We start from the raw sequence: 49,118 nt of genomic DNA on the forward strand, positions 1-49,118 counted from the left end.
GGCCGCCGGTATTGCCGGCGGCCTGCTTGGGTAAACCTTCCGGAACCGGCCTTTACTGGCCGGTTTTCTGTTTGTGCGGGACCCTTTCATGAGCCGACTGGACGACTTTCAGCAACGCATCCATGACGTTATTCCACTGACCCGGGCCATGGGGGCCGAGTTGTTGCACTATGACGGTCGGCAACTGCAGGTCCGGGCGCCGCTGGCCCCCAACAGCAATCACCAGGGCACGGGCTTTGGCGGCTCCATCTATTCCGTTGCCGTGTTGGCGGCCTGGGGGCTGATCGAACTTGCGGTGAAGGATGCTGGCATCGACGGCACGGTGGTTATCCAGAGTGGCAGCATGGATTACGGTCAGCCGGTGGATGCGGACTTCTTTGCCCTGTGCCAGCTGCCGGAGCCCACGGAGTGGGACCGCTTCCTGACCATGTTGCGTCGCCGCGGCCGGGCCAGGGTGTCGCTGAAATCAGGGCTCTACAGCGGTGAGCCGGCACTGGCGCCGGAGCAGCCGGCGGCTGCCTTCTTTGAGGGGCGGTTCGTGGTGCTGGCGACATCCTAGGACATCTTTCTTTATTTCAGCTTTCGATTACTGGGGATTGTAGGCCTGGGCCGAGCCGATGGACCGGCTCATCAGGATGATGGGCACGATGCCGGCCAGCACGATGATCAGCGCCGGCAGGGCGCTGATGCCCAGCAGTTCATCCGAGGCGTACTGGTAGACATGGGTGGCCAGGGTGTCGAAGTTGAACGGCCGCAGGATCAGTGTGGCGGGCAGCTCCTTCATGCAATCCACGAACACCACCAGCGCCGCCGTCAGCATAGTGCCCCGCAACATGGGCAGGTGAACCCGCAGCAGGGTGGCGGTGGTGGACTTGCCCAGTGAGCGGGCAGCCATGTCCATGCTCGGGGTGATCTTCTGCAGACCGCTTTCCAGGCTGCCGGCGGAAACCGCCAGGAACCGCACGGTATAGGCGAACACCAGGGCGAAGGCGGTACCACTGAGCAGCAGCCCGGTACTCACACCGAACCACTCCCGCATCCAGGCATCCACCTGGTTGTCGAAGGCCGCCATGGGCACGATCACGCCCACCGCCAGTACCGCTCCGGGCATGGCGTAACCCAGGCTGGAGAGGCGCATCATGATCTGCATGGGGCGGCTGTCGTGCAGCCTTCGGCTGTAGGCCAGTATGAGACCGATTACCAGGGTGGCGACGGCGGCGGCCGTGGACAGGAACAGGCTGTTGAAGGCGTTCTCCAGAAAGTCCGTGGTCCAGCTCTGGTCGAAGTAGATCACCGCGTAGCGAGCCAGGACAAGGGCCGGTATGGCAAACCCCAGCAGGATGGGGGTGGCACAGGTGATCACACAGACCCACTGGCGCGGGCGGCTCAGGACGAAGCGGTGGATCGGGGCGCGGTTGTCCCGGGCGGCGTACTGTTTCTGGCGGCGGCGGGAGTAGCGTTCCAGGGTCACCAGGATCACCACGAAGGTGAGCATGATCATGGCAATCTGCGCCGCGCCGCCCAGGTTGCCCAGGTTCATCCAGGTATCGAACAGGCCGGCGGTCAGCGTCTGCACCGCGAAGAAATCCACCGTGCCGAAATCATTGAGGGTTTCCATCAGTACCAGGGAGAGGCCCACGGCGATGGCGGGACGGGCGATGGGCAGAACCACCCGGAAAAAGGTGCTGATTGCCGAATGACCGAGGCTGCGGCTGACCGAGAACAGCGACGGCGACTGCTCCAGGAACGCCGCCCGGGCCAGCAGGTACACATAGGGGTAGAGCACCAGGCCCAGCATCAGGGTGGCGCCCCACAGGCTGCGAATCTCCGGAAACCAGTAGTCCCGGGCGCTCTGCCAGCCGAACCAGTCCCGCAGGGCGCCCTGGAGCGGCCCGGCGTACTGGAGGAGATCGGTATAGACGTAGGCAATGACATAGGCAGGCACCGCAAAGGGCAGCAGCAGGGCCCATTCGAACACCCGGCGCCCGGGAAACTCGCACATGGTGACCGCCCAGGCGGTGGCCAGGCCGATGGCCAGGGTGAGGGCGGACACGCCGGCCATCAGGATCAGGGTGGTGCTGATGTAGCGGGGCAGGGTGGTGCTGATCAGGTGGGGCCAGATGTTCTCGTCCGGGAACAGCGCCAGCCAGGCCACGGAGAAGACCGGCAGGGCGACGATGGCGGTGATCAGGATGGCGGAAATCAGCCACCGGCTGGAGGTGCGGCGGGGTGTCAGCGGTGATGGGGTGACCGGGTGCTCGACAGCGTCCGCCTGGTTCATGGTATTCCGGTCCGGTTGAAAAAAGGCAGAAGTGTAGCCATCCGCCGATCTCGCTTCAACGCATCCTGTTACTCCGGAGCCCGTTGCAGGGCTCCGGAATCGGTTTCAGGCAAGACGATCAGTTGTCGTAGTCGACCCGATCCACCATGCGCACGGCCTTGTCGGCGTTCTCGGCAATGGTCTGCAGGGACAGGGTGTCTGCGTTCAGCTCGCCCCATTCCGCCACGATACCGGTGGCCGGTACCTCCGGGTTGGCCGGGAACTCGGAATTGGCCTCGGCGTAGATCTGCTGGGCCTCGTCGCCGGACAGGAACTCCATCAGCTTGATGGCGTTGTCGCGATTGGGCGCGCTTTGGGTCAATGCAATACCACTGATATTGACGTGGGTGCCGCGGTCTTCCGCGTTGGGGAACACGATACGCACCTGCTCGGCAATCGGGCGCTGTTCCTCATCCTGCAGCATCACGCCGTAGTAATAGCTGTTGCCCACGGCCACGTCGCAGACACCCTCGGTGACGGCGCGGATCTGGTCACGGTCGCCCCCCTGGGGTTTGCGGGCCAGGTTGTCCTTCAGGCCCTGCAGCCACTCCTCGGCCTGTTCCTCGCCATGGTGGGCGATCATCGAGGAGAACAGCGCGATGTTGTAGGGATGCTTGCCGCTGCGGGTACAGATACGGTCTTCCCACTTGGGATCGGCCAGCTCTTCGTAGGTGGTGATTTCACCTTCTTCCACCCGATCCAGGGAGGTGAAGATCATCCGGCCCCGGGTGGTCAGGGCAAACCATTTGCCTTCCGGGTGGCGCAGGTTCTCCGGAATGTTCTGCTCCAGGGTGTCGTTGTCCACCGGCGCGGTCAGGTCCCGCTCCACCAGTTCGGAGATGCGGGAGATGTCCACCGTCATCACCACGTCCGCCGGGCTGTTGCGGCCCTCCCTTTCCAGGCGTTCCGCCAGGCCCTTCTTGGCGAAGACGACGTTGGTCTCGATGCCGGTTTCCTCGGTAAAGGCATCCAGTAGCGGCTTCAACAGAAACTCCTGGCGGTAGGAATAGATGTTGACTTCGCCACTGGCGGCGGCGGGAAGGGGGGCCAGGGTGACCAGGCAGGCGGTGGTCAGGGCGGCAAGCTTTGTTTTCATTGGGGGTGTCCTCGCAACAAGAATGAGAATTGAACGTAGTTTCGTTTGCGGGCGGTAATATGTCAACGACTGTAAAAATGAAGCGTCGTACTTCAAATTTCCGGGCACAATGCCCTGTCTTTTGAGATATTTTCATCTTAGCCTGCACACTATGAGGCAGGATACATGACGCCTCACTGACCGGAATCAAGCAGCGACCATGACCACGATGAAGCAGAGTGACCGACGCGAACACATCCGAACAGCCCTGAACGCCAAGGTGAAAGTGACCCACGACGTCCTGGGGGAAGGGGTGTTCTCCACCCGGGATATTTCCGACGGTGGTATTTTCGTGGTGATCGAGGACAGCGGTTTCACGCCCGAGACCGGGGATGTGGTGACCGTGCAGGTCCAGGGCCTGCCGGTTCCCGCCCCGGAACTGACCATGGTCGTGGTACGCAAGAGTAATGACGGATTCGGTCTCCAGTTCGCTGGAGACTGACCCACCTGCCTGATGGCTTCTTAGGTATTCTTTCTACCCCTTCCTTCGCATTTTTCTGCAAACCTGACAAGTTGCTGGACAGTTTGTGAATTGTGTCACAGTATTACGTTATGTTGCGGAACGACAATATACGTAACAGTGTGTGGCAATTGGTTACTCTTCAGCATCCATTTGTAATGGATTAAAGACAGGGAGGTGGCGACAATGGAAGTTGTCAGAGATCGTCCAGGACAGAGGTGGAAGGTGGGAGTATCCCAGAAAAAGGTCTATACGCAGGACCTTGAGGTCGGCATGTTCGTGTCGGACCTTGATAAGCCGTGGCATCGCACTCCCTTTCCCATCCAGGGCTTCCACATCCGCTCGCAGGACGATATCCGTGCCCTGATCTCCCACTGCCGCTGGGTGATGATTGACGTGGCCGAGGGGCGCGATAGCCTGGAGTACGATGAAGCTGGTGCCCCCAGTTTTGCCCGTCGTGCCAGCCGTAAGATCAAGCCCCAGGATCTGATCAAGCTGCCACCGATCCAGGTGAAGAACCCCGAAAGGCACCAGACCAAGCGCTCGCTGAAGCGTGAACTCCGGGCCAGCGGTCCGCTGCTGCGCTCCGCCGAGGACGCCATCCGCAAGGTGGCTGGCAGCCTGCGAAACGACATGGTTCCCGACCTGCGACCGGTGGCGAAGGTGGCCCGCCGCATGACATCCAGCATCATCCGTAACCCGGACGCGCTGCTGTGGCTGGCCCGGGTTCGCCAGCAGGACGATTACACCTATCAGCACTCCCTGAAGACTGCGGTCTGGGCCCTGGTGCTGGGGCGGCATCTTGGTCTGGATGAGCCGTTACTGAATACCCTGGCCACGGGCTGCCTGTTGGCCCATATCGGCAAGGCGGAATTGCCCCGGGAAGTGGTCTTCAACGAGTACCAGCTTGATGCCGGGCAGTTTGAACAGTTTCGCACCTATGTGGGCCGGGGTGTCCGGCGGCTGGAGGAGGCGGGTGTCTCCCGCGGGGTTGTCGCCGTGGTCCGGGGGCATCGTGAGCGGCACAACGGTTCCGGTTTTCCCGCCGGGGTCCGTGGTGACCGTATTCCGCTGCTGGCCAAGATCGCCGGCCTGGTGGATTACTACGAATCGCTGATCGCGCCCCGGGAAGGCTACCAGCCCCTGTCCCCGGCCCAGGCGGTCAGCCAGCTTTTCGAGCTGCGTAACGTGGAGTTCCAGGAAGACCTGGTGGAGCAGTTCATCCAGTCGGTGGGTATCTACCCTATCGGCACCCTGGTGCAGCTCACCAATGGCCAGCGTGGGGTGGTGGTATCCCACTCGCCCAAGCGCCGGCTGATGCCGAAGGTCATGCTGATGACCGACGTCAACCAGCAGCCCCTCAAGGCCGCCCGGATGGTTAACCTGGCGACCTGCAATGAAGGCCGGTCGGTGAGCGACTCACTCCGGGTGGAGGGTTGCCTGCCCAATGATACCGATGGCCTGGATCCGTCACGGTACGATGTAACCGGCGCCGAATCCCGCTGGAACCTGCGTCGGCTGGTGGGTGCCTGAACGGCACCCGCATCCTTTCCCGTCTGTTATCGCCTTTCAGATGTCTGCCGTCCTGGCAGGCGTGCCCTTGAAATTTTCATAGGGTGGCTCAACATATAGCGCTTTCTCGATTGATATTCCCTTTCTGGAAGCCATTATGACCAGCCAACCGTCCCAGTCCGATGCTCCCGTGCTGGCCCTGGAAATCGAAGGGCTCAGGAAACGCTATGGCAGTGGTTTCGAGGCCCTCAAGGGCATCGACCTGCACGTGCGTGAAGGGGACTTCTTTGCCCTGCTGGGGCCCAACGGTGCAGGCAAGTCCACCACCCTGGGCATTGTCTGTTCGCTGGTGAACAAGTCTTCCGGCACCGTTAGGGTGTTCGGCCACGATATTGATACCGACCTGGCGGCGGCCAAGCTCAACCTGGGCGTGGTGCCCCAGGAGTTCAACTTCAACCAGTTCGAGAAGGTGTTCGATATTGTCACGACCCAGGCCGGGTACTATGGCATTCCGCTGCGAAAGGCCCGGGGGTCGGCGGAGCACTACCTGAGGAAGCTGGGGCTGTGGGACAAGCGTGATGCCCCGGCGCGCCAGCTCTCCGGCGGCATGAAGCGCCGGCTGATGATTGCCCGTGCCCTGGTACACGAGCCGCGCCTGCTGATCCTGGACGAGCCCACCGCAGGTGTGGATATCGAGCTGCGCCGCTCCATGTGGACCTTCCTCGAGGAAATGAACCGCAACGGTACCACCATCATCCTCACCACCCACTACCTGGAAGAGGCGGAGGCCCTGTGCCGCAATATCGCCATCATCGACCATGGCGAGATTCTCCGGCACACCAGCAAGAAGGACCTGCTGGCCCAGCTCCATGTGGAGACCTTCGTGCTGGACACGGAGCAGGCGCTGACCCAGGCACCGGAGCTGGACGGCTTCACCACCCGCCTGGACGGCGAGGGGGCACTGGAGGTGGAAGTGGCCAAGAGCCAGGGCCTCAACGGTGTCTTTGCCCAGCTTGACCGGCTGGGGATCCGGGTGCTGAGCATGAGGACCAAATCCAACCGCCTGGAGGAGCTGTTCCTGCACATGGTGGAAGAAAACGCCCGTCAGGTGGAGGTGATCGAGTGAATCCGGCCGCCATCCTGACCGCCTTCGTTACCATCGTGACCCGGGAGATCCGCCGCTTTACCCGGATCTGGCCCCAGACGCTGCTGCCGCCGGCGGTCACCATGACCCTGTACTTCGTGATCTTCGGCAACCTGATCGGTTCGCGGATCGGCACCATGGGCGGCTTCGACTACATGGCGTTCATTGTGCCGGGGCTGATCATGATGGCGGTGATCACCAGCTCCTATGGCAACGTGGTGTCGTCCTTCTTCAGCATGAAATTCCAGCACAGCATCGAGGAACTGCTGGTGTCACCCACACCCAACGGGGTGATCCTGGCCGGTTACGTGGCCGGCGGCATGGCCCGCGGCCTGGGGGTGGGGCTGATTGTGACGCTGCTGTCCCTGGCCTTCACCCGGCTGCAGGTTCACCACCTGCCGATGATGGTGCTGACGGTGATCCTGACCTCCGCGCTGTTCTCCCTGGGCGGCTTCATCAATGCCATGATGGCTACCAAGTTTGATGATATTTCCATCGTGCCCACGTTCATCCTGACACCGCTGACCTACCTGGGCGGGGTGTTCTATTCCATCGACCTGCTGCCGGGGTTCTGGCAGGGTGTGTCCATGATCAACCCGATCCTGTATATGGTGAACGGCTTCCGGTATGGCATCCTGGGGGTATCCGATGTGAATCCCTACCTGTCGCTGGGCATGATCCTGGTGTTTATCGTTATCCTGTCCGTGGTGTCCCTGCGCATGTTGCAGCGGGGCAAAGGCATTCGTCACTGAGGAACGGCCATGGCACTTGACCATGCTCCGCTGGGTAAGACCAGCGACTACCCTGAACACTACTCGCCGGAACTGCTGTTCCCGGTGCCCCGGGACGACAATCGGCGCCGGATTGCCCTGGAGGATGGTCGCTGGCCCTGGTTCGGTGAGGATCTGTGGCAGGCCTGGGAACTGTCCTGGCTGCGCCCCTCCGGCGTGCCGGAGGTGGCCTGGGGCGAATTCCGGCTACCGGCGGCATCCCCCAGCCTGATCGAATCCAAGTCCCTGAAGCTGTACCTGAACTCCCTGAACCAGGCGGTGTTTTCCTCCCACGATCAGGTTCAGGAAACCATCCAGCGTGACCTGTCCAGCGCCTGTGGTGCCCAGGTGACGGTCACCCTGTTCAGTATCGACCGTGGCATGATGGCGGCGGGGCGTCCGGATGGCGCCATCCTGATCGACGACGAGCCGGTGGATTCGGTGGCCTACGACTATTGCCCGGACGTGCTCAAGGCTTTCGGTGACACGGTCACCGAAAGCCTGTGTTCACACCTGCTCAAGAGCAACTGCCCGGTCACCGGACAACCGGACTGGGGCACGCTGCACATTGAGTACACCGGGCCGGCCATCGACCGTTCCGCGTTACTGCGCTATGTGGTGGGATTTCGCCAGAAGCAGGACTTCCACGAGCATTGCGTGGAGACGGTGTTCACCGACCTGATGCAGGCCTGCCGCCCCGAACACCTGACGGTCAGTGCCCGTTACACCCGCCGTGGCGGGCTGGATATCAATCCCTGGCGGAGCACGGGACCGGGTGAGGCGCCCCGGCTGAGGCTGGTACGGCAGTAGTCACGCCGGTGGTTGGGGAAGGGGAGGTGTGCGGCCTACTGGTCGGCTTCCTCTTCCCGCAGCCGGTCCGCCGCCTCTTCCAGGGCGCTGAGGATGGACCTGCGGTCCCGTTCGCAGATCTTGCCGGAATCCAGGTACATGGCGAAGCCGGCGTGCTCGTGCTCCACAAAGCTCCGGTTCGGGCCCAGGTCACGGCGGAAGTCGATCACCTCGTAGATGGCCACCGGGCGCCCGAACCCCTTCACGGTAATCTCACCCTTGTCCCGGCACATGATCCGCTCCTTGATCAGTGAGAAGGTCTCGTAGGACACCAGGATCTGGCCCGGCTCCGCCAGTTGTTCCAGACGGCTGGCCAGGTTCACTTCCTTGCCGATAATGGTGTAGTCCATGCGGTTCTCGGCGCCGAAGTTGCCGACGGTCACAAAGCCGGAACTGATCCCCATGCGGATTTCCAGGGGCGTGCGGATGCCCTGGCTGCGCCAGCGCTGGCGCATGATCTTCATATGGTTGCGCATATCCACGGCCATGGACACGCAGGCGAGGGCGTCCTCCTTCTGGCCCCGGGAGGACGGGTCGCCAAAGAAGATCATGATGGAGTCACCCACGAACTTGTCGATGGTGCCGCCATATTTCAGGGCCACCTCCGACATTTCGTTGAAGTAGTTGTTCAGCAGCTCGGTGAGGGCTTCGGGCTCCATTTCCTCGGACAGGTCAGTGAAGCCCTTGATGTCGGAGAAGAACACGCTCAGCTTCTTGCGCCGGGTTTCCAGCCGCACGTCCCGTTCGCCGGTAAAGATGGATTGCCAGACCTGGGGCGACAGGTACTTGGAGAGCTTGTCGGACAGGGCGATGGACTGCTCCCGCTGCTTCTGGATCTGGGCCTTGGCGGCAAGGAGGATGCGGGCCTGCTGGTGGGTGTAGTAGGCGGTCACGCAGATAAAGGTACCGGTGCCCAGCAGCGACACCAGGCTGGTGAGCAGCGGTGTGCTGAAATCGTCCGTCACCCCGAGCAGACCGACCACTAGACCGGCGGCCGCCCCCAGCAGCAGTGACCCGTAGAACCAGAGGTAGAGGCCACCGACGATCAGGCAGGTGAACATCAGCATCAGTCCCATGGCCAGGGAGGGCACGACAGTCAGGCCGGTCAGGCCGATCACGGCGCCGGAGATAATGCACTCCACCAGCACCAGGTACTGCCGGATGCGCGGTTCCCGGCCGGCGCCGATATAGCGGCTCAGCAGCAGGACAGTGTGGGGCCACAGCAGGCCCCCGGCCAGCAGCCAGAGCATGTTCTGGTGGAAGACACCATCCACCACGCCGGCCACGATGATGCCGCAGAAGGCCGCGGATCCCAGCACTCGTCCGTTGAAATCCGGCAGCGGCGGGATGGCTCTAGGGGTATCCTCGAAGGGCTTTTCCGGGGCGGACTTGCGAGTGGAATCCGGGGTGCTCACGTAGCCTGACATGCTCCATCCCTGTGGAAAACTGATAGGATCGGAAATCCGGGTGTGCCGCCGCATTGGGAGTGCGTCTCATTCACTCCCTTGTTATTCTGCCGTTCCGGCGGTCGGGTTCCCTGGCAGGAAACCATGGAATCCAGCGCTTCAGATTAACAGTAAAGACCATGGCGGACAACGCGCGCGAATTCACCGCACGGCACACTGGCTTCACACCTGAACGGGGAGATGTCACTTGACCATGAACACCATTACCCGGGCCATCCTTGATCGCAGTTCCGAGCCCAGGCTCAAGGCCCCGGCGCCATCCCGGGACGTGCTGGACCTGGCCCTGGCCTGTGCCGCCCGGGCCCCGGACCACGCCCTGCTGCGGCCCTGGCGGTACCTGGTGGTGGAAGGGGAGGCCCTGAAGGCGCTTGGCCGGCTGTTCGAAACCAGCGCCCCGGAAGATGCCAGCGAGGCCCAGCGGGAGAAGCTGCGCCGGTCACCGCTGAGGGCGCCCATGGTTCTGGTGGCCATTGCCTCGCCGGTAAGCCATCCAAAGGTTCCCGCCCATGAGCAGGAATACTCCTGCGCTGCGGGCGCCGCCTACCTGGTACTGGCCCTGCAGGCGGAAGGATACGGCGCCATGTGGCGGACCGGGGCGGTGGCGGAGAGTGCCGTGGTGCGGGACGGGCTGGGCCTGAAGGAGGGTGAATCCATCGTCGGTTTCATCTACACGGGCACCGTGGATGGCTCGAAGCCCAGGGTCCCCCGGCCGGAGCTGTCGGACTTTGTTTCTGACTGGCCGGGCTGACGTGGTCCGCCTTTTGTGGACACTAGGGGAAAAGGCTTGCCGCCCCTCATTCCGCCGTGGTTGCTGCCGCCCCCTTCATAATCCCCATATAACTGAAAAATAAAGAAATAACAGTTTTTTCAGACTCTGGCATCCTGATTGCTACAGTCACTGCAAACGATCCCTGACCGGCAAAAGCGGCAGGGTGATGCAGTTACTGGAGGCATTATGGCAATTACCTTCGACAAGGCACTGGGCATCCACGAGCAGGCACTGACCGCCCGCAGTCGTCGCGCGGAAGTGCTGGCGAATAACCTGGCGAACGCCGATACCCCGGGGTTCAAAGCCCGGGACGTGGATTTCCAGGCGATGCTGAACCAGGCTACCGAGACCAGCCAGGGGGTGTCGATGACCCGTACCCATGAGTCCCATATGGATGTGTCCGGTTCCGGCATGTCTGCTGAGTTGCTCTACCGCATGCCCCACCAGCCGTCCATTGATGGCAACACCGTGGATGCACAGCAGGAGCAGACCCGGTACATGCGTAATGCCATGGACTTCCAGGCCAGCTTCCAGTTCCTGGACAGCAAGTTTTCAGGCCTGAAGAAGGCCATTACGAGTCAGTAAGCCGGCACAAGGTCTAGAGGAGAACAACCATGTCCCTGGGAAACATTTTTGATATCGCCGGCTCCGGCATGACCGCGCAGCAATTGCGGCTGAATACCACCGCGTCCAACATTGCCAATGCGGAGACTGCCAGTTCCAGCATCGACCAGACCTATCGGGCCCGCAAGCCGGTGTTCGCGGCCATGCAGCAACAGATGCTCAATCCGGACAGGGCCAGTGGCCATTTCTCGTTCGGCGAGGAGGCCGGTGCCGGTGTCACCGTGCAGGGCATCGTGGAGAGCGAGAAGGAACTGCAGATGCGCTACGAGCCCCACCACCCGGCGGCGAATGAGGACGGTTACGTCTTCTACCCCAACGTTAACGTAGTGGAGGAGATGGCGGACATGATGTCGTCCTCCCGCAGCTTCCAGATGAACGTGGACGTGATGAATGCGGCCAAGTCGATGATGCAGAGGGTGCTGACCCTGGGGCAGCAGTAATCGCCAGTTATTCTTGTTCGGGGATTTGACCAATGAGCATAGTGAATACCACCAACGCGACCACCGACGTACTGGCGGAATACCGGGCAAAGCAGGACAGCGGCGCCAGCGGCAGTGAGGAGTTGGGCAAGAATGAGTTCATGGAGCTGATGATTGCCCAGCTTAAAAACCAGAATCCGCTGGAGCCCAAGGGCAATGGCGAGTTCATCGCCGACCTGGCCCAGTTCAGTTCGCTGGAGGAAATGCAGAACCTCAGCTCCACCGTCGACAGTGTGGTGGGTGAGTTCCGTTCCACCCAGGCGCTGCAGGCGTCCGCCATGGTGGGCAAGAGTGTCATGGCGCCCACCAATTTCGGCACCCTGGATGAGAGCGGGCAGATGGAAGGCATCGTGAACGTACCGGCCAGCACTGGTGGCCTGCGTATTACCATCGAGAACGAACAGGGCGAAATGGTGCGGCAACTGGACCTGGGTGAGGCGTCCGCCGGCCAGCAGAAGTTCAGCTGGGATGGTGAGGATGGCAACGGCAATACCATGCCACCAGGTCGCTACTACATTACCGCCCAGGGCAGCTACCCCAGCGGTACCGAACAGTTACAGACCCTGATGAGTGCCAATGTGGACAGCGTGTCCCTGGGCCAGGGCGGCAATATTACCCTGAACCTGGCAGGCATGGGATCGATTCCGCTGTCAGACGTACAGCATATCAACTGAGTGAGGTAAACCATGGCATTTAATATCGGACTCAGCGGGCTGCGTGCCTCACAGGTTGATCTGGATGTGACCGGCAACAACATTGCCAATGCCAGCACCGTGGGCTTCAAGGGCAGCCAGGCCCAGTTCGGCGATCTGTATTCCAGCGGTTTTCTCAGCTCCGGCAACATGGCAGTTGGCGGTGGTGTGAAGGTGCAGGATATCAAGCAGAGCTTCGGGCAGGGCAGCATCAGCGGCACCCAGAACGGCCTGGATATGGCTATCGATGGCGATGGTTTCTTTATCCTGAGCAACCAGGGCCAGGTGGAGTACTCCCGGGCCGGCCAGTTCAGCATCGACAAGGACGGGTTCGTGATCAACAACCAGTCCATGCGAGTACAGGGCTACCAGGCGGATAACGAGGGTAACCTGAGTGGCGTGCGGGGGGACCTGCAGATTGATGCCGGTAACCTGGAGCCCCGCCGTACCACGCGGTTTGATTCCGAACTGAACCTGGATTCGCGGGAATCCGTACTGGAGGTGGTCCGGCAGACCTATTCCACCCCCTGGTCGGAGCCGGACGACCCCAACAACCCTCCCGCTGGCCTGAGTGCCGCCGAGGAACTGACATTCAGCTATCCGGACGGACGCAGTATTCCCATCGGGTTCGATGCTGGTGACCGGGCCCAGAAAATTGCCGAAGATCTTAACAACCTGGATGGAATCAGTGCTTCGGCCCGCACCGAACTGACGATTCCCGACGACGGTACCATCCAGCCGGATACCAACTACGAAATCATGGGCCAGGTATTTTCCATTCCGGATAACAGTGAAGGTATAACCACGTCTGCCGAGGCAAGAGACTGGTTGCAGGATGCGGTCAACGATTCGCCTCTGAATACCCTGAACGCAACCGGGGAGGGGGCGACCGGTCTGAGGCTGATTGATAGCCGGGGCAATGAAGTTCACGTGGTTGAAGTGGACGACGCCGGTAACCCAGTAGGCGGCGGCTACGATGCTTACGGACAGGAGTCCCTGACGCAGATCAGTATGGATCAAGGGTTGGAGGTTACCTCAGATGCTGGGGGCACCTCGCCAATCCTGGGGTCCGACAATCCCGCAGTGACCAGAACCAATACCTTCGACCCCGAGGATCAGCGGACCTACAATCACGCTACCTCTTCGACGATTTATGACAGTCTGGGTAACCCCCATACCATGACCCAGTATTTCGTGAAGGAGCCGGTTACCGGCGGTGACAGCGTCTGGGCCATGTATGTGCAGATTGATGATGAGGATGTGGGGGATCCCCCGTTCACTACCGGCGATCCGACCCGGGCCCGGTACGAGCTTGAATTCAACACCGATGGCAGTCTGGCTTCGGTTGACGGTGATCCGAATGGGCAGATTCTCATCTCCAACTGGACACCCAAGGACGATTCCGGGCAGCCGAATGGGGCCGAAGGACCGTTGCCGATTGCCGACGGCGGCGAGCTGCCCATTGCCGATCCGCCCGTGTCGTCCAACTTCATGATCGACATGAACGAGACTTCGCAGTTCGGCTCGTCTTTCGGGGTGATTGACCAGCAGCAGAATGGTTACACCACCGGTAGGCTTTCCGGCCTGGATGTGTCCGACGAAGGGGTGATCTTCGCCCGCTATTCCAATGGTCAGTCCCAGAACCTGGGGCAGGTGGCGCTGGCGAGCTTTGCCAACACCGATGGCCTGTCTCCGGTGGGTGACACCAACTGGGTGGAAACCTTCGAGTCCGGTCAGCCGATCTTCGGCCAGCCGGGCACCGGCACCCTGGGTGGGATTGCCGCCAGTTCGGTGGAAGAGTCCAACGTGGACCTGTCCCAGGAACTGGTGAACCTGATCATCGCCCAGCGGAACTACCAGGCCAATGCGAAGACTATTGAAACGTCTGATGCGGTGACGCAGACTATTATCAACCTGCGTTAGTAATGACCGTTTGGTCTGATAATTAGGGGGGGAAGGGCCCCGGTGTATGACATGGGGGCTCTTTCTCCACCGCAATTCACGGTACGTCCTGTACCGGCCTTGCTCCGCGCCATCCCTGGCGCTGTTCCGAAAGAGCCCCCATGTCATACACCGGAGCCTTACGATCTCAGTGCGGGCCTTCCAATCTCTGTTCTTTCTCCACTGATGATTTCAAGCGGTAATTGAGTGGGATCGTCCCTTTTACGGTTACCACAGGATTTGGAAGAGTCGGGGTATGGGCGGTCTTTTTCGTAACAGCGCCAGGGATGGCGCGGAGCAAGGCGGGTGCCATGGATGGCCCCTGAATTGCGGTGGAGAAAAAGACCGCCCATACCCCGGCTCCTGCTCCAAAAGCTGAACGCCTGCCTGACAAAAAGTCAGACGAAGCATCTGGCACGACTCCTGCAAGACCCAGGGAAACGACGTAAAAACGTCAGATATCCGGCAGGAGTTTTCCCATGGACAAGTCCCTATACATCGGTATGTCCGGTGCCAAGCAGAACATGCTGGCCCAGCAGGCACACGCCAACAACCTTGCCAACGTCAATACCACCGGCTTCAAGAAAGACTTTGCCCAGGCCCGCAGCATGCCCGTGTTCGGCGAACATTTTCCGACACGGGCCTACGCCATGACCGAGAGGCCCGGCACCGACTTTACCCCGGGGGCATTGCAGCAGACCGGCCGCAACCTTGATGTGGCCGTGGAAGGCCAAGGCTGGCTTGCCGTCCAGAACCAGCAGGGCGAGGAAGTACTGACCCGGTCCGGCAGCCTCCAGGTAGACGTGAACGGTCTCGTTCGCCTTGCCTCCGGCGAACCGGTGCTCGGTAATGGCGGCCCCGTGGCGCTACCACCCTATGAGCGTGTGCTGATCGGCGCCGACGGCACCATCTCCATCAAGCCCGTTGGTGGCGCGGCGGACCAACTGGTGGAAGTGGATCGGCTGAAGCTGGTCAGTCCACCCGAGGACGCCCTCATGAAAGGGGAGGATGGTTTCATCCGTCGCAAGCCCGACCAGGCGCTGGACGGACCCGAACCCCCGGATGCGAACGCGCGGGTGGTGTCCGGTTACCTGGAGAGTTCCAACGTCAACGCCGTCGAGGAAATGATTGCCAACCTGGAACTGTCGCGGCAGTTCGAAATGCAGGTGAAGGTTATGCAGCGTGCGGATTCGAATGCAGAGGCAACGGCACGACTGTTGCAGAACCTCTGATAACGACACGATTACCGGCCTGGCCACCGGCAATGCGGCAAAACCTCGCCGCCGGGTGGCAGCCATAGAGGAGTCTAGACATGCATCCAGCACTTTGGGTCAGTAAGACCGGCCTCAGCGCCCAGGACACGAAGATGACCACCATCTCCAACAACCTGGCGAACGTGAACACCACCGGTTTCAAGAAGGACCGGGCCGTGTTCCAGGACCTGCTGTATCAGATCGAACGTCAGCCGGGTGGTCTCAACACCCAGAATGCCGAACTGCCGTCCGGCCTGCAGCTGGGTACCGGTGTCCGGGTAGTAGGCACCACCAAGCAGTTTACCCAGGGCAACCTGCAGGTGACCGAGCAGCCGCTGGATCTGGCTGTCAACGGCCGTGGCTTCTTCCAGATCCAGATGCCTGACGGCGAGGTTGCCTATACCCGGGATGGTCAGTTCCAGCTCAACTCCGATGGTGACATGGTGACTCCTGATGGTTATCTGGTGGAGCCCAACATCAACATTCCCGAGAACGCCACCAGCGTGACAATCGGCAAGGACGGCACCGTATCAGCGATGGTTGAGAACCAGGCCGATCCTGTGAACCTGGGCGAAATTCCGCTGGTGGACTTCATCAATCCCCAGGGGCTGCAGGCCATGGGTAACAACCTGTTCCGGGAAACCGCCGCCAGTGGTGATCCCCAGGAAGGTGAGGCCGGTATCGCCGGGTTCGGCACCATCGAACAGGGCATGACAGAGGCCTCCAACGTCGAGGTGGTCGAGGAGATGGTGAACATGATCACCACCCAGCGCGCCTACGAGATGAATTCCAAGGTGGTGTCTGCGTCCGACCAGATGCTCCAGTTCATTACCAATAACCTCGGTTAAACGGTCAGCAAGGTGACTGCCATGATGCGCCCCAATTCCACACGTCCTGCCAGCCTTCATCGCCGGGGATTCACCCTGGCGCTGTTGTGCGGCCTGGCACTGCTGCAGGGCTGCCAGTCCATGACGAGGGAGCGTCCGAAACCCAATGATCCGGCCTATGCGCCTGTTCGTGCGCCTTCGATGACCGCGCAGGACGAGCACACCGGAGGCATCTATCGCAAGTCCCGGAACTACAGTCTCTATGGTGACAGCACCGCCCTGAATGTGGGGGACATACTGACCGTGACACTGCAGGAGTCCACCACCGCCAGCAAGAGCGCCGAGAGCACCATCACCAAGGACAACGAGATCGGGCTTGGGACGCCGAGCTTCTTCGGCCGCACCTTCGACAAGCTGAGCGGCAGTGCCAACATGGAACGGGACTTTGAAGGCGAGGCGGAAGCGGACCAGAGCAACAGTCTCGCCGGCAGCATTACCGTCACCGTGGTGGAGGTGCTGCCAAATGGTGTACTGCACATACGGGGAGAGAAATGGATATCGCTGACCAATGGCGATGAGTACATCCGCCTCAACGGGCTGGTTCGCCCGGAAGATATCTCCCCGGACAACACCGTGTCTTCCCAGCGTATCGCCGATGCCCGTTTCGCCTATGGTGGCACCGGCGACTTCGACCAGGCTAACCAGCCCGGATGGCTGACCCGGTTCTTCAACAGTGAATGGTGGCCGCTGTGACTCTCACCAGAGCGATTGTATTTAACCTGGGACTGCTGCTGGCCGCCGGACCGGTGATGGCCGACCGCCTGAAGGATCTGACCCGTGTTCAGGGTGTTCGGGACAATCAGTTGGTGGGCTACGGCCTGGTGGTGGGCCTTGATGGTACCGGTGATTCGAGCCCGGCCACCGACCAGACCTACCGCAACATGATGAACCGCTTCGGCATCACCATTCCCGAGGGGGTTAACCCAAGTGCCGACAATGTGGCTGCGGTCAGTGTGCACGCCACCCTGCCACCGTTCGCCAAGAACGGCCAGGAGCTGGATATCACGGTGTCTTCACTGGCTAATGCCGAGAGCCTGCGGGGCGGCACACTTCTGATGACACCGCTCAAAGGCGTGGACGACCAGGTCTACGCCATGGCCCAGGGCAGCCTGGTGGTGGGCGGTTTTGGCGCCCAGGGACAGGACGGTTCCCGTATCACCGTCAACGTGCCCAGTGTGGGCCGCATCCCCAATGGCGCCACCATTGAGCGTGAGGTGACCAGCCCCTTCACCCAGGGCGATACCATCACCCTGAACCTGCTGCGGGCCGATTTCACCACCGCCCGCCGGGTAGTCGAAACCATCAACAGTCAGTTGGGTGAGGGCATGGCCTATGCCCATGATGCCACGTCCGTTTCCGTGAAGGCGCCGCGGGATCCCTCCCAGCGGGTGAGCTTCCTGTCGATCCTGGAGAACATGGAGGTGGATCCGGCGGAGGAGGCCGCCAAGGTGGTCATCAACAGCCGTACCGGCACCATTGTGGTGGGCCAGAACGTACAAGTCAGCCCGGCGGCGGTCACCCACGGCAACCTGACCGTGACCATCCAGGAAAATCCGGAGGTGGACCAGCCCAATCCGTTTGCCCAGGGTGAAACCGTGGTCACCCAGAACTCCCAGATTGCCGTGACCGAGGACCCGGCGCGGATGTTCCAGTTCGGACCCGCCACCACCCTCAACGAGATCGTGCAGGCGGTGAACCAGGTGGGCGCCGCCCCCGGTGACGTGATGGCGGTACTGGAAGCCCTCAAGCAGGCCGGCGCCCTCCGGGCCGAGCTGATTGTTATCTAGGTGACGCCATGCAGAGCTCCGGAATGGAACAGGCACAGTACTACACCGAGTTTGATGGCCTGAACGCCCTCAAGACCCAGGCGAAGACCGACCGCCGGGGGGCTCTTGAGGAGGTGGCGCGTCAGTTCGAGAGCCTGTTCCTGTCCGAAATGCTCAAGAGCATGCGCTCCGTGAACGATGTGCTGGCCGAAGGCAACTACCTGAACAGCAAAGAGTCCGCCTTCTACCAGGATATGTTTGACAGTCAGCTCAGCCTCTCCATGAGTCGGGGCAAGGGAATGGGGCTGAGCGAGGCGCTGGTGCGCCAACTGAGTCGCCAGATTCCCGGAATGGACGAGGAGGGTAACGCCCAGGTCGGCGCCCGCCGGACCCTGGCGGATTACGACCGCAGCATTCCGCCGCTGTCACCGAAACTGCCCGAGCGGGTGGACGAGGTGAAGGCCCTTGCGGAGTCCGGGGAATCCGGTGATGCCAAGGCACCGACTGAGGGCAGCGACAGTAGGGCTCCGGTGGAGGACACCGCTGCCATGCCGGAACGGTTCGACAGCCCGGAACACTTCGTTCGCACCCTGCTGCCCCTGGCGAAGGATGTGGCCAGGGAGTCCGGCATTGATCCCCGCCTGATGGTGGCCCAGGCCGCCCTGGAAACCGGCTGGGGCCGGCATATGATTCGCGGCAATGACGGCAGCCACAGCTTCAACCTGTTCGGCATCAAGGCGGACGACCGCTGGCAGGGTGAGTCGGTGAACATCGCCACCACCGAATTCCGGGAGGGCGTGGCCATGAAGGAGCGGGCGGATTTCCGCCGGTATCCGGACTACCGGGAGAGCTTCCGGGATTACGTGACCTTCCTGCAGGACAATCCCCGTTATCGGGATGTGTGGGAGGTTGCCGACCAGCCGGAGGTCTTTGCCGAGCGACTGCAGGAAGCCGGTTACGCCACCGATCCGGCCTACGGACGCAAGATTCGTAACATCATGGAGGGGGAGCCGTTCGAGGCCGCCCTGGACCGTTTCCAAACCCTGTCCCGGGTTTCTGAGGAGTAATCACCATGGCAGGTCTTATCAACATTGGCCTGAGTGGGGTGCTGGGGCACCAGAACGCCCTCAACACCACCGGTAACAATATCACCAACGCCAATACGCCGGGTTACAGCCGCCAGGAAGTCCAGTTCGAATCCAGCAGCAGCCGCTACACCACCAATGGCTATGTGGGAACGGGGGTCGATATCGCCAATATCCGCCGGCTGGCGGACCAGTACCTGGTGGACCAGGTGCGCTCGGATACCTCCCTCTACAACGAACAGGAAACCCTGCGCAGTGAGATGTCCCGCCTGGACGACCTGCTCGGCGGCGAGGACACGGGGTTGTCGCAATCCCTGAACAACTTCTTCGCGGCCCTGCAGAACGCGGCGGAGGATCCGGGCTCGTTGCCCCAGCGCCAGCTGGTGCTCAGCGAGGCCCAGAGCGTGGTGAACCGCTTCCAGGCCCTGCAGCAGGAATTTATCCAGCAGCGGGAGCTGGTCAAGACCCAGATGACCGAGAACGTGGCGGATGCCAACACCCTGATCAAGAATATTGCCGAGCTGAACCTGGCGATTTCGGAGTCGCCGGGACTGGCACAGGGTAATCCGCCCAACGACCTGCTCGACCAGCGGGACGAGGCGATCCGGAAACTGTCCGAGATCGTCAATGTGCGGGTGTCGGATTCCGGCGCTGGTCAGGTGAATGTCTCTCTGGCCAATGGCCAGGCCCTGGTGGTGGGCTCGGATTCCGTCCAGTTGGGCACTCGCCGCAATGCAGATGATCCCTCACGGCTCGAGTTCACCCTCTCCGATGGCAACCGTACCCAGGTTATCGACGAACAGATTACCGGTGGCAAACTGGGCGGGCTGCGGCGATTTGAGAGCGAAGCCCTGATGCCAGCGTTTGACGAGCTGGGCCGGGTGGCCGTTGCCCTGCAGGACACCATGAACCACCAGCACCAGATCGGTATGGATCTGGAGGGCGACCTCGGCGGACTGTTCTTCAGCGAGATCAATTCCCGGGAAAAACAGTTGGCCCGGGTCGTGGCCAGCGGCAATAACGCGCCGCCCGGGGATGGTGTGGTGGCGGTGGACATTACTGATACCTCCCGCCTGCCAGCGGGCTCCTGGGCGCTCCATATCACCAGCGAGGACGGTCGCAGCTATGAGCTGGTGGACGAGGACACCGGAAAGGTCGTCAACCAGGGGCGACTGCCAGCGGACCTGCCTGCGGAAATCAACATGCCCGGTTTCAATGTCCGGTTGGAGGAGGGCACCTTCAGCGAGGGCGACCGGTTCCTGATCCAGCCCACCCGTATGGAGGCCGCCAACATCTCCCTGGAAGTGGAGCGGGAGGAAGACCTGGCCTTTGCCAGCCCGGTGCGTGCCGAGGCGGACAGTGGTAACAGTGGCGACGCCACCATCAACCAGGGCGTCATGTTCGATGTCCGCAATCCGAATACCAATGCGCCGCTGTCGGAGTTTTCCACTAGGGGGCAGTTAAATCCCCCTCTTGAAATCCAGTTTACCTCTGATACTGAGTACGAGATTCGGCCTAGCGGCCCTCCGGTAGAAACCGGAACCTATCAGCCCGGCGTCAGTAACAAACTGTTTACCGAGGATCCCTCAGACCCGAACTATCGGGGATTCCAGTTCGAGATCAGCGGCAATCCCCAGGCCGGGGACAGCTTCTCCATCGGCTATAACACCGACGGCTCGTCGGACAACCGTAACGCCGAGATCATGGCTGGGCTGGCCACCAGGAACACCATGAATGAAGGTTCCCAGAGCTTTACCGAGGGTTATGCCGGCCTGGTGGAACAGGTAGGTGTGAAAACCCGGCAGGCGCAACTCGACAGCGAATCCGGCAAGACTCTGCTGGAGCAATCCACCAACCAGCGGGAATCCGTGTCCGGGGTCAACCTGGACGAAGAGGCGGGGCGCCTGATCCAGTACCAGGCTGCCTACAATGCGTCCGCCAAGGTGATGGGGGTGGCCCAGGAACTGTTTACCACCCTGCTTACCACGTTCCGATAGGCCGGTTGAGGTGATTTGAGATGATCAGAATTTCTTCACAGCAAATCTTTTCCGGCGGCATCAACCGCCTGCAGGACCTGAACGTCAACCTGAACCAGACCCAGGAGCAGATCTCCACCGGTAAGCGGGTCAACAATCCATCCGATGACCCGGTGGCGGCGGCTCGTATCCTGAAGCTGGACCAGGAAGTGGGGCGCATCGAGACCTACCAGCGCAATGTGGGCCTGGCGGAGAACCGGTTGCAGCAGGAAGAGAGCTCCCTGAGCAGCATGATCGATATCATCCAGCGGGTGCGGGAGCTGACCGTCCAGGCCGGTAACGGCTCGCTGTCGGCCCAGGATCGCCAGTCCCTCTCCGCCGAACTGGAGCAGCGCCTGGAAGAGCTGGCCGCCCAGGCAAATACCCAGGACAGTTCCGGTTCCTACATCTTCAGCGGCTTCCAGGGTGAATCTCCGGCCTTTGCCAAGAGCGTCGACGGTAAGTGGGTCTACCAGGGAGATGAGGGGCAGCGTAACCTGGAGATCGACGAGGGTGTGAACGTGGCCATCAGTGATCATGGCAAGGAGCTGTTCGTCAATATTCCCAGTGCCGGGCCAACCTTCTTTACCGAATCCCGGCCGGACAACAGTGCATCTGCACGAATTAGCACGGGAGCTGTACTAGACCCGCAAAAGGTGTCCGAACTCTCGCCGACTGACCTTGTAGTAACTGTAGCATCTGATAACACATACCGAGTTACCGAACGAGAGTCTGGCGACGCGGTTTTGCCCGACGATGCGGCGGATCCGTCCTTGCCCTATGTCAGTGGTGAAAGCATAGAAGTTGCCGGTATGCGGTTCGAGATTACCGGCGCGACCCCCCCGCCGGGTGAGACTGACACCTTCTATGTCAAGACCAGCGACAAGCAGTCGGTATTCAGCTCCATCGAGAAGCTGATCTATGGTCTTGATAACTTGCCGAAGCAACCCGAGGCCGGTGCCGTAACCGGGTTCGCTCCGGCGAATGGGGACGTTCTGGAGATTAATGATGCCTCGTTTACCTTTAATGGTACCGAGGGACTGGGCGAGCTTGCCGATCTGATCAACAATTCCGATGATGAGTCGCTGGCAGGCGTCGAGGCGAGGGTTGAAAGCGGTGAACTCAAGCTGATTTCTTCCGGTAGTCAGATCAGTATCAATGCGTCCGGGATGACAGGCGGTACGCTGGAAACTTCGGGCGCCCGTTTTGATGACATCGATCCGACAACGTTTGGCTTGCCAGTGGGTGACCCTGATCGTCTCGACCAGGCCAACTTCATCAGCTCCCAGGCCACCTATGACCAACTGATTGCTGACTCCCTCGGCAACCTCGACAACGCTCAGGAAACCATCCTGCGCACCCAGACCGAGATCGGCGGCCGGCTGAATCAGCTCGAGTCCACCGGCGAGTTCCTGGAAAACGCCTCCTTATACGCCAAGGACATCCGTTCCCAGCTGCAGGACGTGGACTACGCTGAGGCCATCAGCAATCTGTCGTTCCAGAGTTTTGTGCTACAGGCGGCCCAGCAGTCCTTTGCCCAGACCTCGCAACTATCGCTGTTTGACCGCCTGTAAGGGGCACCCGCCGCCGCGGCGGTTGCTTTCAGGCGGCTTGTCATTATAATCCCTGGCTCCTCCCGACCTTGGGAGGCGTTCTTTTGGCGGCGTGGTGAAATTGGTAGACACGACGGATTCAAAATCCGTTGGGGTAAAACCCGTGGCGGTTCGAGTCCGCCCGCCGCTACCACCTTCCCTGGTACAGAGCCTATACCGGGTCCGCCGAATTGGACCTCTCCGGGTCAGCCTGTATAATTCGCGCGGTCTGACTCACGCCGTTCAGCGGTGACCTAACGCCCCTTGTACCCGAGCACGATTCCGGATGAACGTTTCCGATTTCCATTTCGACCTGCCCGACGAGCTGATCGCGCGGTACCCCATGGCCGAGCGCAGTGCGTCCCGGATGCTGTCCCTGGACGGGGTGTCCGGGGCGGTGTCGCATCGGCAGTTCCGGGACCTGCCAGAACTGCTGGCACCCGACGACCTGCTGGTGTTCAACGACACCCGGGTGATTCCGGCCCGCCTGTTTGGCACCAAGGAAACCGGCGGCAAGCTGGAAGTGCTGGTTGAGCGGGTGGTGGCCGAGGATACGGTGCTGGCCCATGTGCGGGCGTCAAAGGCCCTCAAACCCGGGCAGACAGTGTTTCTGGAGGATGGCTCGCAACTGGTCATGCTGGACCGGGACGAGGCGCTATTCCGCCTGAAAACGGCGAATGGCGGTCCGATTCTCGAGCTGCTGGAAAGGGCCGGGCACATGCCGTTGCCACCCTATGTGGACCGACCGGACGAGGGCACGGACCGGGAGCGTTACCAGACCGTCTACGCCCGCGAGGCCGGTGCGGTTGCGGCCCCTACCGCCGGGCTCCACTTTGACCAGTCGATCTTTGACCGCCTTGCCGAGCGGGGCGTGGAAACCGCCTTTGTCACCCTCCACGTGGGTGCCGGTACTTTTCAGCCGGTGCGGGTGGATCGGGTGGAGGACCATGTCATGCACAGTGAGGTTGCCACGGTGCCCGAGGCCACGGTGGACGCCATCCGCCGCACCCGGGCCAGGGGAGGGCGCGTGATTGCCGTCGGTACCACCTCGGTACGGTCCCTGGAGTCTGCCAGCCGCGGCGGCGTGGTCCGCCCCATGCAGGGGGAGACGGATATCTTCATTACGCCGGGGTACCGCTTCCAGACGGTGGACGCCATGATCACCAACTTCCACCTGCCGGAGTCCACCCTGATCATGCTGGTGAGTGCCTTCGCCGGCTACCACAACACCATGGCCGCGTATCGGGAGGCGGTGGCTGAGCGCTACCGTTTCTTCAGCTATGGCGATGCCATGTTCATTACCGGTCAGGAGCCCAGCCTGGGTGCGCTGGCCGACCCGGGAGCCAGTCATGTCTGATCACTGTTTCATGTCGTTCGAGAAGCTGGGAGAGGATGGCAAGGCCCGCCGTGGTCGCCTGACCTTCCCTCGCGGGGTGGTGGAAACCCCGGCCTTCATGCCCGTGGGTACCTACGGTACGGTCAAGGGCATGACGCCCCGGGATATCGAGGCCACCGGCGCCCAGATCATCCTGGGCAACACCTTTCACCTGATGCTGCGCCCGGGTACCGAGGTGATTCGTGCCCACGGCGACCTGCATGACTTCACCCAGTGGCAGGGCCCGATCCTGACGGACTCCGGTGGCTTCCAGGTGTTCAGCCTCGGGGAAATGCGCAAGATCACCGAGGAAGGGGTCAGCTTCCGCTCGCCCGTGGACGGATCGGTGGTGGAGCTGAATCCGGAGATTGCCATGCGGGTACAGCGGGACCTGGGCTCGGATATCGTGATGATCTTTGACGAGTGCACGCCGTATCCCGCCACCGAAAAGCAGGCCCGGGACTCAATGGAGATGTCCCTGCGCTGGGCCGCCCGCAGCAAGGCCGCCCACGGTGACAGCCCGTCGGCGCTGTTTGGTATTATCCAGGGGGGTATGTACAACGACCTGCGACAGCACTCCCTGGACGGCCTGGTGGAGATCGGGTTCGACGGCTACGCCATTGGGGGGCTGTCGGTTGGCGAGCCCAAGGAGGACATGCTGGCGGTACTGGACTACCTGCCCGTGCGGATGCCGGAAGACCGGCCCCGCTACCTGATGGGGGTAGGGCGTCCGGAGGATATTGTCGAGGCGGTGCGCCGTGGCGTGGACATGTTCGATTGCGTCATGCCCACCCGCAACGCCCGTAATGGCTACCTGTTCACATCCACTGGTATCGTCAAGATCCGTAACGCGGGTAACCGTCATGACACCGGTCCCCTGGATACGGAATGTGATTGCTACACCTGTTCACACTTCTCGAGAAGTTACCTGCATCATCTTGATAAGTGTGGTGAAATGCTTGGCTCCCAGTTGAACACCATCCACAACCTTCATCACTACCAGAAGCTGATGGCTGGATTGCGTGGGGCTATTGAAGCAGGTACATTGTCCGACTTTGTGGAATCCTTCTACGCCAAGAGGGGCCAGCCGGTACCGCCCCTGGCATGAACCCGGGTCCCGGCGACCATTTTTTCCGAACAACACTACTTATTGACGGAGACATCCTATGAAAGCAGTAAAAGCCATGTTGGCCACCCTTCTGGCCGCCGCCGTGCCGGGCGTCGCCCTTGCCCAGGATGCCGGTCAGGGCATGGGCGTGATGGGTCAGGTGATCTTCTTTGGTGGTTTCATCCTGATCTTCTACCTGCTGATCTGGCGCCCCCAGTCCAAGCGCGCCAAGGAGCACAAATCGCTGATGTCCGGCCTTAACAAGGGTGATGAAATCGTGACTTCCGGTGGCATGGCCGGTCGTATCTCCCGCGTCACCGACGACTTCATCGTGCTGGAAGTGGCCGACAATGTGGAAGTGAAAGTCCAGAAGGTTGCCGTTGGTGCGGCCCTGCCCAAAGGCACTCTGAAAGACATCTGAACTTACTGACCAGGGAGGCCGCCGTGCAGGCGGCGGCCCGAAGGCGGTCAAGAAAGGGCTCCTATGCTGAACAAGTACCCGCTTTGGAAAAATCTGCTGATCCTGGTCGTGCTGGCGATCGGGTTTGTCTACGCCTTGCCGAACGTTTTCCCCGATGACTACGCGATCCAGATTACCGGCGCCCGCAGTGGCACCGAGATCAGTCAGGCCACCGTGGAGCGTGCAACCGGTGCCCTTGAGGAGGCCGGGATTGCCATCAAGGGAGTTGATCGGGAAGAGCGCAGTGCACTGATCCGTGTCAACAGCTCCGAAGACCAGCTTGAAGCGAGGCCGATTGTTCAGCAGACCCTGGGTGATGACTACCTGGTTGCCCTCAACATGGCCGAATCCACGCCGGACTGGCTCCAGGCCGTGGGGGCGGGCCCGATGAAACTGGGCCTGGACCTCCGTGGCGGTGTTCACTTCCTGCTGGAGGTGGATATGGAGACGGCGGTCACCCAGCGACTGGAGGCCACGGCCAGCCAGATCAAGCGGGAACTGCGCGAGGAGCGTATCCGCTACCGCGGTGGTGAGGTGTCCGAGGACAACCGCATCCAGCTCTCCTTCCGCAATGAAGCGGACCGGGAAGAAGCTTTTGATCTGGTTCGGGGCAACTATAACGAGTTCCTGCTGGACGAACGTACCGAGGGTGATGAGTACCTTCTGGAACTGAGTCTGTCCGAGCAGGAGGTTCAGCAGATCCAGGACTATGCCATCGAGCAGAACCTGACCACCATCCGCAACCGGGTCAACGAGCTGGGTGTGGCGGAGCCGCTGGTCCAGCGCCAGGGTGCCGACCGCATCATTGTGGAGCTGCCCGGGGTTCAGGACACGGCCCAGGCCAAACGGGTGCTGGGTGCCACCGCCAACCTGGAATTCCGGCTGGCGGCGCGACAGGATGCACCGGCGTCCGCCACCGAAACCTACCCATTCCGTGACGAGCCGGGCCGGACCGCCCGCCTGGAGCGGGACGTGATCGTTACCGGTGAGAATGTGGCCAATGCCAGCCAGGGCTTTGACGAAAACGGCATGCCCCAGGTCAACATCACCCTGGACGGTGTTGGTGGCGACCTGATGACCCGTGCCACCCGCAATGCCATTCAGCGCAGCATGGCGGTACTGTTCATTGAGTTCCGGACCGAAACCGAGAAGGAAGTCGTTGACGGCGAAGTGGTGACCACGGAGGAGCGGGTCGAAGAGCGCAGCATCATTTCCCTGGCGACCATCCAGTCCACGCTGGGGTCCAGCTTCCGCATCACCGGCCTGGATTCCATCCATGAGGCCTCGGAGCTGGCCCTGCTGCTGCGGGCCGGCGCCCTGGCCGCGCCCATGTATTTCGTGCAGGAGCGTACCATCGGTCCCAGCCTGGGCCAGCAGAACATCGACGCCGGGTTCATGTCGGTGGTGGTCGGCTTTATCCTGGTGCTGGTGTTCATGGCGGTGTTCTACCGGCTGTTCGGGCTAGTGGCCAATGTGGCGCTGACCCTGAACCTGATGCTGCTGCTTGCCTGCATGTCCATTATCTCGGCCACCCTGACGCTGCCCGGCATCGCCGGTATCGTGCTGACCGTGGGCATGGCGGTGGACGCCAATGTGCTGATCTTCGAGCGGATACGGGAAGAGCTGAGGGAGGGCGCTGCGCCCCAACTGGCCATCAATGCCGGTTATTCCCGCGCGTTCGTGTCCATCGTGGATGCCAATATCACCACCTTCCTGGTAGCCATCATCCTGTTCGCCATGGGCTCCGGCCCGGTCAAGGGCTTTGCGGTGACCCTGAGCATCGGCATCGTCACCTCGCTGTTTACCGCACTGGTGGTGAGCCGGGCGATGATCAATGCACTACACGGAGGCCGGAAGGTCGAAAAGCTCTCGATCGGAGGCAAGCTGGCCAATGTCTGATACCCGTACCGACAAGTTTGATTTCATGAGCCTGCGCAAGGTCTTTGCGACAGTCTCCATACTGCTGGTTATCGCATCCGCGGTGCTGCTGGGTGTGCGGGGCCTGAACTTCGGCCTGGATTTCACCGGCGGCACCTCTGTGGAGCTGGAATACGCCCAGGCGCCGGAGCTGGATGATGTCCGCTCCGCCCTGTCCGATGCCGGTTACACCGACTACGTGGTGCAGAACTTCGGTTCCGACACCCTGGTACTGATCCGGATGCAGGAGGCGGGTGACGACGAGCTCGGCCTGCGTATCCTGGCGGACATCCAGGAGCGGACCGACAGCGATGTCACACTGGTCAGCTCGGAATTCGTTGGCTCCCAGGTGGGGGACGAGCTGAAGGAGAACAGCGGCCTGGGCATGTTGCTGGCCCTGGCGGTGGTGCTCATCTACGTGGGTATGCGCTTCCAGTTCAAGTTCGGGATCGCCTCGGTGATTCCGCTGGCCCACGACGTCATTATCGTGCTGGGCCTGTTCGCCCTGTTCCAGTGGACCTTCGACCTGACGGTGCTGGCGGCATTGCTGGCGGTTATCGGTTACTCGCTGAACGATACCATCGTGATCATGGACCGTATCCGCGAGAACTTCCGCAAGCTGCGGATTGATGATCCCGAGGAAACCGTGAACCGGTCAATCCACGAGACCATCAACCGGACCATCAATACCTCGTTGACCACCTTGCTGGTGCTCATGGCCCTGTATTTCCTGGGAGGGGCCGCCATCAATAACTTCGCCATTACCCTGGCGATTGGTGTGATTGTGGGTACCTACTCGTCCATCTACGTGTCTGCAAACCTGCTGGTAGTCCTTGGCGTTACCCGTTCTGACATGATCGTGCCGCCCAAGGAGGGCGTTGCTGGAGAGCAGCCGGAGGAAGAGGAGCCACCCGAGTGGCTTAACCGGATGTGACGTGTTGCTGTTTTATGGGTGCAAAAAAGCCGGGTCTGGTAACACCAGCCCGGCTTTTTTAGGTTCGCGGGATCAATCTGTCGCGATTCCCGTTTCAGCGGGGCAGTCGCGCCTGGAAAGGGTGCAGCGTACGCAGCACTTCCCGCATCAGCTTGGGGTTGGCAATGGCCAGCTGGCGGGAATCGGTGCTGGCAGGGTTGCCGGAAAAGTCGCTGCTGAGCACGCCGGCCTCATTGGCCAGTGCCAGGCCGATGTCCCGGTCTTCCGGGGTGGGGCGAAACAGTACCACGGCATCCAGGTGGCCCGCCGCGACCCGTGCGATATCCAGTACGCTGCAGCCGGCGCTGCGAAGCTGGCCTGACTGGCTGGCCAGTGTCGCCGACAGCTCGCCCCAGATCAGTGGCTCTTCGGCGCCACGGGCCTGATCCAGCAGGTTGGAGGTGACCACCGCCTCGCTGAGATGCTTGATCTCGCTGGCGCGCATGCGACGGCTGTTGAGGGCCGCACCACGACCACGGCTGGCGGAGTATTCCTCGCCGGTGACCGGGTTGATCAGCAACAGGTTTTCCGTGCGGTTGTCCTTTTTCTGCACCAGCGCCACCACGAATTCAGGAATCCCCCGCAGCAGGTTTTCCGCGCCCAGTACCGGGAAGATATGCCAGCTCAGGGTGTGACCATCGGCGCCGCCGTCGTCCGCCGGGGCGATGTAATGGTCCTTGTAGGCCTTCTGTAGCTGTTCGGCGAAGTTCTCGTAAATCTTGCCGGTCACCCGATCCAGCTGGCGCTGACGATCACCGGGGTCGTTGCCGGCGATGTCCTGGCGTTCGAAGTGGGCTTTCAGGTAATCGGCACCCTGGCGCGCAACGCGCAGGGCCATTTTAATGGCTGGTTGCATCGGACTCTTCAGTATCTGGAGTGATCAAAGGCGCGATCATAGCAAATCGCGGGGGTGCCTTAAACGTTTTTCGGCTTCGTAAAGACCCGCATGGCGGGCTTTTTCGCCGGCATGGCGAGGCCTTATCCGTAGAAACCGGGGCCCAAATATCAATGTATTCTGGTAACATATGTGACCTTTCCATTATTCGCCATGTTAATGCCGGACACAGACTGCCATGCACAAGCCCGCCCTCCCCAGTACCTTTGACCTGCCGGCCCGGGACTATGTCCGTGTGGTTATGGTGGAAACCTCCCACTCCGGGAATATCGGCGCGGTGGCCCGGGCCATGAAAAACATGGGGCTGGGCAATCTGTGGCTGGTCAATCCGGCCACGTTCCCGGATGAGGCGTCCTACGCGCGCTCCGCCGGTGCGTCCGATGTGCTGGACCATGCCCGGGTGGTCTCCTCGCTGGATGAAGCCATTGGGGACTGTGTCCTGGTGATGGGCACCAGTGCCCGTGGGCGCAAGGTGCCCTGGCCGGTGATGTCGCCAACGGATGCGGCCCGTCAGGTGGGCGACTACCACGGCAGGGGGCAGGTCGCGCTGGTGTTCGGGCGGGAGAATAACGGCCTCAGCAATGAGGAGTTGCAACGCTGCCATGTGCACATACACATCCCCACGAACCCGGACTACAGTTCCCTGAATGTCGCCATGGCGGTGCAGGTGATGTGCTACGAAATTCGCATGGAATGCCTGCGGGGTCTTGAAAACAGCGAGAATAATCCACAACTCAAAGCTATTAACTCGCCGGAGGATCCGGGCTGGGATGTGCCACCGGCCACCGTGGCAGAGCTGGAGGGCTTCTTCGATCACCTGGAGTCCACCCTGGCGGAGATCGAGTTCCATCGACGGGATAATCCCCGCCAGTTGATGACCCGGCTGCGTCGCCTGTACCAGCGCGCACGGCCGGACCAGATGGAAGTCAATATCCTCCGGGGCATCCTGACCGCGGTACAGAAATCGGCATCCGGCCAGTCGGTGGGTGCCGGCTCACGACAACAGGACCAGACAGATGTTTGAGCGAATCAAAGAAGATGTTGGCAGTGTATTCGGCCGTGATCCCGCCGCCAGGAATACCTTCGAGGTTCTGACCAATTATCCGGGACTGCATGCACTGTTGTTCCACCGGCTGGCGCACCGCATCTGGAAGGCGGATTTCAAGTGGCTGGCACGGAGTATTTCCACCTTTTCCCGCTGGCTGACCGGTATCGAGATCCATCCCGGCGCCACCATCGGTCGGCGCTTTTTCATTGATCACGGCATGGGCGTGGTCATCGGGGAGACCACGGTGATCGGCGATGATGTCACCCTATACCAGGGCGTCACCCTCGGGGGTACCAGCTGGAACAAGGGCAAGCGTCATCCCACCATTGGCAACGGCGTCGTGGTGGGCGCCGGCGCCAAGATCCTGGGGCCGTTCGAGGTGGGGGAAGGCGCCAAGGTGGGCTCCAACTCGGTGGTGACCAAGGCGGTGCCGGCCGGCGCCACCGTGGTCGGTATTCCCGGCCGTGTGGTGGTCAAGAGCAAGGACGATGGCCGCCGCAAGGACATGGAGGAACGCATGGGGTTCGATGCCTACGGTGTGACCGAGGAAATGCCGGATCCGGTGGCCCGGGCCATGCGCAGCCTGCTGGACCATATGCATGCGGTGGACGAGCGTATCGAGAAGATGTGCACGGCCATCCAGAAGGTCAACCAGGATTACGTGGACAATGGCCGTTTGCCGCCACTGGACGCGGAGGAATTCGATTGTGTCCGGGATGATACCGATGAGCCGGCGGAGAGCCGCTGAGGCAACCCGGGTGCCGGGGAGTGTGCGACGGCGAATACTTGACCAAAACAGTAGGTCAATTCATACTCACCCAGTGTTATCTACTGAATACTCTCAGCCGGGGCTGCCGTTATGCGACTGACAACCAAGGGCCGCTACGCCGTAACCGCCATGCTGGATCTTGCCCTGCATGGTGACGAGGGCCCGGTCAGCCTGGCGGACATCTCGCGGCGCCAGGGCATTTCCCTGTCATACCTGGAACAGCTCTTTGCCCGCCTGCGCCGGGAAAAGCTGGTCATCAGCGTGCGTGGTCCTGGAGGCGGATATCGCCTGAGCCGGACTAACGACCAGGTATTCATTGCCGATGTGGTGGATGCGGTCAACGAGTCGCTGGACACCACCCGCTGCAACCACAAGGGCGATTGCCAGAACGGCGAGATGTGTCTGACCCATCACCTGTGGTCGGATCTCAGTGAGCAGATCCACCAGTTCCTCAGCCGGATCAGCCTCGCGGACCTGATGAACAAGCGCGAGATCCAGGTCGTCGCCAGTCGCCAGGATGGCAAGCCGGGGCCGGAAAACGCGACGGATACCATCAATACCGAGCGCCTGGAAAACCGGGCGCCCGCCTGACACCGCCGACACTGACAGGACCATGAAGACACCCATCTATCTTGATTACGCAGCGACGACGCCTGTGGACCCTGCCGTTGCAGAGGTTATGGCCGGCCACCTGACCCTGGACGGTGTATTCGGTAATCCCGCCAGCCGTTCCCATGGTTTTGGCTGGCAGGCGGAGGCCGCCGTGGAGAATGCCCGCCGACAGGTGGCGCAGCTTATTGGCGCCGATCCCCGTGAGATTGTCTGGACCTCCGGTGCCACCGAGTCGGATAACCTGGCCATCAAGGGCGCGGTATCCGCCAACAGGAAAGAGGGTGTGCGGCCCCACGTCATCACTTCGGTCATTGAGCACAAGGCGGTGCTGGATACCTGCTCGTGGCTGGAAGTGCAGGGCTGTGATGTCACCCGCCTGACGCCGGACACCACCGGCGTTATTTCGTCCGCCCAGGTGGAGGCGGCCCTGCGGCCCGAGACCCTGCTGGTCAGCCTGATGCTGGTCAACAATGAGTTGGGTACGATCAATGATCTGGCGCCCATCGGCGTCATGCTGCGGGAACAGGGTGTCCTGTTCCATGTGGATGCGGCCCAGGCGGCCGGCAAGATGCCGGTGGATGTGGCTGAACTGGGTGCGGACCTGGTCGCCCTGTCCGGCCATAAAGTCTATGCGCCCAAGGGTATCGGCGCGTTGTATGTCCGCCGTTCACCGGATGTGCGCATTGACGCACAGATCCATGGCGGTGGCCATGAGCGTGGCATGCGCTCCGGCACCCTGCCCACCCACCAGATTGCCGGTATGGGCAAGGCCTTTGATCTGGCCGGTGTCGGACTGGAAGAAGAGATGGCCCGTCTGGAGTCCCTTCGCGGCCGCTTCCTGGACGGCATCGAGCCGCTGCCGGGGGTGCGGCTGCACGGCCATCGTGACCGTCGGGTGCCGGGCATACTGAACCTGGGGTTCGAGGGTGTCGAGGCGGAGTCGCTGATGCTGGGGCTGCGTGAGCTGGCGGTATCCTCCGGTTCCGCCTGCGCGTCCGCCACCATGGAGCCGTCCTACGTGCTGACGGGTATCGGCCTCAGCGATGGGGAGGCACACGCCGGTCTGCGGTTCTCCATGGGCCGGTTCACCACGGCGGAAGAGGTGGATTATGCCCTGGAGCAGATCAACACCGTGGTCAGCCGTTTGAGGGAGCGCCGCCGCGCTTCTGCCTGATCACGGGTGCAGGCGTATTCCGGTATTTTCTCAGGGGCCCGCTGTCGGTAGGCAGCCGGCCCCTTACTGCGTATAATCTCAGGCCGGAATTTTGTCCTGAAACCCAACTGGAGCAAACATTATGTCCAATGAGCGTACGCTCTCTATCGTCAAGCCGGATGCGGTTGCCAAGAACGTCATCGGCGAGATCTATACCCGTTTTGAGAAAGCCGGCCTGAAAATTGTCGCGGCCAAGATGATGCATCTGTCCCAGGAGCAGGCCGAAGGCTTCTATGCGGAACACAAGGAGCGCCCGTTCTTCCCGGATCTGGTGGCCTTCATGACCTCTGGTCCGGTTGTGGTTCAGGTACTGGAAGGCGACGGCGCCATTGCCAAAAACCGTGATCTCATGGGTGCCACCAACCCGAAGGAAGCGGAAGCCGGCACCATCCGTGCGGATTTCGCCGAGTCCATCGACGCCAATGCGGTTCACGGCTCTGATTCCGCGGCCTCCGCCGAGCGCGAGATTGCCTATTTCTTCAACGACAGCGAGATCTGCCCCCGCGGCTGATGCTGTCCGGGGCGACTTCGGTCGCCCCGCCTGTTATCTGATCGAGACTGACCATGACTACTGCTGTAGAAAAGACCAACCTGTTGGGAATGCCCAAAGCCAAGCTGGAGGCATTCTTCGAGTCCATGGGGGAGAAGCGTTTCCGCGCCACCCAGGTACTGCAGTGGATTCATCAGCGTGGTGCGGACGACTTCGACCAGATGACCAACATGAGCAAGGCCCTGCGGGAAAAGCTGAAGGCCGTGGCGGAGATTCGTGGGCCGGAAGTGGTCTACGACGAAACCTCGAAGGACGGTACCCGTAAATGGGTCATGCGCATGGATTCCGGCAACAGCGTGGAGACCGTGCTGATTCCCGATGGTGAGCGGGGCACCCTGTGCGTTTCCTCCCAGATCGGCTGCAGCCTGGATTGCACCTTCTGTTCCACCGGCAAGCGGGGCTTCAACCGCAACCTGACCGCCGCCGAGATCATCGGCCAGGTGTGGGTGGCGCGCAAGGCCTTCATGCCCTTTGATCCCAACGCGGACCGGCCCATTACCAACGTGGTCATGATGGGCATGGGAGAGCCGTTGCTCAATTTCGACAACGTGGTCGACGCCATGAACCTGATGATGGAGGACCTGGCCTACGGTATCTCCAAGCGTCGGGTAACGGTGAGCACGTCGGGCGTGATCCCGGCACTGGACCGCCTGGGTGAGGTCAGTGATGTCTCCCTGGCGATCTCGTTGCATGCCCCCAACGATGAGCTGCGCAATCAACTGGTGCCGCTCAACAAGAAGTATCCGATTGCCGATCTGCTGGCGGCGACCCGCCGGTATCTGAGCGGGCTGCCCGACAAGCGCAAGGCTACCATCGAGTACACGGTGATCGAGAACATGAACGACCAGCCCGAGCATGCCCGGGAACTGGCCAAGGTGCTGCGGGGCCTGCCGTGCAAGATCAACCTGATTCCGTTCAACCCGTTTCCGGAAAGTGATTTCCGTCGGCCGAGCATGAACGCCACCCGTCGTTTCCAGAAAATTCTCAACGAAGCGGGCTACATCACAACCATTCGCACCACAAGAGGCGATGATATCGACGCCGCCTGCGGCCAGCTGGTTGGTCGCGTGGAGGACCGGACCCGGCGCAGTCAGCGTTATAATATTCCGGTCCAGCAGATGACGCCCTAATACTTGTTCAGGTTTCAGGAAAGCACCATGCCCACAGAGTTGTTGTTCCAAGGATTATCCGGTCGATTCCGAACGTTCCCGTCTGTGTGCGTGTTGGTGCTGATCAGCCTGCTTGCCGGCTGTGTTACGGTATCCGACAGTCGGTTTGCCCGTGAAGAGGACGAAGACAAGGCAGTGGACAGCTATGTGCAGCTGGCAACCGCCTACCTGTCCCGGGGCAACTACGACCGATCGCGCCGGCACCTGGAGCGGGCCCTCGAATTGCAGCCGGACAATGCAGCGGCACTGGCCACCCAGGGCCTGCTTTACCAGACCGAAGGCGAACCGGAACTGGCGGAAGAAGCCTACCGGAACGCCTTGCGAAGTGATTCCAGCTATACTCGCGGACGCGTCTTCTACGGGGCCTTCCTGTATGGCAATGAACGTTTTGAGGAAGCCCAGGAGCAGTTCCAGCTGGCCAGCCGGGATACCGGCTATGATGATCGCGCCTCGGTGTTCTACAACCTGGGCCGGGCCAGTGAACAGATGGGGGATACGGACGGTGCCGTTAAGGCCTATCGTCGTGCCCTGGAACTGGGCCGGGGGGATCCGCGCTGGATACTGGCGCTGTCCCGTTCCCTGGTGGCTAATGGCGACTACGCGGCGGCATCCCGTTATTACGGTCGCCTGCTGACCATGATGGAGCGCAATCCCAAGCTTGAGCATACTCCGGAAAGTCTGCTGGTGGGGATCCGGATTGCCCGGCACTCCGGCAACTATGACCAGGAATCCAGCCTGGCGCTGTTGCTGCGCAACCGTTTCCCGGATTCAGAGCAATACAGACAATACAAGGTACTAACGGCCGATGACAACGGATAACGCCAGCCAGGACGCCCGGCAGCCAACGGTAGGCGAGCGACTCCGGCAGGCCCGGGAAGTTGCCGGGCTGTCCGTGACTGAAGTGGCGAACAAGCAACATCTCAGGCCCGCTATTATCAGTGCCATTGAAAGCGGTGACTATGGCCGGATCGACAGCGAGCTGTTCCTCAAGGGCTATGTGCGTGCCTATGCGACCCATGTGGGCATTGACCCGGAAAGCGTGGTTCGACAACTGGACAGGGAGCTGGAACCCCTGAGGCAGGAGCAGAAGGCCCAGGTCGAGGCCAGTCCCCTGGTGGACATCGAGCGGCGTAAACGCCGCAAGCGCCGGATCGCGAAGGTGGTACTTATGCTGGTGGCGGCGGTTGTGGTGTTCTACGCCGGCTCCCTGTACCTGTCCGATGGCGATATGTCCGATCCTGCGATGGTGGAAGAGTCGGATGAGTCCATGACCGGATCCGGTGAGGACGTCCCGGAGTCACCGGCGCTGTCCGATGACGCCGGTGAAGAGGCTACTGCGCCATCGCCATCGATGAACGACGTAGGTTTGGAATCTTCATCCATCGGGCCAGGCGACAGTGACGACAGTCCTGTCAGTGGCGACGCCATGGGCCGGGAGGACATCCCGGAAGGCGACGAGCTGTCCGATGCCGCTGGTGGCACCGGGGCGGAGTCGGCATTGACCGGAGGCACCGTCGGCCAGGCCCCGGTTACGGAAGCCCCGTCGACTGAAGAATCGGTCAGTGAGCCTGAAACGCCGGCGGATACCGGTTCCGAACCGCTTGTTACCTCAGCTCCCCTGCCGGAGACGGAGCCCGCCACGCCCGTCGACACTGAGGGGCGGCTGGTGATGGAATTTTCGGCGGATTGCTGGGTCGAAGTCCAGGACAGTACCGGGCGTACCCTGGTTGCGGAGTTGCGCAGGGCCGGTGAAACCCTTGACGTGACCGGTGAGTCGCCGTTAAGGGTGGTGATCGGGGCGGTCAGCGCCGTGTCCGACCTGCGCTACAGTGGCGAAGCGGTGGACCTGGCCAGCCGACCGGCCCGGAACGACCGGCTGGTACTGAACCTGTCGGACTGACCGTCATACAGTCGACCCGGTGATCGGGTAGCCTGTTGCGTAGCGACTTTTTCATTCTTTCACATCGGTTTGACCGTTTATGAAGCTCGAATCTCCCATTAAAAGACGCAAGTCACGGCAGATCATGGTGGGTAATGTGCCTGTGGGCGGTGACGCCCCCATCGCGGTACAGAGCATGACCAATACGGAAACCTGCGACGTTGATGCCACCGTGGCCCAGATCGAAGCCCTGCAGCTGGCTGGCGCCGATATTGTGCGGGTGTCGGTGCCCTCCATGGACGCTGCTGAGGCATTCGGGAAAATCCGCCAGCGGGTGTCGCTGCCGCTGGTTGCCGATATTCACTTTGACCACAAGATTGCCCTGCGGGTAGCGGAGCTTGGTGTTGACTGTCTGCGCATCAACCCCGGCAATATAGGCCGTGAGGACCGGGTCAGCGCCGTTATCCAGGCGGCCCGTGACCGGGGCATTCCCATGCGCATTGGCGTCAACGCCGGCTCCCTGGGTAAAGACCTGCAGCGCAAGTATGGTGAGCCGACGGCGGATGCGCTGGTGGAATCGGCCATGCGCCACGTCGATATCCTGGACAGGTACGACTTCCAGGACTTCAAGGTGAGCCTGAAGGCGTCAGAAGTCTTCATGACGGTGGAAGCCTACCGCAAGATCGCCGATCAGATCGAACAGCCCCTGCATCTGGGGATTACCGAGGCAGGCGGCTTCCGGTCCGGTACGGTCAAATCGTCGGTGGGCCTGGGAATGCTGCTGATGGATGGTATCGGCGATACCATCCGGGTGTCCCTGGCGGCGGACCCGGTTCAGGAAGTCAAAGTCGGTTTCGACATCCTCAAGAGCCTGCGCCTGCGCAGCCATGGCATCAACTTCATTGCCTGCCCGAGCTGCTCCCGACAGAACTTCGACGTGATCCAGACCATGAACGATCTGGAAGCCCGCCTTGAAGATGTCAACGAGTCCCTGGACGTCGCCATTATCGGCTGCATTGTCAATGGGCCGGGTGAAGCCAAGGTGGCGGATCTGGGCCTGACCGGTGGTTCACCGAAAAACCTGTTCTATGCCGCTGGTAAACCCAACCAGAAACTGGACAATGCCAGCCTGACCGACGACCTGGAGCGGCTGATCCGCGAAGAGGTGTCCCGTCGCAAGGAACAGGAAGACTCGATTATCGCGAAATCCGGCCAGTAGCCAGGGCCTGGCCGGCGTCATAAACACGAATAAGGTTTTACTTTGGCTAAGATTCAGGCAATCCGCGGGATGAACGATATCCTGCCCGAGCAGACTCCGGTGTGGCAGTTTCTCGAATCCCGGGTGAGGGACGTACTCAGCGCCTACGGTTACCAGGAAATCCGTATGCCGGTGGTGGAACACACCGAGCTTTTCCGACGCTCCATTGGCGAGGTCACGGACATCGTCGAGAAGGAAATGTATACCTTCGATGACCGCAACGGGGACAGCCTGACGCTTAGGCCCGAAGGCACCGCCGGTTGCGTGCGCGCCGCCGAAGAGCATGGCCTGCTGTTCAACCAGAGCCGGCGCCTGTGGTACACCGGCCCCATGTTCCGCCATGAACGCCCGCAGAAGGGCCGCTACCGCCAGTTCCACCAGGTTGGTGTGGAATGTTTCGGTATGGATGGTCCGGATATCGATGCGGAGCTGCTGATCCTCACCGCACGGCTGTGGCAGTCCCTGGGACTGGCGGATCATGCCCGTCTGGAGATCAACAGCATTGGCACGTCCGAGGCCCGGGCCGAGTACCGTCAGGCACTGGTGGAGTACCTGGGAGACTATCGTTCCGACCTGGACCCGGACAGCCAGCGCCGGCTGCTGGTCAATCCCCTGCGCATCCTGGATTCCAAGAACACGGAAACCCAGCGGATCCTGGAGAATGCACCGGTACTGGATGATTACCTGGACGATGAATCCCGCGAGCACTTTGAACAGCTGACCGCCATGCTGGACGCGTCCGGCGTATCCTATACCGTGAACAACCGTCTGGTCCGGGGGCTCGACTACTACGGCAAGACCGTTTTCGAGTGGGTGACCGACAGTCTGGGGTCCCAGGGCACCATCTGCGCCGGGGGGCGCTACGACGGTCTGGTGGAACAACTGGGTGGCCGGCCTACCGCCGCCGTCGGTTTTGCCATGGGCATCGAGCGCCTGATCCTGCTGCTGGAGACCCTCGAGCTGGTCCCGGAAGACGTCAATGCCGATGCCGATATCTATGTGACCGCCATGGGCGACGCCGCCACCACCGAGGCTTTCCGGGTCAGCGAGATGCTGCGCTCGGAACTGCCGGGGCGCACCGTGGTGACCCACTGCGGGGGCGGCAGCTTCAAAAGCCAGATGAAAAAGGCCGATCGCAGCGGCGCCCGCGTGGCGGTCATCATTGGCGAGAACGAGATCAACGAGGGCATTGTCGGCCTCAAGTACCTCAGGGAAGACGGCGAGCAGGAGCAGGTACCCCGTGACCAGGCCGCTCGCCACCTGGCCAGCCGGCTGGGATTGGCCTGAACGTCGTCATAACCAACGAATCACATCATAAGTGCTGTCAGGATCCTGAGCGTTATCAAGATCCCAAGCACAACAGGAAAGGACATTCACAGGAGTCACCATGGCCGAAATGCGGACCGAAGAAGAACAGATCGAAGCCATCAAGCAATGGTGGAAGAAGAATGGCAGTTCGCTGCTGATCGGGGTCGGCCTGGCCCTGGCCATCGTGTTTGGCTGGCAGGCGTGGCAGAACCACCAGGCCAATGCCCAGGCCGAGGCTGCCGCTGATTTTGCCGAGCTCATGCGGCAGGCTCAGCAGGGCGGGGACACCGAGGAAGACCGCGAGTCCATTGCCTTCCTGGCCAACCAGGTACGCGAGGAGCACGGCGGCACCACCTATGCGGTTTACGCGATGCTGATCCTGGCCAACCAGCAGATGATGGCGGACCGTGATCCGGCTGCGGCGGCGGAGACCCTGCAATGGGCGCTGGAAAAGACCGGTAACAGCGAGGCCCTGTCACTGGTGGTGCGGACACGGCTGGCCCGGGCGCAGTATGGCGCCGGTCAGTACGACGACGCGTTGGCGACGGTGCGCGGCGCCAGCGATACCGGTGCCTTCGAAGGCATCCTGGCGGAACTGGAAGGGGATATCCTGATTGCCAGTGGCGATACCGATGCCGCCAGGGACGCCTATATCCGGGCTCGTGATGCCGGTGGCGAGGCCGGTATTGGACTGTTGCAGCGTAAACTGGACAGCCTGGGTATCGGGAGCGACGCCTGATGCCCATGAAGTTCCTGAATCCTGTGATGAACCCGCTGGTGGTACTGGCTGTTGCGTCGGCTCTGCTGGTGGGATGCAGTTCCACGGAGAACTTCGAGGAGCCGGATCCGGTACCCGAAGTGGTATCAACAGTAACCCTCGAACCCACATGGTCGCTGACCGTTGGCGAGGGATATGACGGGCAGTATCTCCACCTGGAGCCCACCATCATCGGGGGCAGCCTCTACGCGGTGTCCGCCGATGGCGAACTGATTGCCGTCGGCCCGGCCACCGGCGACGTGCGCTGGCGGCGTGAGCTGGAGCAGAGCATCATGGCGGGCGTGGGTGGCGACAGCCGCCATCTCTACCTGGTCACCGGCGATGCGGAACTGCTGGCCCTGGACCGGGACAGCGGCGATGAAATCTGGCGGCTGCGCATGCCCAACGAGGTCCTGGCGCCGCCCCAGTCCAACGGTAACCTGGTACTGACACAGACCATCGACGGCAAGGTGGTGGCGGCGGACGCTGCGAGCGGCGAGCGTCTCTGGCAGTACGACTCCCCGGCGCCGGCACTGTCGGTCCGGGATACCGGAGCACCGGTGGTTGGCGGGGAACTGGCCCTGGTCACGCTCGCCAATGGCCATGTGGTGGCCCTGTCCACCGCCAATGGCCAGCCCATCTGGCAATATACGGTGGGCGAGCCGAGCGGGCGCACCGAGCTTGAGCGGCTGGTGGATGTGACCGCCAAGCCAGTGATCGTCGAGGGTGCCGCACTGCTGGCCGGCTACCAGGGCAAGCTGGCGCTGGTGGAGATCCGCAACGGCCAGGAAATCTGGAGCCGCGCTACTTCCACCTTCCACAGCCCCGCCCTTGGGCCCCAGAGGGTCTTTATCGCCAAGGCCAATGGCGATGTGGTAGGCCTGGACGCCAGCACCCTGGAAGAGGTCTGGGTGCAGGATGCACTGTCCTGGCGGCGGTTGTCGGAGCCGGCCACGATTGGCGACATGCTGGTGGTGGGAGATTTCGAGGGCTACCTGCACATCCTGTCCCAGGACAATGGCCAGTTGCAGGGCCAGCTCGAGTTTGATGACGAAGGCATCCGCTCACCCATGCTGCGCTGGGAGGACCGCCTGATTGTCTATGGCAATGGTGGTCGCCTGGCGGTATTTACCCTTGAGGATCGGGACTGAGTCCCTTCACTATCCAGGCAGACACTGAATGACACCGGTAATCGCTCTGGTGGGCCGCCCCAATGTGGGCAAGTCCACCCTGTTCAACCAGATGACCCGATCCCGCGATGCGCTGGTGGCGGATTTCCCGGGCCTGACCCGCGACCGCAAGTACGGCGACGGTAACTATGAGGGTCGCCGCTTCATCGTTATTGATACCGGGGGCCTGACCGGTGACGAGGCGGGCCTGGATGCGGAGATGGCCCGCCAGTCCATGCAGGCGGTGGAAGAAGCCGACATTGTGCTGTTCTTGGTGGACGGCCGTGCCGGACTGACCGCCGGTGATGAAATGATCGCCGAGCACCTGCGCCGCACCGGCAAGCCGGCCCACCTGGTGGTCAACAAGACCGACGGCCAGGATCCGGATGTGGCTGCGTCCGACTTCTACACCCTGGGATTCGAATCCGTCTACCTGATCGCGGCGGCCCACAACCGGGGCATCCGGTCCATGCTGGAGCTGTTGCTGGGTGAGCTGGATGATGCCGGGGAAGACAGTGCCGACAAGTATCCGGGCATTCGCATTGGCGTCGTGGGCCGGCCCAACGTGGGCAAGTCCACCCTGGTCAATCGCCTCCTGGGGGAGGAGCGGGTGGTGGTCTACGACATGCCCGGCACCACCCGGGACAGTATCTACATTCCCTACGAACGCCAGGGCGAGGAATACACGCTGATCGACACCGCCGGCGTGAGGCGGCGCAAGAACGTCCGCGAGGTGGTGGAGAAGTTCTCCATTATCAAGACCCTCAAGGCGATCGAGGATGCCCACGTGGTGATCCTGGTGATTGACGCCCGGGAAGGGCTGGTGGACCAGGACCTGCATCTGATCGGTTTCGTGCTGGACGCGGGCCGCTCGCTGGTGATTGCCGTCAACAAGTGGGATGGCATGGACCCCGACGAGCGCAGCCGGGTGAAGGAGCAGGTGAGACGTCGCCTGGATTTCCTGGATTATGCCGACAAGCATTACATCTCGGCCCTGCATGGCTCCGGTGTGGGGCTGCTGTACGACTCCATTGGCGACTGCTACGAGTCGGCCATGGCCAAGTGGCCCACCAACCGCCTGACCGAGATCCTGCAGGACGCCGTATCCCAGCACCAGCCTCCCATGGTCCAGGGGCGCCGGATCAAGCTGCGTTATGCGCACCAGGGGGGCTCCAATCCACCGGTGGTGGTGGTCCACGGCAACCAGACCGACGCCTTGCCGGGGTCCTACAAGCGTTACCTGGAGAATACCTTCCGCAAGGTGCTCAAGGTGAATGGCTCGCCCATCCGTTTCGAGTTCCGTTCCGGCGAGAACCCCTATGCCAGCAAGGTGGATCGCCTGACCCCGAGGCAGAAGGTGAAGCGGGACAACGACCTCAAGCAGGGGCGGCGGGTGAAGAAGCCAAGGATGAAGAGCAAGAAGAAGTAAGCGGCATCAGAAGCAGCCGGAGCAAAAAGGCCAGGCACCCGAAAGGGGCCTGGCCTTTTTCGTCGGGCTCAGCTGTCGGTGGCGGCTTCCGCCTGGGCGGCCTGCACACCGGTCAGGGCAATGGTGAACACAATATCGTCCACCAGGGCACCCCGGGACAGGTCGTTCACCGGCTTCCTCAGACCCTGGAGCATGGGGCCGATACTCACCACGTTGGCACTGCGCTGCACCGCCTTGTAGGTGGTATTGCCGGTGTTCAGGTCCGGGAAGATGAACACGGTGGCCTTGCCCGCGACCGGGCTGTCCGGCGCCTTGCTCCTGCCCACGTCGGCAATGGCTGCCGCGTCGTATTGGAGGGGCCCGTCGATCACCAGATCCGGGCGTCGCTCCCGGGCAATGTCCGTGGCCTTCCGAACCTTGTCCACATCCGCGCCACTGCCGGAGCTACCGGTGCTGTAGCTGATCATGGCGACCACCGGTTCCACGCCAAAGGCTTTGGCGGAATCCGCGCTCTGGATGGCGATGTCCGCCAGTTCCTCGGCATTCGGGTCCGGGTTGATGGCACAGTCGCCATAGACCAGCACCTGCTCGGGCAGCAGCATGAAGAACACGGAGGACACCACCCTGGCATTGTCCGCCGTCTTGATCAGTTGCAAGGCAGGGCGAACGGTGTTGGCGGTGGTGTGTACCGCGCCGGACACCAGGCCATCGGCCTCACCCTGGGCCACCATCATGGTGCCCAGCACCACATTGTCCTCCAGCATGGCTTCCGCCATATCCGGAGCCAGACCCTTGTGCTTGCGGAGCTTCACCATGGGGTCCACATACCGGTGACGTACCTCGGCGGGGTTGATGATCTCCAGGTCCTCTGGCAGCGGCAGGCCCTGGGACTCCGCCACGGCCTCGATCTCCTCCCGTTCCCCCAGCAGGATGCAGTGGGCCAGTTCCCGCTGGGTGCAGATAATGGCCGCCTGCACGGTCCTCGGCTCGTTGCCTTCCGGCAGCACAATGCGCTTGCCGGCCTGCCGGGCCAATTGGGAGAGCTGGTGTCGGAAGGCGGGAGGAGATAGCCGCCGCAGCCTCTCCACCTTCAGGTGCTCCTGGAGCCAGTCGGCGTCCAGTCGTGAAGCCACGGCCTCCATGACCTTTTCGATCCGGTCCGGATCGTCCGCCGGCACCACGCCAGGCAGGTTGGCAAGCTCGTGGGCGGTTTCGTAGGTATTGGTGTCCGTTCTTAGCACGGGCAGGCCGGTGGCCAGCCCGCGACGGCAGAGGTCGATGGTCCGCTGGTCCGGCATCAGTCCGCCGGTGAGCAGCAGGCCCGCCAGGGGCACCCCGTTGAGGGCAGCCACGGCGGTTGCCAGCAGGATGTCCTCCCGGTCGCCCGGGGTCACGATCAGGGCGCCCGGCCTCAGGGTGTCCACCATGTTCGGAATGGTGCGGGCGCATACGGACACTTTTTGCACCCGGCGGGTGGTCATTTCCCCCTCGTGAAGGATGTCGGCGCCAAGGTCCCTGGCGATATCCGATATACGCGGTGCCAGTAGCTCCGGTTGCCAGGGGATACCCGCCAGCAGCCGCAGGCGGCCGGAACGGAAGATCTTGCAGTCCTTGCCGTAGTCCGGCGTTTCCACCGGCTCCCGGCGGTTGAAGGAGGGCAGCATGCCGGTCTGTTCGGGCTTGCCCAGCTTGTTGAGGACCACGCCGATGACATCCGGGTCCTCGGGATCGGCGAACAGCCGTGCGGAAAAGTCCAGCCATTCGTCCAGTTCCCGACAGTCACGGCCGTCGGGGGCGCAGACCAGGATCACCTCGGAGCCGAGATTGCGGGCCATCTCCACATTCATGCGGGCGGTGTAGGCCTCGCTGCGGTCGGGCACCAGGCCCTCCACGATGACCACGTCCACATCCCTGGCCACGCTTTGGAAGCGCCCGACCATGTCCTCCATGAACTCATCGGACTTGCCCCGGTTCAGCAGGTTCTGGGCCTCCTTGAGGGGAATCGGGTTGGGTGGATCCAGGTCGGAGCGGGCCCTGACGAAGGGCACGGAGAAATCCTCCCCGGACTGGTCGCCGGTGGACCGGGCCGGCTGGCTCACCGGCTTATAGAACCCGACCCGGACCCCGACCCGGTCCAGTGCCCGGAGCAGGCCCAGGCACACCGAGGTGAGGCCGCTGTTAAGTTCCGTGGGAGCGATAAACAGACTTTTTGCCATGGCAGCGGTCTTCCTTCGGTCAGTGGTTCGGGTCGGTGGTGGGCTGGTGCTCGTCGGACGCCAGGGCGAGGGCTTCCCGGGCAATCATGGCTTCTTCCCGGGTGGCAATGACCAGTATCGGGAAGCGGCTGTCATCGGCGGATACCCGCCCGTTCCGGGCCTGGCCATGGTTGCGGTTGCTGTCGGCATCCAGCCGGAAACCGGCCAGGGTAAGGTGCTCAACGGTCCGGGCCCGCACCTCGGCGCTGTTCTCACCGATGCCGCCGGTAAACACCAGGGCGTCCAGCCGGTCCAGGGACACCATCATGGCCCCGATGTAGCGGGCCAGCCGGAAACAGAACACCTCGAACGCGTCCCGGCAATGGTCGTCACCATCGTTGGCGGCCTTCAGCAGGTTGCGCATATCGCTGGTGCTACCGGATAGCCCCAGCAGACCACTCTCCCGGTTGAGGATGCGATTGGTTTCCTCCGGATCGATCCCCTTGTCCGCCAGGAAGTCGAACAGGCCCGGGTCCACATCGCCACTGCGGGTGCCCATGACCAGGCCTTCCAGGGGCGTCAGCCCCATGCTGGTGTCCACGCTACGACCGTCACGGATGGCCGTGATGCTGCAGCCGTTACCCAGGTGGGCGGAGATGATGGAGGTGTTGTCGGTGGTCCTGTCCAGTCGTCGGGCGGATTCCTCGGCCATATACTGGTGGCTGGTGCCGTGAAAGCCATAGCGGCGTACACCCCAGTCCTCATAGAAGCGCCGGGGAACCGGATAGAGCCAGGCGTGGCGGGGCAGGGTCTGGTGAAAGGCGGTATCAAACACGGCGACCTGAGGCACCCGGGGGAACAGCTCCCGTGTCGCTTCGATGCCGGCGAGATTCACCGGGTTATGGAGTGGGGCCAGGCTGGCGCAATCCTCGATGGCCCGGATAACATCGTCATCCAGCAGCACGGCCCGGTGGAATGCCTCGCCTCCGTGGACCACGCGATGACCGATGGCCAGTGGCGCCGTGCCCAGATGCCCCTGTTGTTGCAACCAGCGGATACTGTCCGTCAGGGCCTGGCGGTGATTCGCACCCTCAGGCAGGTTGATGGTGTCGTGCCCCTCGGGTACCAGTCGGGCACCCTGTTGGCCGATCCGCTCGGCCAGGGCGGATACCCGGAGTTCCCCGTTGCGGTCGAACAGGGCGATCTTGACCGAGGAACTGCCGCAGTTTATGACCAGAACCTGATCATCCATGTTGTCGATATCCTTGATTTGATTCATGTATACACGAGTACTGGAGTCAGGTTAGCTTACCGGCGACAGACCGCCCTGAACAGTGTTGGCAGGGAGGGCGGCGCTATCGGGTGCGTAACCAGGTCAGGAATTCGGCCTCCGGCAGGGGGCGACTGTAGAAATACCCCTGGGAAAAGTCACAGTTGTGGGCCTTCAGGAAGTTGGTCTGCGTCTCTTCCTCCACACCTTCGGCAACCACCGTGAGACCGAGACTGTGGGCCATGGTGATAATGGCACGGACCAGGGAGGAATTGTCACCGGACACCAGAACGTCGCCAATAAAGGACTTGTCGATCTTCAGGATATCGAACGGGTAACTCTTGAGATAGCTTAACGCCGAAAAGCCGGTGCCGAAGTCATCCACCGATAGCCGGAGACCGGCCCTGTCCAGCTCGTGGAGAATGGCGGCTGCCTCAATGCTGTTGTCCAGCAGCAGGCGCTCGGTGATCTCCAGCGCCACCCGTTCCGGCGGCATCTTGCTGTCGTTCAGGGCCTGCAAGGTGCAACTGACAAATTCCGGGTCCCGGAACTGTCGTGGCGAGACGTTGACGGCAATGGTCAGTTCCCGGCCGGTAGCCTCCTGCCAGCGCCGGGTGGCGGCGCAGGCCTGTTCCAGCACCCAGCGACCGATGGGGATGATCATGCCGGTTTCCTCGGCAAGGGGGATAAACCGGTCGGGCATGACCATGCCCATGACCGGATTGTTCCAGCGCAGCAGGGCCTCGGCGCCGGTCACCTCTCCGGAGACCGTATCGACGATAGGCTGGAACCAGAGTTCGAACTCGTCCAGTTCCAGGGCCCGCCGCATCCGTGACTCCATCTGCAGGCGTTCGTGGGACAGTTCCTTCATCTCCGGGGCGAAGCGTTCCCAGGCGCTCTTGCCCTTATGCTTGGCCTCGTACATGGCGGCATCGGCATTCTGGAGCAGGGTGCCGGTGTTATCGGAATCCGACGGGTAGATGGCGATGCCGATGCTGGTGGTGACAAACACTTCCTGTCCACCCAGCGAGAAGGGTGACCTGAATCCGCCGAGGATGCGTTCGGCCACCTGTTCGGCGCCGCTGGCATCCTTCAGCCCCGGCAGCAGCACCAGGAACTCGTCGCCGCCTAGGCGGGCCACGGTGCTGGTTCCCCGCAGGCAGGAGGAGATCCGTCGCGAGGCCTCCACCAGCAGACTGTCGCCGGCGTCGTGACCCATGGTGTCGTTGATATGCTTGAAGTTGTCCAGGTCCAGGAACATGACCCCGACCAGGCTATGTTCCCGCTGGGCCTGGGCCACGGCGAGTTTGAGGCGGTCCAGGGCCAGCATCCGGTTGGGCAGTCCGGTTAGGATGTCGTAGTTGGCCTGCCGCAGCAATTGCTGTTCATAGCGTTTGCGAATGCTGATGTCCTCGCCAATCACCAGGAAGTGGCTGATGCGACCGCTGTCGTCCTTGATCGGTGATACCACGATCTGTTCCCAGTATCGGTCACCGTTGCGCCGGACACTGTTCACTTCTCCCTGCCAGACGCCGACCCTCTGGACCTGGACGCGAATGATCTGCCAGAGACTCTGGCTGTCCCGGTGGGCACGGGCACCCAGGGAAAGCTCACCGGGACGATGCCCGAGCACCTGGTCGGCCGGATAGCCGGTGAGCTGGGTGAATTTGTGGTTGACGAACTCGATACGCCACTGTCGATCACAGATCATGACCGACGACGGGCTTTGTTCCACGGCCATGGACAGCTTGCGTATTTCCGCCTGGTCCCTTTGTCGTCGGTCCAGGTCTTCCCCCAGGCGTTCCCGCATCTGGTTAAACGCGTCGGTGACCTGGGCCAGTTCATCGGTGCGGTGCCGCTTGCTGTCGGAGCGCTCCAGGCGCAGGGGGCGGTCCAGGCTGTCCAGTGAGAAATGCCGGGCGTACCGGGCCATATGACTGAGGTGGCGGGTTACCATCTGGCGGAATATCCACACGATCAGTATGGAGGTCAGGAAAGTCTTGAGAAACTGGGTGGCCACGGTGATCCAGATCTTTTCTTCCAGTTCCCGGTAGGTGCGCTCCAGGGACGCGGTAACAGTCAGCTCGCCCAGTTCGGTCTGGACAGTACCGTTATGGGTGATGGTGAAGCGGTGTTCCCGGGTGGAGGCCTCGCGGTCCGGGTTTTCTCCCATGACCAGTTCAGAGTCCGGATAGATACGAAGGCGCAGGTGGACGATATCGGGCAGGGAGAGTATGCCTTCCATCTGCACTTCCAGCAGGTTGCGGTCCAGGGCCCAGAGACTGCGGGACAGGCTGGAGCGGTAGCCGTTTTCAACCACCTCGAAGCGTTCCTCGATGGCGGCCACATCCTTCTTGAAATCACTGTAGAGCTGTAAACCGGAGGCAACCAGCGTGAAGGCGGAACTGAACAGCAGGATATAGGCCAGCAGCCGGAACGACAGGGGCGAGCCGCGGCGGAACTGCTGAAGGCGCGAAATAAGTCTGAGCATCCCGTTTGTCTGAATGTCTTCCCGTATGCGATGTGGCAGGCCAGGGCGCTGGCGCCTTGTGGAGCCCTCATTGTGGGACAGGCGTCAGTTCCGGCCACGGCAGGCTGTTGTATAACCCCTGGAAAATATAGCAGCCGCGCCTCGGCCTTGTCCCCCGTTCATCGGGAAAATGTGTCGGCAACAGCACGAAACGGTGTGCTATTTCCGTTGATGCAGGTCAATACGGGCGTATCCGGGCGGGGGTAACCTGAACTCGTAACAGGATCCTGCGGTTATCGGGGATGATGAGGGGCTATAGAGGAGTAACGTGATGTATTGGGATGCCGTGGTTATTGCCGGAGTGGGAACGGTACTGCTGATGGTTGGCTTTATGGCGGCCGTCGGATGGTTTATTGTGCGGGATGCCAGGGTGAAAGCCGGGGTAAAGCAGAAGCCTCGCGGTCGTTAGCCGGTAATGAGTGGCGTCCCCTAGGGGGTTCGAACCCCTGTTGCCGCCGTGAAAGGGCGGAGTCCT

At 61.8% G+C, this 49,118-nt stretch carries 44 protein-coding genes and 1 tRNA gene; 38 read left to right on the forward strand and 7 right to left on the reverse strand.

The window, feature by feature from the left end; translation table 11 throughout:
• Positions 1-88 precede the first annotated feature (88 nt).
• A complete protein-coding gene (locus RO069_RS08765) occupies positions 89-559 on the forward strand; it encodes a thioesterase domain-containing protein (protein ID WP_328186792.1) in 471 nt (156 codons plus the stop codon).
• A gap of 27 nt (positions 560-586) precedes the next feature.
• Here RO069_RS08765 and RO069_RS08770 read toward each other — a convergent pair whose 3' ends face one another.
• Both RO069_RS08770 and RO069_RS08775 read right to left on the reverse strand, forming a co-directional pair.
• Positions 587-2,281, reverse strand: a complete 1,695-nt coding sequence (locus RO069_RS08770) for an ABC transporter permease (protein WP_328186793.1) — start codon at positions 2,279-2,281, stop codon at positions 587-589.
• 118 nt (positions 2,282-2,399) lie between these two features.
• Positions 2,400-3,416, reverse strand: a complete 1,017-nt coding sequence (locus RO069_RS08775; protein ID WP_328186795.1) for a Fe(3+) ABC transporter substrate-binding protein — start codon at positions 3,414-3,416, stop codon at positions 2,400-2,402.
• Between the two features lie 208 nt (positions 3,417-3,624).
• Between RO069_RS08775 and RO069_RS08780 the strand changes: the two genes are divergently transcribed.
• From RO069_RS08780 to queF, 5 genes are all read left to right on the forward strand, one after another.
• Positions 3,625-3,897: a PilZ domain-containing protein gene (locus RO069_RS08780; RefSeq protein ID WP_328186850.1), complete on the forward strand. Its 273-nt coding sequence runs from the start codon at positions 3,625-3,627 to the stop codon at positions 3,895-3,897.
• A 243-nt stretch (positions 3,898-4,140) separates the two neighbouring features.
• Entirely contained in the window at positions 4,141-5,448 is a 1,308-nt protein-coding gene (locus RO069_RS08785; protein ID WP_328186797.1) for an HD-GYP domain-containing protein, read from the forward strand.
• Positions 5,449-5,584: 136 nt separating this feature from the next.
• A complete protein-coding gene (locus RO069_RS08790; RefSeq protein ID WP_328186798.1) occupies positions 5,585-6,553 on the forward strand; it encodes an ABC transporter ATP-binding protein in 969 nt (322 codons plus the stop codon).
• Positions 6,550-7,323 (forward strand): ABC transporter permease, encoded by a 774-nt coding sequence (locus tag RO069_RS08795; protein ID WP_328186799.1) that lies wholly within the window; start codon positions 6,550-6,552, stop codon positions 7,321-7,323. The genes RO069_RS08790 and RO069_RS08795 overlap by 4 nt, the downstream gene beginning before the upstream one ends.
• A gap of 9 nt (positions 7,324-7,332) precedes the next feature.
• Positions 7,333-8,151 carry an NADPH-dependent 7-cyano-7-deazaguanine reductase QueF gene (gene queF / locus RO069_RS08800; protein ID WP_328186800.1) on the forward strand — a complete coding sequence of 273 codons (819 nt, stop codon included), beginning with the start codon at positions 7,333-7,335 and terminating at the stop codon, positions 8,149-8,151.
• Between the two features lie 35 nt (positions 8,152-8,186).
• Here queF and RO069_RS08805 read toward each other — a convergent pair whose 3' ends face one another.
• Positions 8,187-9,617 (reverse strand): adenylate/guanylate cyclase domain-containing protein, encoded by a 1,431-nt coding sequence (locus RO069_RS08805; RefSeq protein ID WP_328186801.1) that lies wholly within the window; start codon positions 9,615-9,617, stop codon positions 8,187-8,189.
• A gap of 232 nt (positions 9,618-9,849) precedes the next feature.
• On the opposite strand from RO069_RS08805, the gene RO069_RS08810 reads away from it, so the two are divergent.
• The 18 genes from RO069_RS08810 to secF all read left to right on the forward strand — a co-directional run bounded on the left by RO069_RS08810 (position 9,850) and on the right by secF (position 28,553).
• Complete coding sequence (locus RO069_RS08810; protein WP_328186852.1) at positions 9,850-10,404, forward strand: nitroreductase family protein; 555 nt, start codon at positions 9,850-9,852, stop codon at positions 10,402-10,404.
• 207 nt (positions 10,405-10,611) lie between these two features.
• Positions 10,612-11,010 carry a flagellar basal body rod protein FlgB gene (flgB, locus tag RO069_RS08815; protein WP_328186803.1) on the forward strand — a complete coding sequence of 133 codons (399 nt, stop codon included), beginning with the start codon at positions 10,612-10,614 and terminating at the stop codon, positions 11,008-11,010.
• Positions 11,011-11,039: 29 nt separating this feature from the next.
• Entirely contained in the window at positions 11,040-11,489 is a 450-nt protein-coding gene (gene flgC, locus RO069_RS08820; protein ID WP_328186805.1) for a flagellar basal body rod protein FlgC, read from the forward strand.
• 32 nt (positions 11,490-11,521) lie between these two features.
• Positions 11,522-12,202 (forward strand): flagellar hook assembly protein FlgD, encoded by a 681-nt coding sequence (locus RO069_RS08825; RefSeq protein WP_328186807.1) that lies wholly within the window; start codon positions 11,522-11,524, stop codon positions 12,200-12,202.
• 12 nt (positions 12,203-12,214) lie between these two features.
• Positions 12,215-14,143, forward strand: coding sequence for a flagellar hook protein FlgE (locus RO069_RS08830; RefSeq protein ID WP_328186808.1), 1,929 nt, complete (start codon positions 12,215-12,217; stop codon positions 14,141-14,143).
• A gap of 497 nt (positions 14,144-14,640) precedes the next feature.
• On the forward strand, positions 14,641-15,393 hold the full coding sequence (locus tag RO069_RS08835; protein WP_328186810.1) for a flagellar basal body rod protein FlgF: 753 nt from the start codon (positions 14,641-14,643) through the stop codon (positions 15,391-15,393).
• Between the two features lie 80 nt (positions 15,394-15,473).
• Positions 15,474-16,262 carry a flagellar basal-body rod protein FlgG gene (gene flgG / locus RO069_RS08840; protein ID WP_328186812.1) on the forward strand — a complete coding sequence of 263 codons (789 nt, stop codon included), beginning with the start codon at positions 15,474-15,476 and terminating at the stop codon, positions 16,260-16,262.
• Between the two features lie 24 nt (positions 16,263-16,286).
• Positions 16,287-16,994: a flagellar basal body L-ring protein FlgH gene (gene flgH, locus RO069_RS08845; RefSeq protein ID WP_442915356.1), complete on the forward strand. Its 708-nt coding sequence runs from the start codon at positions 16,287-16,289 to the stop codon at positions 16,992-16,994.
• The gene (locus tag RO069_RS08850) at positions 16,979-18,088 is read left to right on the forward strand and encodes a flagellar basal body P-ring protein FlgI (RefSeq protein WP_442915354.1); all 1,110 of its coding nucleotides are present in this window, start codon (positions 16,979-16,981) and stop codon (positions 18,086-18,088) included. Before flgH ends, RO069_RS08850 begins: the two co-directional genes overlap by 16 nt.
• An 8-nt stretch (positions 18,089-18,096) precedes the next feature.
• Positions 18,097-19,134, forward strand: a complete 1,038-nt coding sequence (gene flgJ, locus RO069_RS08855; protein ID WP_328186816.1) for a flagellar assembly peptidoglycan hydrolase FlgJ — start codon at positions 18,097-18,099, stop codon at positions 19,132-19,134.
• Between the two features lie 5 nt (positions 19,135-19,139).
• Positions 19,140-21,149 carry a flagellar hook-associated protein FlgK gene (flgK, locus tag RO069_RS08860; protein ID WP_328186818.1) on the forward strand — a complete coding sequence of 670 codons (2,010 nt, stop codon included), beginning with the start codon at positions 19,140-19,142 and terminating at the stop codon, positions 21,147-21,149.
• 20 nt (positions 21,150-21,169) lie between these two features.
• Complete coding sequence (gene flgL / locus RO069_RS08865; protein ID WP_328186819.1) at positions 21,170-22,741, forward strand: flagellar hook-associated protein FlgL; 1,572 nt, start codon at positions 21,170-21,172, stop codon at positions 22,739-22,741.
• Positions 22,742-22,826: 85 nt separating this feature from the next.
• Positions 22,827-22,913 (forward strand) — tRNA-Leu (locus RO069_RS08870).
• Between the two features lie 132 nt (positions 22,914-23,045).
• The gene (gene queA / locus RO069_RS08875) at positions 23,046-24,116 is read left to right on the forward strand and encodes a tRNA preQ1(34) S-adenosylmethionine ribosyltransferase-isomerase QueA (RefSeq protein ID WP_328186820.1); all 1,071 of its coding nucleotides are present in this window, start codon (positions 23,046-23,048) and stop codon (positions 24,114-24,116) included.
• A 10-nt stretch (positions 24,117-24,126) separates the two neighbouring features.
• Entirely contained in the window at positions 24,127-25,242 is a 1,116-nt protein-coding gene (gene tgt / locus RO069_RS08880) for a tRNA guanosine(34) transglycosylase Tgt (protein ID WP_328186853.1), read from the forward strand.
• Positions 25,243-25,300: 58 nt separating this feature from the next.
• On the forward strand, positions 25,301-25,663 hold the full coding sequence (gene yajC / locus RO069_RS08885; RefSeq protein WP_328186821.1) for a preprotein translocase subunit YajC: 363 nt from the start codon (positions 25,301-25,303) through the stop codon (positions 25,661-25,663).
• A 63-nt stretch (positions 25,664-25,726) separates the two neighbouring features.
• Complete coding sequence (secD, locus tag RO069_RS08890; RefSeq protein ID WP_328186822.1) at positions 25,727-27,601, forward strand: protein translocase subunit SecD; 1,875 nt, start codon at positions 25,727-25,729, stop codon at positions 27,599-27,601.
• Complete coding sequence (secF, locus tag RO069_RS08895) at positions 27,594-28,553, forward strand: protein translocase subunit SecF (protein ID WP_328186823.1); 960 nt, start codon at positions 27,594-27,596, stop codon at positions 28,551-28,553. Before secD ends, secF begins: the two co-directional genes overlap by 8 nt.
• 94 nt (positions 28,554-28,647) lie before the next feature.
• Here the strand turns inward: secF and RO069_RS08900 are convergent, their stop codons facing one another.
• The gene (locus tag RO069_RS08900; RefSeq protein WP_328186825.1) at positions 28,648-29,448 is read right to left on the reverse strand and encodes an inositol monophosphatase family protein; all 801 of its coding nucleotides are present in this window, start codon (positions 29,446-29,448) and stop codon (positions 28,648-28,650) included.
• A 217-nt stretch (positions 29,449-29,665) separates the two neighbouring features.
• Between RO069_RS08900 and trmJ the strand changes: the two genes are divergently transcribed.
• From trmJ to der, 13 genes are all read left to right on the forward strand, one after another.
• The gene (gene trmJ, locus RO069_RS08905; RefSeq protein ID WP_328186826.1) at positions 29,666-30,511 is read left to right on the forward strand and encodes a tRNA (cytosine(32)/uridine(32)-2'-O)-methyltransferase TrmJ; all 846 of its coding nucleotides are present in this window, start codon (positions 29,666-29,668) and stop codon (positions 30,509-30,511) included.
• The gene (gene cysE / locus RO069_RS08910; protein WP_328186827.1) at positions 30,504-31,283 is read left to right on the forward strand and encodes a serine O-acetyltransferase; all 780 of its coding nucleotides are present in this window, start codon (positions 30,504-30,506) and stop codon (positions 31,281-31,283) included. Before trmJ ends, cysE begins: the two co-directional genes overlap by 8 nt.
• A gap of 111 nt (positions 31,284-31,394) precedes the next feature.
• The gene (gene iscR, locus RO069_RS08915) at positions 31,395-31,895 is read left to right on the forward strand and encodes a Fe-S cluster assembly transcriptional regulator IscR (RefSeq protein WP_328186829.1); all 501 of its coding nucleotides are present in this window, start codon (positions 31,395-31,397) and stop codon (positions 31,893-31,895) included.
• A 22-nt stretch (positions 31,896-31,917) separates the two neighbouring features.
• Positions 31,918-33,090 (forward strand): IscS subfamily cysteine desulfurase, encoded by a 1,173-nt coding sequence (locus tag RO069_RS08920; protein ID WP_328186830.1) that lies wholly within the window; start codon positions 31,918-31,920, stop codon positions 33,088-33,090.
• A gap of 121 nt (positions 33,091-33,211) precedes the next feature.
• Positions 33,212-33,640 (forward strand): nucleoside-diphosphate kinase, encoded by a 429-nt coding sequence (ndk, locus tag RO069_RS08925; RefSeq protein WP_328186832.1) that lies wholly within the window; start codon positions 33,212-33,214, stop codon positions 33,638-33,640.
• A gap of 53 nt (positions 33,641-33,693) precedes the next feature.
• Complete coding sequence (rlmN, locus tag RO069_RS08930; RefSeq protein WP_328186834.1) at positions 33,694-34,809, forward strand: 23S rRNA (adenine(2503)-C(2))-methyltransferase RlmN; 1,116 nt, start codon at positions 33,694-33,696, stop codon at positions 34,807-34,809.
• Between the two features lie 96 nt (positions 34,810-34,905).
• Positions 34,906-35,667, forward strand: a complete 762-nt coding sequence (gene pilW, locus RO069_RS08935) for a type IV pilus biogenesis/stability protein PilW (RefSeq protein WP_328186855.1) — start codon at positions 34,906-34,908, stop codon at positions 35,665-35,667.
• Positions 35,654-36,748 (forward strand): RodZ domain-containing protein, encoded by a 1,095-nt coding sequence (locus RO069_RS08940; RefSeq protein ID WP_328186835.1) that lies wholly within the window; start codon positions 35,654-35,656, stop codon positions 36,746-36,748. Before pilW ends, RO069_RS08940 begins: the two co-directional genes overlap by 14 nt.
• A 79-nt stretch (positions 36,749-36,827) precedes the next feature.
• Positions 36,828-37,946, forward strand: a complete 1,119-nt coding sequence (gene ispG / locus RO069_RS08945) for a flavodoxin-dependent (E)-4-hydroxy-3-methylbut-2-enyl-diphosphate synthase (protein WP_328186837.1) — start codon at positions 36,828-36,830, stop codon at positions 37,944-37,946.
• A 42-nt stretch (positions 37,947-37,988) separates the two neighbouring features.
• A complete protein-coding gene (gene hisS, locus RO069_RS08950; RefSeq protein ID WP_328186839.1) occupies positions 37,989-39,272 on the forward strand; it encodes a histidine--tRNA ligase in 1,284 nt (427 codons plus the stop codon).
• 100 nt (positions 39,273-39,372) lie between these two features.
• Positions 39,373-40,032 (forward strand): YfgM family protein, encoded by a 660-nt coding sequence (locus tag RO069_RS08955; RefSeq protein WP_328186841.1) that lies wholly within the window; start codon positions 39,373-39,375, stop codon positions 40,030-40,032.
• A complete protein-coding gene (gene bamB / locus RO069_RS08960) occupies positions 40,032-41,201 on the forward strand; it encodes an outer membrane protein assembly factor BamB (protein ID WP_442915355.1) in 1,170 nt (389 codons plus the stop codon). Before RO069_RS08955 ends, bamB begins: the two co-directional genes overlap by 1 nt.
• Positions 41,202-41,229: 28 nt before the next feature.
• On the forward strand, positions 41,230-42,648 hold the full coding sequence (gene der / locus RO069_RS08965; protein ID WP_328186843.1) for a ribosome biogenesis GTPase Der: 1,419 nt from the start codon (positions 41,230-41,232) through the stop codon (positions 42,646-42,648).
• A gap of 68 nt (positions 42,649-42,716) precedes the next feature.
• Here der and pta read toward each other — a convergent pair whose 3' ends face one another.
• From pta to RO069_RS08980, 3 genes are all read right to left on the reverse strand, one after another.
• The gene (gene pta, locus RO069_RS08970; protein WP_328186844.1) at positions 42,717-44,864 is read right to left on the reverse strand and encodes a phosphate acetyltransferase; all 2,148 of its coding nucleotides are present in this window, start codon (positions 44,862-44,864) and stop codon (positions 42,717-42,719) included.
• A gap of 19 nt (positions 44,865-44,883) precedes the next feature.
• Positions 44,884-46,095, reverse strand: coding sequence for an acetate/propionate family kinase (locus RO069_RS08975; protein ID WP_328186845.1), 1,212 nt, complete (start codon positions 46,093-46,095; stop codon positions 44,884-44,886).
• A gap of 103 nt (positions 46,096-46,198) precedes the next feature.
• Positions 46,199-48,604 (reverse strand): bifunctional diguanylate cyclase/phosphodiesterase, encoded by a 2,406-nt coding sequence (locus tag RO069_RS08980; protein ID WP_328186847.1) that lies wholly within the window; start codon positions 48,602-48,604, stop codon positions 46,199-46,201.
• Positions 48,605-48,914: 310 nt separating this feature from the next.
• On the opposite strand from RO069_RS08980, the gene ccoM reads away from it, so the two are divergent.
• Positions 48,915-49,052 carry a cytochrome c oxidase subunit CcoM gene (ccoM, locus tag RO069_RS08985; RefSeq protein WP_328186849.1) on the forward strand — a complete coding sequence of 46 codons (138 nt, stop codon included), beginning with the start codon at positions 48,915-48,917 and terminating at the stop codon, positions 49,050-49,052.
• The last annotated feature ends 66 nt before the right edge of the window (positions 49,053-49,118 follow it).

The sequence above is a fragment of the Marinobacter sp. OP 3.4 genome (genome assembly GCF_036224885.1).
GTDB lineage: Bacteria > Pseudomonadota > Gammaproteobacteria > Pseudomonadales > Oleiphilaceae > Marinobacter.

What these genes read in the sequence shown, in the direction of transcription:
- RO069_RS08765 (WP_328186792.1), top strand. Translation starts at nt 89, where the DNA reads ATGAGCCGACTGGACGACTTTCAGCAACGCATCCATGACGTTATTCCA.
- RO069_RS08770 (WP_328186793.1), bottom strand. Translation starts at nt 2,281, where the DNA reads ATGAACCAGGCGGACGCTGTCGAGCACCCGGTCACCCCATCACCGCTG.
- RO069_RS08775 (WP_328186795.1), bottom strand. Translation starts at nt 3,416, where the DNA reads ATGAAAACAAAGCTTGCCGCCCTGACCACCGCCTGCCTGGTCACCCTG.
- RO069_RS08780 (WP_328186850.1), top strand. Translation starts at nt 3,625, where the DNA reads ATGAAGCAGAGTGACCGACGCGAACACATCCGAACAGCCCTGAACGCC.
- RO069_RS08790 (WP_328186798.1), top strand. Translation starts at nt 5,585, where the DNA reads ATGACCAGCCAACCGTCCCAGTCCGATGCTCCCGTGCTGGCCCTGGAA.
- queF (WP_328186800.1), top strand. Translation starts at nt 7,333, where the DNA reads ATGGCACTTGACCATGCTCCGCTGGGTAAGACCAGCGACTACCCTGAA.
- RO069_RS08805 (WP_328186801.1), bottom strand. Translation starts at nt 9,617, where the DNA reads ATGTCAGGCTACGTGAGCACCCCGGATTCCACTCGCAAGTCCGCCCCG.
- RO069_RS08810 (WP_328186852.1), top strand. Translation starts at nt 9,850, where the DNA reads ATGAACACCATTACCCGGGCCATCCTTGATCGCAGTTCCGAGCCCAGG.
- flgB (WP_328186803.1), top strand. Translation starts at nt 10,612, where the DNA reads ATGGCAATTACCTTCGACAAGGCACTGGGCATCCACGAGCAGGCACTG.
- flgC (WP_328186805.1), top strand. Translation starts at nt 11,040, where the DNA reads ATGTCCCTGGGAAACATTTTTGATATCGCCGGCTCCGGCATGACCGCG.
- RO069_RS08825 (WP_328186807.1), top strand. Translation starts at nt 11,522, where the DNA reads ATGAGCATAGTGAATACCACCAACGCGACCACCGACGTACTGGCGGAA.
- RO069_RS08830 (WP_328186808.1), top strand. Translation starts at nt 12,215, where the DNA reads ATGGCATTTAATATCGGACTCAGCGGGCTGCGTGCCTCACAGGTTGAT.
- RO069_RS08835 (WP_328186810.1), top strand. Translation starts at nt 14,641, where the DNA reads ATGGACAAGTCCCTATACATCGGTATGTCCGGTGCCAAGCAGAACATG.
- flgG (WP_328186812.1), top strand. Translation starts at nt 15,474, where the DNA reads ATGCATCCAGCACTTTGGGTCAGTAAGACCGGCCTCAGCGCCCAGGAC.
- flgH (WP_442915356.1), top strand. Translation starts at nt 16,287, where the DNA reads ATGCGCCCCAATTCCACACGTCCTGCCAGCCTTCATCGCCGGGGATTC.
- RO069_RS08850 (WP_442915354.1), top strand. Translation starts at nt 16,979, where the DNA reads ATGGTGGCCGCTGTGACTCTCACCAGAGCGATTGTATTTAACCTGGGA.
- flgJ (WP_328186816.1), top strand. Translation starts at nt 18,097, where the DNA reads ATGCAGAGCTCCGGAATGGAACAGGCACAGTACTACACCGAGTTTGAT.
- flgK (WP_328186818.1), top strand. Translation starts at nt 19,140, where the DNA reads ATGGCAGGTCTTATCAACATTGGCCTGAGTGGGGTGCTGGGGCACCAG.
- flgL (WP_328186819.1), top strand. Translation starts at nt 21,170, where the DNA reads ATGATCAGAATTTCTTCACAGCAAATCTTTTCCGGCGGCATCAACCGC.
- queA (WP_328186820.1), top strand. Translation starts at nt 23,046, where the DNA reads ATGAACGTTTCCGATTTCCATTTCGACCTGCCCGACGAGCTGATCGCG.
- tgt (WP_328186853.1), top strand. Translation starts at nt 24,127, where the DNA reads ATGTCGTTCGAGAAGCTGGGAGAGGATGGCAAGGCCCGCCGTGGTCGC.
- yajC (WP_328186821.1), top strand. Translation starts at nt 25,301, where the DNA reads ATGAAAGCAGTAAAAGCCATGTTGGCCACCCTTCTGGCCGCCGCCGTG.
- secD (WP_328186822.1), top strand. Translation starts at nt 25,727, where the DNA reads ATGCTGAACAAGTACCCGCTTTGGAAAAATCTGCTGATCCTGGTCGTG.
- secF (WP_328186823.1), top strand. Translation starts at nt 27,594, where the DNA reads ATGTCTGATACCCGTACCGACAAGTTTGATTTCATGAGCCTGCGCAAG.
- RO069_RS08900 (WP_328186825.1), bottom strand. Translation starts at nt 29,448, where the DNA reads ATGCAACCAGCCATTAAAATGGCCCTGCGCGTTGCGCGCCAGGGTGCC.
- trmJ (WP_328186826.1), top strand. Translation starts at nt 29,666, where the DNA reads ATGCACAAGCCCGCCCTCCCCAGTACCTTTGACCTGCCGGCCCGGGAC.
- cysE (WP_328186827.1), top strand. Translation starts at nt 30,504, where the DNA reads ATGTTTGAGCGAATCAAAGAAGATGTTGGCAGTGTATTCGGCCGTGAT.
- iscR (WP_328186829.1), top strand. Translation starts at nt 31,395, where the DNA reads ATGCGACTGACAACCAAGGGCCGCTACGCCGTAACCGCCATGCTGGAT.
- RO069_RS08920 (WP_328186830.1), top strand. Translation starts at nt 31,918, where the DNA reads ATGAAGACACCCATCTATCTTGATTACGCAGCGACGACGCCTGTGGAC.
- ndk (WP_328186832.1), top strand. Translation starts at nt 33,212, where the DNA reads ATGTCCAATGAGCGTACGCTCTCTATCGTCAAGCCGGATGCGGTTGCC.
- rlmN (WP_328186834.1), top strand. Translation starts at nt 33,694, where the DNA reads ATGACTACTGCTGTAGAAAAGACCAACCTGTTGGGAATGCCCAAAGCC.
- RO069_RS08940 (WP_328186835.1), top strand. Translation starts at nt 35,654, where the DNA reads ATGACAACGGATAACGCCAGCCAGGACGCCCGGCAGCCAACGGTAGGC.
- ispG (WP_328186837.1), top strand. Translation starts at nt 36,828, where the DNA reads ATGAAGCTCGAATCTCCCATTAAAAGACGCAAGTCACGGCAGATCATG.
- RO069_RS08955 (WP_328186841.1), top strand. Translation starts at nt 39,373, where the DNA reads ATGGCCGAAATGCGGACCGAAGAAGAACAGATCGAAGCCATCAAGCAA.
- bamB (WP_442915355.1), top strand. Translation starts at nt 40,032, where the DNA reads ATGCCCATGAAGTTCCTGAATCCTGTGATGAACCCGCTGGTGGTACTG.
- der (WP_328186843.1), top strand. Translation starts at nt 41,230, where the DNA reads ATGACACCGGTAATCGCTCTGGTGGGCCGCCCCAATGTGGGCAAGTCC.
- pta (WP_328186844.1), bottom strand. Translation starts at nt 44,864, where the DNA reads ATGGCAAAAAGTCTGTTTATCGCTCCCACGGAACTTAACAGCGGCCTC.
- RO069_RS08975 (WP_328186845.1), bottom strand. Translation starts at nt 46,095, where the DNA reads ATGGATGATCAGGTTCTGGTCATAAACTGCGGCAGTTCCTCGGTCAAG.
- RO069_RS08980 (WP_328186847.1), bottom strand. Translation starts at nt 48,604, where the DNA reads ATGCTCAGACTTATTTCGCGCCTTCAGCAGTTCCGCCGCGGCTCGCCC.
- ccoM (WP_328186849.1), top strand. Translation starts at nt 48,915, where the DNA reads ATGTATTGGGATGCCGTGGTTATTGCCGGAGTGGGAACGGTACTGCTG.